At 56.0% G+C, this 42,136-nt stretch carries 40 protein-coding genes and 1 riboswitch; of the genes, 13 read left to right on the top strand and 27 right to left on the bottom strand.

From position 1 onward, the window contains the following. From VEI50_15260 to VEI50_15175, 18 genes are all read right to left on the bottom strand, one after another. Positions 1-462 (bottom strand): hypothetical protein (locus tag VEI50_15260; GenBank protein HXX76488.1); only part of this gene is annotated, 462 nt, incomplete at its 3' end. Between the two features lie 132 nt (positions 463-594). After that, complete coding sequence (locus VEI50_15255; protein ID HXX76487.1) at positions 595-840, bottom strand: helix-turn-helix domain-containing protein; 246 nt, start codon at positions 838-840, stop codon at positions 595-597. Positions 841-973: 133 nt separating this feature from the next. Next, entirely contained in the window at positions 974-1,525 is a 552-nt protein-coding gene (locus VEI50_15250) for a cytochrome P460 family protein (protein HXX76486.1), read from the bottom strand. A gap of 12 nt (positions 1,526-1,537) precedes the next feature. After that, positions 1,538-1,855, bottom strand: coding sequence for a hypothetical protein (locus VEI50_15245; protein HXX76485.1), 318 nt, complete (start codon positions 1,853-1,855; stop codon positions 1,538-1,540). Continuing rightward, complete coding sequence (locus tag VEI50_15240) at positions 1,852-2,238, bottom strand: hypothetical protein (protein HXX76484.1); 387 nt, start codon at positions 2,236-2,238, stop codon at positions 1,852-1,854. The genes VEI50_15245 and VEI50_15240 overlap by 4 nt, the downstream gene beginning before the upstream one ends. A 672-nt stretch (positions 2,239-2,910) precedes the next feature. Continuing rightward, positions 2,911-3,126 carry a helix-turn-helix domain-containing protein gene (locus VEI50_15235; GenBank protein ID HXX76483.1) on the bottom strand — a complete coding sequence of 72 codons (216 nt, stop codon included), beginning with the start codon at positions 3,124-3,126 and terminating at the stop codon, positions 2,911-2,913. A 70-nt stretch (positions 3,127-3,196) separates the two neighbouring features. Continuing rightward, on the bottom strand, positions 3,197-3,325 hold the full coding sequence (locus tag VEI50_15230) for a hypothetical protein (GenBank protein HXX76482.1): 129 nt from the start codon (positions 3,323-3,325) through the stop codon (positions 3,197-3,199). A gap of 30 nt (positions 3,326-3,355) precedes the next feature. Then, positions 3,356-5,530, bottom strand: a complete 2,175-nt coding sequence (locus VEI50_15225) for a TonB-dependent receptor (GenBank protein HXX76481.1) — start codon at positions 5,528-5,530, stop codon at positions 3,356-3,358. A 74-nt stretch (positions 5,531-5,604) separates the two neighbouring features. After that, positions 5,605-5,922 (bottom strand): hypothetical protein, encoded by a 318-nt coding sequence (locus VEI50_15220; GenBank protein ID HXX76480.1) that lies wholly within the window; start codon positions 5,920-5,922, stop codon positions 5,605-5,607. Further along, entirely contained in the window at positions 5,919-7,040 is a 1,122-nt protein-coding gene (locus tag VEI50_15215) for an ABC transporter permease (protein HXX76479.1), read from the bottom strand. The genes VEI50_15220 and VEI50_15215 overlap by 4 nt, the downstream gene beginning before the upstream one ends. Positions 7,041-7,086: 46 nt before the next feature. Further along, a complete protein-coding gene (locus VEI50_15210; protein ID HXX76478.1) occupies positions 7,087-8,250 on the bottom strand; it encodes an FtsX-like permease family protein in 1,164 nt (387 codons plus the stop codon). A 3-nt stretch (positions 8,251-8,253) separates the two neighbouring features. Continuing rightward, positions 8,254-8,928 (bottom strand): ABC transporter ATP-binding protein, encoded by a 675-nt coding sequence (locus tag VEI50_15205; GenBank protein HXX76477.1) that lies wholly within the window; start codon positions 8,926-8,928, stop codon positions 8,254-8,256. 14 nt (positions 8,929-8,942) lie between these two features. Beyond that, positions 8,943-10,295 carry an efflux RND transporter periplasmic adaptor subunit gene (locus VEI50_15200; GenBank protein HXX76476.1) on the bottom strand — a complete coding sequence of 451 codons (1,353 nt, stop codon included), beginning with the start codon at positions 10,293-10,295 and terminating at the stop codon, positions 8,943-8,945. A 78-nt stretch (positions 10,296-10,373) separates the two neighbouring features. After that, positions 10,374-11,642, bottom strand: a complete 1,269-nt coding sequence (locus VEI50_15195) for a sialidase family protein (protein HXX76475.1) — start codon at positions 11,640-11,642, stop codon at positions 10,374-10,376. Between the two features lie 27 nt (positions 11,643-11,669). Continuing rightward, positions 11,670-12,245 carry a TlpA disulfide reductase family protein gene (locus VEI50_15190; GenBank protein HXX76474.1) on the bottom strand — a complete coding sequence of 192 codons (576 nt, stop codon included), beginning with the start codon at positions 12,243-12,245 and terminating at the stop codon, positions 11,670-11,672. Between the two features lie 78 nt (positions 12,246-12,323). Then, entirely contained in the window at positions 12,324-12,572 is a 249-nt protein-coding gene (locus VEI50_15185) for an integrase core domain-containing protein (GenBank protein HXX76473.1), read from the bottom strand. A gap of 133 nt (positions 12,573-12,705) precedes the next feature. Then, positions 12,706-13,770: a TonB family protein gene (locus tag VEI50_15180; GenBank protein ID HXX76472.1), complete on the bottom strand. Its 1,065-nt coding sequence runs from the start codon at positions 13,768-13,770 to the stop codon at positions 12,706-12,708. Continuing rightward, positions 13,767-14,288, bottom strand: a complete 522-nt coding sequence (locus VEI50_15175) for a hypothetical protein (protein HXX76471.1) — start codon at positions 14,286-14,288, stop codon at positions 13,767-13,769. The genes VEI50_15180 and VEI50_15175 overlap by 4 nt, the downstream gene beginning before the upstream one ends. A 558-nt stretch (positions 14,289-14,846) precedes the next feature. On the opposite strand from VEI50_15175, the gene VEI50_15170 reads away from it, so the two are divergent. Next, positions 14,847-15,197 carry a hypothetical protein gene (locus tag VEI50_15170; GenBank protein ID HXX76470.1) on the top strand — a complete coding sequence of 117 codons (351 nt, stop codon included), beginning with the start codon at positions 14,847-14,849 and terminating at the stop codon, positions 15,195-15,197. 178 nt (positions 15,198-15,375) lie between these two features. Then, on the top strand, positions 15,376-16,359 hold the full coding sequence (locus VEI50_15165; GenBank protein HXX76469.1) for an alpha/beta fold hydrolase: 984 nt from the start codon (positions 15,376-15,378) through the stop codon (positions 16,357-16,359). A gap of 48 nt (positions 16,360-16,407) precedes the next feature. Here VEI50_15165 and VEI50_15160 read toward each other — a convergent pair whose 3' ends face one another. From VEI50_15160 to VEI50_15145, 4 genes are all read right to left on the bottom strand, one after another. Beyond that, the gene (locus VEI50_15160; protein ID HXX76468.1) at positions 16,408-16,866 is read right to left on the bottom strand and encodes a hypothetical protein; all 459 of its coding nucleotides are present in this window, start codon (positions 16,864-16,866) and stop codon (positions 16,408-16,410) included. 227 nt (positions 16,867-17,093) lie between these two features. Continuing rightward, complete coding sequence (locus tag VEI50_15155) at positions 17,094-18,209, bottom strand: trypsin-like peptidase domain-containing protein (protein HXX76467.1); 1,116 nt, start codon at positions 18,207-18,209, stop codon at positions 17,094-17,096. 5 nt (positions 18,210-18,214) lie between these two features. Continuing rightward, complete coding sequence (locus VEI50_15150) at positions 18,215-18,640, bottom strand: secondary thiamine-phosphate synthase enzyme YjbQ (GenBank protein ID HXX76466.1); 426 nt, start codon at positions 18,638-18,640, stop codon at positions 18,215-18,217. A gap of 1 nt (position 18,641) precedes the next feature. Next, entirely contained in the window at positions 18,642-19,508 is an 867-nt protein-coding gene (locus VEI50_15145) for a hypothetical protein (GenBank protein ID HXX76465.1), read from the bottom strand. A gap of 177 nt (positions 19,509-19,685) precedes the next feature. Here VEI50_15145 and VEI50_15140 point away from each other — a divergent pair, with 177 nt between their 5' ends. The 4 genes from VEI50_15140 to VEI50_15125 all read left to right on the top strand — a co-directional run bounded on the left by VEI50_15140 (position 19,686) and on the right by VEI50_15125 (position 24,977). Beyond that, positions 19,686-20,336, top strand: coding sequence for a hypothetical protein (locus VEI50_15140; GenBank protein HXX76464.1), 651 nt, complete (start codon positions 19,686-19,688; stop codon positions 20,334-20,336). 279 nt (positions 20,337-20,615) lie between these two features. Then, positions 20,616-21,887 (top strand): tetratricopeptide repeat protein, encoded by a 1,272-nt coding sequence (locus tag VEI50_15135; GenBank protein HXX76463.1) that lies wholly within the window; start codon positions 20,616-20,618, stop codon positions 21,885-21,887. 11 nt (positions 21,888-21,898) lie between these two features. Continuing rightward, positions 21,899-24,532, top strand: coding sequence for a sigma 54-interacting transcriptional regulator (locus VEI50_15130; protein HXX76462.1), 2,634 nt, complete (start codon positions 21,899-21,901; stop codon positions 24,530-24,532). Beyond that, the gene (locus tag VEI50_15125) at positions 24,525-24,977 is read left to right on the top strand and encodes a hypothetical protein (protein HXX76461.1); all 453 of its coding nucleotides are present in this window, start codon (positions 24,525-24,527) and stop codon (positions 24,975-24,977) included. Before VEI50_15130 ends, VEI50_15125 begins: the two co-directional genes overlap by 8 nt. 19 nt (positions 24,978-24,996) lie before the next feature. Here the strand turns inward: VEI50_15125 and VEI50_15120 are convergent, their stop codons facing one another. Then, positions 24,997-26,202: a cation:proton antiporter gene (locus VEI50_15120; protein ID HXX76460.1), complete on the bottom strand. Its 1,206-nt coding sequence runs from the start codon at positions 26,200-26,202 to the stop codon at positions 24,997-24,999. Between the two features lie 92 nt (positions 26,203-26,294). After that, positions 26,295-26,358, bottom strand: a riboswitch (Fluoride riboswitch). Positions 26,359-26,583: 225 nt separating this feature from the next. Here VEI50_15120 and VEI50_15115 point away from each other — a divergent pair. The 5 genes from VEI50_15115 to modA all read left to right on the top strand — a co-directional run bounded on the left by VEI50_15115 (position 26,584) and on the right by modA (position 32,647). Beyond that, entirely contained in the window at positions 26,584-28,464 is a 1,881-nt protein-coding gene (locus VEI50_15115; protein ID HXX76459.1) for a hypothetical protein, read from the top strand. A gap of 341 nt (positions 28,465-28,805) precedes the next feature. Further along, the gene (locus VEI50_15110; GenBank protein HXX76458.1) at positions 28,806-29,606 is read left to right on the top strand and encodes an OmpA family protein; all 801 of its coding nucleotides are present in this window, start codon (positions 28,806-28,808) and stop codon (positions 29,604-29,606) included. 330 nt (positions 29,607-29,936) lie between these two features. Continuing rightward, positions 29,937-30,479 carry a hypothetical protein gene (locus tag VEI50_15105; protein ID HXX76457.1) on the top strand — a complete coding sequence of 181 codons (543 nt, stop codon included), beginning with the start codon at positions 29,937-29,939 and terminating at the stop codon, positions 30,477-30,479. Between the two features lie 180 nt (positions 30,480-30,659). Then, a complete protein-coding gene (locus tag VEI50_15100; GenBank protein ID HXX76456.1) occupies positions 30,660-31,205 on the top strand; it encodes a hypothetical protein in 546 nt (181 codons plus the stop codon). Between the two features lie 455 nt (positions 31,206-31,660). Further along, complete coding sequence (gene modA, locus VEI50_15095) at positions 31,661-32,647, top strand: molybdate ABC transporter substrate-binding protein (protein ID HXX76455.1); 987 nt, start codon at positions 31,661-31,663, stop codon at positions 32,645-32,647. A 756-nt stretch (positions 32,648-33,403) separates the two neighbouring features. Here modA and VEI50_15090 read toward each other — a convergent pair. The 4 genes from VEI50_15090 to VEI50_15075 all read right to left on the bottom strand — a co-directional run bounded on the left by VEI50_15090 (position 33,404) and on the right by VEI50_15075 (position 39,359). Beyond that, positions 33,404-33,607 carry a hypothetical protein gene (locus tag VEI50_15090; GenBank protein ID HXX76454.1) on the bottom strand — a complete coding sequence of 68 codons (204 nt, stop codon included), beginning with the start codon at positions 33,605-33,607 and terminating at the stop codon, positions 33,404-33,406. An 885-nt stretch (positions 33,608-34,492) separates the two neighbouring features. After that, on the bottom strand, positions 34,493-34,798 hold the full coding sequence (locus tag VEI50_15085; GenBank protein ID HXX76453.1) for a hypothetical protein: 306 nt from the start codon (positions 34,796-34,798) through the stop codon (positions 34,493-34,495). Between the two features lie 203 nt (positions 34,799-35,001). Continuing rightward, positions 35,002-36,195 (bottom strand): efflux RND transporter periplasmic adaptor subunit, encoded by a 1,194-nt coding sequence (locus tag VEI50_15080; GenBank protein ID HXX76452.1) that lies wholly within the window; start codon positions 36,193-36,195, stop codon positions 35,002-35,004. Continuing rightward, positions 36,192-39,359 (bottom strand): efflux RND transporter permease subunit, encoded by a 3,168-nt coding sequence (locus tag VEI50_15075; protein HXX76451.1) that lies wholly within the window; start codon positions 39,357-39,359, stop codon positions 36,192-36,194. The genes VEI50_15080 and VEI50_15075 overlap by 4 nt, the downstream gene beginning before the upstream one ends. Positions 39,360-39,948: 589 nt before the next feature. Between VEI50_15075 and VEI50_15070 the strand changes: the two genes are divergently transcribed. Both VEI50_15070 and VEI50_15065 read left to right on the top strand, forming a co-directional pair. After that, complete coding sequence (locus tag VEI50_15070) at positions 39,949-40,740, top strand: LuxR C-terminal-related transcriptional regulator (GenBank protein ID HXX76450.1); 792 nt, start codon at positions 39,949-39,951, stop codon at positions 40,738-40,740. A gap of 184 nt (positions 40,741-40,924) precedes the next feature. After that, entirely contained in the window at positions 40,925-41,743 is an 819-nt protein-coding gene (locus VEI50_15065) for a hypothetical protein (GenBank protein HXX76449.1), read from the top strand. Positions 41,744-42,136 lie beyond the last annotated feature (393 nt).

Here is a 42,136-nt window from a genome sequence, read left to right as displayed (position 1 = left end):
TCGAAACTCGAACGCGTGCGACTCTACCCGCCCCTTGCTTGTGACGACTTTGATCCCGAGAGGAGAGACTGAGCTGATTCGATACACGCCATCCTGCGGCACCGAAAGGCCGATGAGTCCGACGTAGGAGCCAGAGGAATTTCCTCCTGACCCCGATTCGACCAGCGCTTGCACGGCATCAGCCGGAGACAAGGTCACTGCAAGGGCGGATATGGACGGGGTCACGGGATCCGTCTTGGCCCGGTCTGCCAGTGCAACTAGCCTGCGTGTCGGACCTTCTATGGCTTGGGTCCATTCAGGGGGTAATTCCAACGCGTTATCCGAGCAATCCATGCCTCCCTCCGGAAAGAGGCTATGCGCCTGCGCGTTGATGGCTCCAGCCGCCACAACCGAGAGACACAGAATGCAGAGAAGACTTGGCCATGCTACCCTCCATCCGCGCCCTCTCAGAATGGTATGCATCGCTCCTCCCAAGTGGTCACCCATAGGGCCAGGGTGGGGGAGGCAGTCAACCATCCCACCCTGGTAGCAGGCCCGAATGAAGGGTGTACAACCTCCAGGCCTGAATGATGATGTCTCGATCCGCCGCGTGAGTTATCGCTTGCCCAGCCTGACTGAATCCAGCGGCACGACACGGCGCGGTCGTCGGTCGAAAGCCTCCCACCGCCCGGTCCGATTGGCCTCGACTAGCCGATCTACCGAGTCGCGAAAGATCCGGAGACTTCCTCGACCGATCTTCGTCGCCTGCAGCTGACCCTCATCGATCCATCGATAGATCGTCCACGTACTCACTTTGAGAACCTGCGCCGCTTCTTTGACGCGCAGGAGTGACGATTCCATTGTGTCACCTCATGCTTACCTTCTGGAGGTGGAAGGGAGCAGCCTGACGGCCGCTCCCCAACCGGGCTTGACAGGAGGTAGGTCGACCCACTCCAAGCGCCGGTCCACCATCGGTCGTGGCAAAGGACCAAACCTAGTGTTTCTTTGCTCGCATCTGGAAAAATTCATCGTACCGGTGCGTGAAGTCTTTCTGCATCAACGGCGCATGACAGGCACGGCACTTGGTAAAGTCTTCAGTCAGCGTTTTGCCATCCGGACCGTACGCAGAGAAGACCCAGTTGCCATTCTTGAGATTGTCCGGAACGTCCTGACCCCAGCCCTCCCCTTTCTCCATAACAAACACCTTCGTCAGATCGTCCTTCACCAGCTTGCCGTCTACACCCTTCATCAGATTGTCGCCGTCGGCTTTCGCTCTGTAGAGCTCCATGACGAAGATCGTCCCATTCGAAAAAGGCTGTCCTTCGGCCACTCGATCCCCGATCGGATTGACGTAGAGCTCGCGTATCTGTTTGACGTCCGGTCGCTGGACTTCGGAAAGGAACTTTGGCCACGATTTGTAATTGCCTGGCAGAGCGATCTCCCCATCATGTGGGACCTTTGGCATCTCTGCCGTTGCCTGCAAGGCAACGAATCCCGACAGGACGAATGTCATTACAATCGGCCTGACCAACACGATTCTGAGCATCACCTCTCCGTTTTAATGATGACTGGGTTTACTAATAACCTCGCCGGTACAATGCCATCCATCGCCCTTGACACCGTTTACCGCCGCGGCGAGGTGCTCGGGTTTTGCCTTGCCGGACTCGACGGTGACCACTGCATGACCCTTCATACTCTTGAAATCAACAGCCTTTACACCGGCGACCTTGGTCAGCGCATCGCGAACATCGCTGAGATAGGCATCACAGAACTTTCCGCCGAGCATGAGTGTCACTTTTTCGTCGGCCGCCCGGGCCGGTGTCGCTGTCGCACACACAATCCAGACCAGACAAATGATTCTGACTACGGCATTCATGGCCTCTCCTCCTCATGAATCGTCCGGACGTGAGACTGACCTCGATCAACACGCGCCGAGCAGCCCCAGCCTGCTGCAAGCGTCTGTTCGACCGCGTCGGCAAACTGTTCGGGCGTCTTGCTACCTGACTGGTAATGGACAAGCACAGTTCCATGATCATTTAAGAATTCCACCTGTTGAACGACACTGAATGAACGAAGGGCTCCCTCAACATCTTCCCGATGGTATTCACACATGCGCCCATAAATCTGAATGATCGTCGTGTCTATCGTTTTCGAGGACGCAGCGCCCAGGTTCGGGCTCCCAATTGTTAGAACGATAACTCCGATCGCCACCAGTCTGCCCGCTAATCCCGAAGAGGACATTTCATGAACCTCGTTCACAGCCAACACTCCTTTCCATGTCGATACCACATGATCGATAGGGCCCCGGGGCGGAGGCCAGAGGAGGCCCCACCTACGCGCCGGACGGGCCGAGCAAAGCAGTCTCCCGACTCGGGCATCGCGACAAGCACAATCAATTCTCACTGCGTACCGATATCAGAATTGCCGGACAGGGGACGCGAGAGGAATCACGAAGAAGGATGTCCGCCCTGGATCCCTTGTCCGAGAAGAATGAAGGGAAGAGACGGCGGCGCGCGCGAGTGCAGTAGAGAAAAGAACCCAGCGGAAGCAAATTGAGTAGGAACCTGAACAACGAGCTGGACCACTGGCCCTATCGAAGATGCCGGAGACTCTGTCGCCACGGCAGCATTGGACGTGACTTGACAGGCCCAGGCACAGAGAGGATTGTGCGCGGGTGACCCCTGCGAGCCATGGTGCTCGTGTCTACCGGAACCAACGGCGTGGTCGAAGACGCAGAACGCAGACATGATGGCAAGCGCGGAGTAGACCAGCACTACCACCCCTACGACTGCGATCCTCTTTTGTGATAGGGCCGAACGTTTCATTTACTTGTGCTTCCCCGTAGCCTGGTTCTAGTACTCTTCTGTCACAGAGCTGTCTACCAACGCTTACTGATGGATGCTACAAATTGCATCGCTAATGTGCTGAGGATCAGTGTGCACAGCGCTTCGCTCCCGACATCGCACTGTTTCTATCGACTTGACTCTCATAAACCAATCCCACAATGGATTCATGAAAGATTCGGAGACTGCCCTTGCCGATTTTCGTGGCGCGCAGCCGCCCTTCATCCACCCACCGGTAAATTGTCCACCGACTGACACTCAAGAACGCTGCAGCTTCGTCAACCCGAACGAGTGCTTTTTCCATGAGGACCTCCATTGCGAACGCTTTGTGACGGAGCAGTAACTAAGTCTGCCCCTGTTACGGTTCGACCTGTTCAGAACAACCCCAACGTCACGCCTCCATAGATGGCCCGTCCATAACCTGCATAGAACAGTTGATTTTGTGCATCCGGAGTACCGTCAGAAATCACTGCACCGGATGCGGCGTAGTGCTTTTTCGCCACATTGTCCAACTCCGCACGAGGGTCATATTGTTACAGGGTAAAATTGACCCCCCCGAAGACCATCACGGGAGCACCGTTGGCATTATTGGATCCGAAAATCGTTGGCCCGCTGAAAGATGCCAGATATTTGTCATTTGTGATGTTGGTCCCGATGACAAAGACATTAACTCTCTTATGGATCGGGTAGCTGGCGTTAACATCAAGGATTAACTGATTGGAGAGGCGGCTAAAACCGTCCTGGATGGCGAAGATATATTCGTTCGCTCGCATCCGGATAACAAAATCCAGCCCCTCAGGTTTCCGGTACCGGAGACTAACCGTCTCAAAGTGCATTGGAACACCGGGGGTCCTTGATCCCTCGAGGAAGGAGCCATTGATCTGCTGAAACGTGCTGGCCGAAGTACTAATGAGCTTTGAATCGGTATAGACATAACCAAACAGGGCCGACCAGTATTGCCACAATTGAACCTCCCCCATGAGCTCTACGCCTCGAGACTGGATTGTCCCGGCATTCGCTATTTGGAAAAACTGAGTATTCGGGACTGGGAGGGCGGTGATCGCGTGCTTCACATCACTCCAGAAAAGGTTGAGCTGTCCCTGAAACCGAGAGACGTTGAGTTCGAGTCCGGCATCGCCACCTACCATGCTCTCAGGAGCCGTGAAGGGGTTACTGACTAGATTAAATCCAGGGGACTGAAAGTTGCGATACAAGTTGTCCAGCGTCGGAGCTCGAAATGCCCTATAGACCGCGGCCCGTATGGCCAGAGGTTCGGTGATCTGGTAGCGCGTGGCCAACTTGGGATTGACCTGGATATTGCTCGTGGGCGAAAAGTTGGTTGTTTGAGGGTTGGTTGGACCGGGGGACGTTTGCACATTGCCCGCATAGTTTTCGTAGTAATCCATCCGCACACTGGGCATAAGTTCGAGCTTGGGCATCGGAACGATGCTGGTTTGTCCAAAGAGGCCCGCAAACAATTGCTTTCCAGATCCATTGAGGGTGGTTGGGGCCGCGCCGGGAGCACTATAGAGCTGGGAGTTATCGGTACCTTGGACCCAACGCATGTCCAGCCCCACTTGAACAGAGCGGACCGTCTCGTTGAAGCGTCGCTCATACTGGGTAAAGCCGCCTACGCTTGTGACCGGCGTTTGATGGAGATTGGAGAGAAAGTCTGAGTTGCGGTCAATATCGCCATTGCAGCAATTGACGTTGCTGGGGTTGTTGGTGGTGAAATTCTGCTGCCAATAGAAGAAGCTGGCCTGGAGGTCTTCCTGCTGGGTCAGCTTCCACGTCGCGCCCGTGTTGAAGATAAGCGTGTTCTGAAGATTATCGGACAGCGACTGCCCAGTATTCTCAGTACTGTTGTACAGGTTGCCGCGGGCATACCACTTGAAGTCCGGTGATGTGTAATCCGATTTGAATTGAAGGTTTGTGTTCGCGTTGCTGGCCGGAATATCGGTCAGGCCACGCTGAGTCGGTTGCTGCGGGGTGTATCCGCCCGTTTGTTGATAGTTCACGTTGGCGCTGATCCCAAAGTAACCATCGATCGTGCGGTAGCTACCATAACTATTCGACCGAATCGTGCCGTAAGATCCCCCCATGAGCGATTGACCGGCTTGGGTGGGTTGGGCGTTCTTGGTGATCACATTGATGACGCCACCCATCGCGTAGTTGCCCCACAAGCTGGAGGCTCCTCCGCGGACCACTTCAATCCGTTCAATCGTCTCTTTTGGAACCATGTTCCACTGCACATACCCGAAGAAGGGATCGTTGAGCGGGACGCCATCTATCAGCACCAGAGCCCGAGGCTGCCCCAGACCGCGCATGCCCATAAAGTTCGCTGTCGGATGCTGACTAAAACTATCCAGGTACGGCAGCTGCACACTTGGGATTTGTTGCATCAGATCGTCCGTCCCCACGATAGGAGCATCGCTGACGTCTTTTCGGGTCACGATCGTTGCACTGACGGGAAGATCGGTCGCAATCCGTTCGGTGCGGGTCGCCGTCACCACTACTGGCTGGGCAAGCACTTCAGCACCCTCCGGCTGTTCATTCGTGACAGGCTCCTGCTGTTCTGGCTTTGGTGGCTCTTGAGCGACACCAGGGTCGAGATGGAACAATATGCTCGATAAACTAATGAGAGATATGAGCGCAGCATAATAACCGTAGCGCATGATGATCCTCCTGTTGACCATGCGCAGCAGCACTTTATGCTCAGGTCGTGCCTGAAGCTGAGCAGGCTGCCGCGACGAATCGTAAAGCGTCAATGAGTGTAGGAATCTCAGATCGAGATAGGAGGACCGCGAGACTCGTATCCTACGACGACGAGGGGCGCCAGGAAGTCTGTTAGACTGATGTTATAACCAACGAAGGGGAGTGAGAGTGTTCGCGTGTAATCGGTCGCGGCCACGGCCGGCGAGACTGCGTGGCAAGCCGAGTCGCACAGTGCAGAATGACTCGAGTGCTGATGGTGTTCATGCTGATGGCTAGCCGGCGCACCATCTAGACAAAAGGTCGCCCATACTGCCATCAGGAGGTACAGAGTCGTAATGGCGATCGGCAGGCGAGTGACAGAGAGGGATCGGCGTATCGGCATCATAGGGTTCGCGCACCTAAGGCGTCTATCACACCGAGCCGCGCTGCTCGGACGGCCGGGAGCACGCTTCCGCATACACTCATAACGATGGCAAAGAGAAATCCAGACCCGGCGATCGCAGGAGACAAGCGGAATTCAAAGGCCAATTCCGAAAACGTTGACCAGTTCAGAACGGAAATGGTGATATGCTGGAGTAGTGAGGCGGTGAGGACGCCGAGGACCCCGGCGCAACATCCCAGGATAACCGACTCCGATAAGAACGCGAACAGGATATGAGAACGGAGAAAGCCCAGCGCGCGCAGAGTTCCGATTTCCCCGACCCGGCTCGCGACCGCCCCGGACATCGTCATGGTTGCGCCCAGTATGGCTCCGACGCTGAAGATCGTGGTCAGCGCCAAGCCGACCGAGCGAATGAAGGCCGCTAGCCGTGCGGATTTCTCATTGTAATAGTCGCGCTCTCGTTTGACTTGCAACAAGAGGCGCCGGTCTGTTTCGAGACGCTGTCGCAAGGATTCGAACGCGGGGCCATCACGCACCTTCGCGATGACCGAGGTAAAGGCCGTTCGTCCGAAGAGCGGAAGAAATTGTTCGGCATCCCCCCAGACTTCCGAATCGAAGCCGCTGCGGCCCGCGTCGAAGATGCCGACGATCCGCCAATCGCGCTTCCCAATGCGCTGCGACGTGCCGATGCGCGCCGATGGAAATTCTTTGGCAATCTGTGCTCCGATGACGATCTCGTCGGTCCCTGGCTGCCACCATCGTCCCTGCGTTAAACGCACCTGCGGCCTTAGGGTAATCGCTTCCGGAGACGTTCCGCGCAACATCACATTGCCCACGGAGCCACCGAGTTTGCGCATAGCGATGAGCACGACGAATTCGCCCGTGCCTAACGGCATGCCTCGCGCGTCCACAGCAATTTCTGGCTGTGTCAGAATGATGCGTGCCTGGTCGCGATATACGGAACTGGAGATCTCAAGCGTGGTGCCCTTGCGCAGAATGAGGGCATTGTCCGCCTGCCCCGTGCTTGCGAGTGTCCGTTCGAGACCATGCGCCAACATGAGGACCGCGGTCAACACAAAAATGACCAGCGAGAGGCCAATCAGGGTCAAGGCAGACGTCATACGTCGGGCCAGGAGATTGCGAAGACTGTACGAGAGCCACAACATCTTACCCTAGGTGCCGCAGTCCGTCCGTGGGCGCCATTCGGATGAGCCGGACGGCGGGTCCAGCCGCGGCAACCGCGGCAACGAGCAGTGTCACGATGATCGTCAGCGAAAGGGTCTTGAGATGGACGGTAAAGACGGGAAAAAAAATGATGCTCTGGAGCCAGCCGCCGAACAGCGGTAACCCCGCCACGGTCAGTCCTACACCGAGCGCGGCGCCAAGCGCCGCGATGATCAGCGATTCCCCCACAATCATGGGCGCCAGTTGAACGGTGCGAAGCCCGAGCGTTTTCATGACGGCGTAATCGCGTGTGCGCTCGCGAATGCCCATGATGAGGACATTGGCTAAAACGAGCAGGGTGATGCCGTTGACGACAATCGCCATGATCTGCATCGCGGTCAGTATTCCGCCCGACATATCGACCAGGCCCATCTCGAACGCCTCCTCCGTCGCCGTCCGCGTTTCCGCAAGCGAATTGGCGAAGAGGCTGTCAATGGTGGCTGCGACATTCGAAGCCAAGGACGCATCCGCGACTTTCGTCACGTACCAACTGACATTTCCGGCTCGTTCCGGATCAATCACCTTGCGCCGCTCGTTCATGGCTTCCCAATGCATCAGCATCAACGTCTCATCCGTCTTTGGCTCCGCGCCGCGATAAATTCCGTGGAGCACGAAGTTCCAGTCCCCGGGGTACAGCGTGCCTTGCAACGGGATGACATCGCCCACCTTCCACCCGAAACGGGCGGCGAGCTTTTGTCCGACAATGCAGCCCATCCGATCGCGAATGAAGCTGTCACGTTCCGTCGGTGTCAGCAAGTATTCCGGGTAGACCGCGAGATAGCTGGCTGGCTCGACTGCGTAGATGGTGAAATAATCCCGTCCATCTTTGTACTGGCCTCCGAACCAGTTGGCGTACGAGATTTCGACGACACCGGGAATCGTCGCAATCTTTTCACGGTAGGCTCGAGGAATATGCAGCGGTTCTGAAATGGCGTGGACTGTGATGAGCCGGTTCGCCATGGCTGCACCGATTCCGGAGCGCCACGCATCCAATGTGCTTTCTAAGAGCGCAAAGGAGAGGACCACGCTTGCAATACCACCGAGGGTCAAGGCGAGGCGGATCTTTCGGCGGAAGGCATAACGTACGACCAACATGCCCAACGTCATGGGTTACTCCAACACGCCCTTGTCCAGTCGTCGCACAACTTCAGCCCGTTCTGCAGCATGGGGGTCGTGCGTCACCATGATGATCGTCTTGTTCATTTCACGATGGAGCCGCGTTAGCAGCAGGAGAATGTCTTCCGCCGACTCTCGGTCCAAATTACCAGTCGGCTCATCGGCTAGAATGATTGTTGGGTCAGTTACGATGGCGCGCGCCACGCCCACTCGTTGTTCCTGTCCGCCTGAGAGCTGCCGTGGGTAGTGATGCATGTGTGTCGTTAAGCCGACCAAGGCTAGCACCGCCTGAACGTGCTCGCGCCGCCGTTTTTTCGGCAGCGGGGTGAGGAGCAGCGGAAGCTCGACGTTTTCGGCAGCGGTCAAGACGGGAATCAGATTATAGAACTGAAAGACGAAGCCGATATGGCGTACACGCCACGCCGCCAGAGCCGATTGGCGCAGGGTGTTGAGGACTGTCCCCGCGACCGTGAGCGTGCCGCCAGTCGGCTGGTCAATTCCGGCTATTAGATTGAGCAGCGTGCTTTTTCCTGAGCCTGAGGGCCCCATTATGGCAACGAAACTATTTGAAGGAATTGCCAAGGAGAGATCTTGCAGCACTCTGAGCTCCTGGTGATCCCGATAATACGACTTCGTGACGTGCTGCAGTTCAATGAGTGCGTCAGACATAGTCGTGGCTGGTCTTACGGTGCGCTGGCGATCTTGACCCGCGATCCCGACGTCAACCCAGCGGGCGGATTGAGCACGACCGTCTCGTTCATCGTCAGTTTTCCACGTATCAGGACCATATTGTCAACCGTCGGCCCGGTCTCGACGGGGACCACGGAAAGGACATCATCAGTAACCCTCCAGACAACCTGGTGACCGTCGCGGGACACAATGGCCTGCATTGGCACAGCTAAGCTATCGGTGTTCGATATCACGGACGAAGAGTCATCTGAGAAGATAACCTTGGCGCTCGCTTCAGGAAATACCCGGTCATCGATCTCGAGGAATCGGACTTTGCTCAGCACCGTGGCTTTTGACCGGTCCGCGGTGGGTACCACCTGGAAGACTTCCCCACGATATCGTCGATTCGGGACGGCATCCAATGCAATGTCAGCAGCCTGACCGGAGTGTATACGGCCGATGACCGATTCCGACACTTCGGCTTCCACCATCAGTGACTGCATGTCGGCGAGCAGGACGATCGCGGCGCGCGAGACCGTCGACGCTGACAAGGGGGCGACGACCTCGCCCACCTCAGTAAACTTCTTCAGGACCGTTCCATCAAATGGCGCCCTGATGTTGGTATTCTCTACGTTGATCTCGGCGGCTTGCTGTTCAGCGATCGCCGATTTGATCGCCGCTTCGGCAGACGATACAGCTGCTTCGGCCCGATGCACCCGGGCAGTGGCAATGTCCACATCGGCTTGTGTGACAAATCCCAGAGGGAGCAAGCGCTGGAGTCGCTCATGCTGTAACTTCGCATCCCGGAGTTCCGGTTTGGCGCTGTTGAGGCTGGCGTGTGCAAGCTCCAGTTTGGCATGAGCCTGCCGTAGGGCAGCATCCACATCAGTTCGTTGAAGACGGGCGATGACTTGCCCTTCCTTCACGCGATCGCCAACGATCACGCCCAGATATTCCAGACGTCCTGTCGCCTTAGATGCAACAGAGGCCTGCCGCTGGGCAACTACATACCCGGTTGCGGAAACCCCAGATACCGCCGACCCAGCCGATAGCACGGTCACACGCGCGGTCGAGACGGTGAGGGGGCGAGCTAAGTAGTTCGAAAATATCCAGCTAACCAGCCCGAGACCCACAAGGCCGATCACTGTAAACCATTTCAATCGAGAAGATTTTGTATTTTTACGGGAGCTGTCCCCAGTCTCGCGCGGAATTCGTAGAGCGGTCAAATCGGCAGTCCCGACCGTACGCCCTTCGGTCGGCGTAGGCTGAGGTTCCTTTGGCGGCTGCCACGGCTTTAAGAGAGGCACGGAACCAGATCCCTGCGGCTCACAGCCATACCATCGTCGGACGTCTATTGCTTGTAACACGGAATTGGTGTCTTCATCGCGCGTTGCTCGATATCGCAGTAACTTCGACGTTCATGGTTCTAGCGGCATTATAGTCAATCATGGCAGGAGTGGTGAAAGATTGCCGGAGCGAAGGACGATCCGATTGTTTGGCCAAGCATGCTCCGTCCAACTGATCGCTACAGATCCGTCGGCATGGATCGCGACGGTGGGATATTCTGCTTTCGCGCCGTCGCTCAAGGTTTGGAGCGGCCCAAAGCTTCGGCCGCGGTCAAGGGAGATGCGCATCACGGTCCGTTTACGGACACCCGTGATTTCCTCCCAGACAGCGATCACTACTCCGTCGGGATGCACGGCCATCCGAAGCTGATCAGGGACGGACGTCGTGGAGGTGTGGAGCGAGACAGGCGTGGAAAAAGTCTTGCCGCCATCATCCGAGGTGGCCACAAAGAGCCGCGGCTGCTCGTCGGCGCCCTCGGTATACCAGGCGATGTACACCCGTCCGGTTCGGTCAAATCCGATTGATGGGCCTCGGTGAGGACAGGCCGGAAAGACCCACCCGTCTTTGTGGACGAGCGTTGGCGCAGAAAAGGTCTGTCCAGCATCTGTCGAGTGTGCCACCACGATATCCCGAACATTACCCGCGAAGGTTTTACGCCAGGCGACCCAGAGACTGCTATCAGGCGCGGCGGTCACCATGGGACGGCAGCATGGGCACGCCATGCCGTCCATGGTTCGGTTCTTTTCAATGGTCTGCCCGCCGTCGCGCGAACGTGCGAAATGTATTCCGGCTCCACTCTTCTCCTTATTACGATTGTCCAGCCACGTGATGGATACAATACCGTCAGCACCGGCGTGAAGTGATTCAAAGCTGTGATTGATCGGAGCTCCGTCATCATTCACGAGACGCGGTGGCTCGAACGTCGCCCCTCGGTCGTGTGACACGGATAACATCACATCCGCTGCAAATTCCGCTGCCGGGTGCTTGTCGGCCCGAGCCCACGTGATGAACACCTCCTGATGGGGGCCGATCGTCAGTCCCGGCGCCTGATGCAAGCTATCTGGCTCGCTACTGGGCGGATTGACTTGCGTAGGCGTGGCCGAAACGGACTTCTCAGCCGTGAGTTGAACGGTGCGAAGTGCCCGTGTCTCTCCTTGCTGATCAAACCAAGCCAGGTGAAGATGACCGGTCTGATCGAACTGTAATGCAGGCGGAGAAAGCTGGTACGTGCCTTCGACCACAGTTTTTGTCGGTCCAAGTGGGAGCGAGGGAAGAGTCAGAGCCGGCTCGGCCATGAGCGATTCAGCGGCTAGGAGGATGGCGAGCACACTAGTGAGGACAGTCCCAGGAAACCTAAAACGCGTCATGACTGGATCGTACGGGCACATAGGTGTTTAGCGAGCTCCATCACGAAGACGCTCAATGAAGCTGACTGCGTCGGCCCCGTCCCATTCTCGTGGGCCAACGGCGCGGCCAACGACTGTTCCGTTTTTTGCAACAAAAATGGTGGTTGGTAACCCCCGGACCATGAGGGCGGTGGCAACGTCCCGCTGCGTATCCAACAATACCGGCAGCGATGAATTCAATTGGTTCATAAATTGTTTGATGCGGGTGTCTTCATGTTCCGCAGTGATCGTCAAAACGGCTACATCGGCCGGGTCGAATCGCCGACTTAATCGATCCAACGCTGGCATCTCCTCTTTGCAGGGCCCGCACCAGGTCGCCCAGAAATTCAGCACTATGACCTTTCCACGCAACGACGTTAACTCAACGGTCTTTCCGTTTATCGTCGTGAGCTCAAAGGCCGGAACGGGCGTCCCTTCGCCCGCACGGCTTACTTTGAGGCGGGTAAAATCGTCCTCTGCCGCCAGCGTTGCGGCATACATTGTGAGACACACTCCCGAAGCGATGATGATGCGTTGCCAGGGCAGACGATGACTCATGGCGAAACCGGCATACCCGTCGCACATGCTCGTGGATGATTGCCGCCTCTTTGCTCCATGGCTTCATTCAAACTCATAGATAAGGATTGACCTCCCCCCTAGTTGTTAGGCCACCCTCTGAGCTACTGGTCTATACACCGGCTGGGGTGAGCTAGTGTCAGGAGTTGGTGGTCGATACCCAAGGGCCCTATGCGGACGCTGCGCGTTGTAATGACGCCGCCAACGATCCTCGAGGACGTGCGCCTCGTGTAGCATATCGAAGAGTTCCCCTGTTCGGCAACTCCTCTCCCAACTGCTGGATGGTGCGGAGTTTCCGACGGACGTCGCGCATACCGAGGCCTTTGCCCAGCTCAATCGCGAGCGTTCGAAAATGGCCAATAATCTCTTCTGCAGTGCACCGCTTCCGCTCTAGGGTTCCCTTTTCTCTAGCCTGTGAGCCTCACTCCTCTGCTGGTCTGGTTGAAATGAGTAAGGTCATATCGGTCCTCTAGTTCGCCAAGCTGAACACAATCGGAAGACTCACGACGATCTGTGGTTTCCCTAACTCATGTTTCATATGCAGCGGGCAGGCCAGTTTCACCGCCTCCACCGCCGCATCGTCGAGGACCGCGTGCCCTGAACTTGTGATCACACTAACCCCGGCCAGATGCCCATCCGCGCGAATGACTACCTTCAAGACTACCCGCCCCTCCAGGCCGTGTAAGCGAGCAGAATTCGGGTAGCGTTTCAATTCCGCGACCCGGCGCCAGAGCGACTCCCCAATCCAACGATAATCGGTTCGCACATCGGAGGTCTGCGGTACGGCCTTAGCGACTTGCACTGGAGCTTGTGCTACCACCGCACTCGCTGATGGCGCGGTTACCGACGCGATCTGTTGCTCCTGCACTTTAGGAGCCTCCGCACCCGCAACGGTTGGAGACGAATCCCCAATAGTCTGCCAAGGCGTCACTTCAGATTGCGTCCGGATGGCAGGCGTCATAACTGTCGCAGTTTCATTGGCGGGGATGCTCGCCACAACCGGAGCTTGTGCAATGACTGATTGAGCAGACGTTGTAACGACCGGCGCTTGGGTGGTCACTGCCGGCAGGCTTCCCTCGGCAGCTCGTTCCTGAGGCTGCGTCTGCTTTATCACCGATTGCTCGGACGTCACCGGTTCTGGCCTCTGTGCGGCAATCGTCTGTTCAATGGGTTTAACTGTCTGCTCGATGAGTTTCGCCGTTTCGACGACTTGTTGAACCGCTCGCTGAACGACGGCCGGCTTCTCTACCGTCTCAACCTGACGCGTCATGACTTGAGAAACTGGCGCAGCCTTCGCAGTTGCTTCCGCTTGAGGCTTCGACGCCGGAGAAGAAGGGACTGGTTTTTCCGGTTCCGCCGTCGCCTCTTGCTGGACAGGTTCCACCAGTGACACTTCCCACTGGAACACGTCCTTCATGGGGATGGGCTGGATCTGAGCCATGAATACCACAGCCATGCCGACTACAACTGAATGAGTCGCGACAGAGATGCCCCAGGCCTGAATCTGGAGTTTTTTGTCGGAACTTGCCGTCACTTGAACACCACCTTGGCAACTCCCTTTATCGGAACATCGGTTTGCCCAAAATCCGACTCTCCACGGAAACTTCCGGGAGTGGAAAGTCCGAATTCTCCCGTCTTACCATTGTGGAGCGCAATCACCAGAGTCACCGCATCGGCAGTGCCGGGAGATTTGTTCTCGACTTGCTTGATTTGGTCGAACCGGATGTTGATCGTCGAGTTTCCACGTTTGACCGGCAAATGTCGCAGCTCATGCGGAACAAACGACGTCTCGCTGAGCTTCTCCTCCCAATAGAACACCACGTTTTTGATTTCCGTTTCGACGCCTTGAGCATCGGTGACGACCGCCGTGAAGGACTTCTCCGCTTTGGTTTCTGAGTACGCCGCCGCGGCTGTCATCAGACCGGTGCCAGCAATGCCTATCGAGAGCGTAAGGGCGACGAGACGTGTGACAATGTGACCGTTCATGCTGTGATCTTCCTTTCCCGCTTCCTGGAGCGGCGAAGAGGCCTGATACCGGACTCGATCCGGCACCGGACACAACCACCTGGTCAAAATGAGTTAGATTGTCGAAAAGGGTGGAGGACCGCGAGAGGGCGTGGTCTCGGACGTGACCTGAGGGATGAATCTGAGGATCGGTGGGTCAGAGAACGCAACCGGAGAGCGTTCGATCAGAGGCGGGGCGTCAATCCCCTTCAGCACTTGCCCAGCCGCGCACATCCACGAACACAGAACCGTGCCGTGTGTGGCGCTGCCGTGATGTGCGTGGCGCGATTCGTGTGGGATCGACTGGCTCGAGGCAAGACCGCCGATGACCAGCAGACAGAGCACTAGGAGAATAGCAAGTGCTCGTTTGGTGCGGATGTGAGTCATACTCCTCTACCCCTAGCCCAATCGAGAGGGGGAGGTTAGTGGAGTACGACACTGAAAGTCAAGGACGGTTCGTCCCGTCCCACACGAGTGGGTTGCATTAACTGGGTCGTAAGTCTCTAACGGCGTATAGACGGAACACCAGGGCCTCCAGTCATGGTGGTAAAGTAACCGAAAGGGAATTAAAATAAGCTAATAGAATTTGAGGAAAGCGAGTGTATTATGCAACTTCTCTCTCGGGGACTGGTTCCCATTCTGGTGATAGCCGTGGGTGGGGCCTGCTCTCACAGCGGCTCTCTTCCCCAGCCCATCCTAGAGCATCTGGCGCAAGGGCAAACCAGTGTCCAATACGACGAAGCCCGGGATCTCCGAGCCTGTCGGCAAGAGGTGCGCGCCGCGGCCCCAGTGAGTATTCAGCCACGGTGGCTTCCACCGCTCGGCGGGTACACGAATGGCATCATACTGGGCACAGTCGACAGTCCGCATCCGGCTTGGCCCTCCCTGGAGGCGTATCGCCAGGAAATGGAGCGCTGTCTCGTCGCTCGCGGCTACCAGATCCATGGTTGGCAATAACGCTTGTCATCACTGGCATTGTCCTCTCCTAGGGAGTCAGACCCCGTTCCGTCGGTGTAGAACACGAACTGAGCACCTCCAGTGCCCAGAATCTTTCTCGTTGGGGAGCCACATTAACTATGGGTGTCGTTCGCAGTAGGAACGACGCCCTTTTTATTTTAGGATGTGTACTGTGTACATGGGTGCCAGCGTTTCATTCCAACCACCACTGATTCTCCGCAATACCCATGCCATGACACTCGTCTCACGTTATTGGCCAAGGGGCCTGCTGTTGAAGGGTGTTCCTCAGGAAGATCGACTGTTCACTGTCGAGCCAGGCACCCAACTCCTGGGTGTCTGCCACTGGCAACCAAATCGACAAACTGCTGCGACTGTAATCCTGGTACATGGCCTCGAGGGTTGCAGCGATTCGCATTACATGCACGGCATCGCCGCCAAGGCATATCGAGCAGGACTCAATGTAATTCGCATGAACCAGCGGACCTGCGGCGGGACGGAACACCTGACACCGACGTTGTATAACAGTGGCCTCAGCGGAGACTACCGATCAATCGTCCGCGAGCTCGCAACCGTCGCCGGTCTCGACCGCATCTGGTTGATCGGTTATTCAATGGGAGGGAATCTCGTGCTTAAAGCAGCAGGAGAACTCGGCTCATCAGAACCCAGCCTCAAAGGTGTGGCTGCGGTCTGTCCCAACATCGATCCGACGCAGGCCGTTGATGCCTTGGAGCATCCGAGCAATTGGATGTACCACAACCATTTTTTAACCAGACTGAAGGCTCGCCTCCGTCGGAAAGCGACGCTGATACCAGGCAAGTGGGATCTCCGGGGACTTGCCCGTCTTCGGTTGATTCGCGAGTTCGATGATCGGTATACCGCGCCGGACGGTGGCTATCGTAGCGGAGCCGATTATTATGACCGAGCTGGCTCTCGTCACGTGCTTGGGTCAATAGCCGTACCGACGTTGATCATCACATCCCAGGATGATCCATTCATTCCCTATTCTATGTTCGCTCTGCGAGCCATCGCACAAAATTCGTCGATCACGCTCGTGGCGCCTCGTTACGGAGGTCACTGCGGGTTTTTCCAGTGGAAACGAAACGGTGAAGATTCCTATTGGGCTGAGAATCGAGTCGTAGAGTTTGTCACGAGAGGCATCTGAGAGAGGCGGCTGCCTCGCTACCCGAGGCAGCCGTAGATCGACCGATTGCTATGCAGCTCTCCTTAGTTTCCGCGATTCCATGGCTGCCACCTGCGGCGCACACTTCATGACCCACGTCATGATCAGCCACACACTGGCCGCGACAATGCCGGCGATGAAAACCCAGTTATAGACCGTCTTGCCCGACTTGCTCATGAATGGCTCACATACATAAAGCAACACGCCGTATGCGATCGCCACCATCGCAAGCGTAACGATCGGCAGGATCAGAGCCCGGTACGGCATGAGCCATTTCCAGTCGACAGGCGGTTCGGCCGACAATTGACGTGCTCCAAACCAGGCGATGACCATTGCACCACCATAGCCGATAAACTGGACCAAGTCAGACGCGTGCAAATTGCCGACGGCTGTTTCGCGGAAGAGAGGGATCCGACCCAGAACCACTGCGAAAAGGGCCGTCAGGATTATCGCCACGCCGTATTCCATCATCCACGTTCGTGCTTTCATGGGTAACCTCCCGAGATCAGCTGAGTGACCTCTTCAATTCAACCTTCAGAGAAGTGTAGCACTCATGTTTTTATCCTTTACATTCATATAGTTACAAGCTGCTTTGTGGATAATCTCGATGGAACAAGCGCAGTCTCGCCCATATGTATAGATGAATAGAGCCGACACGAACAAGGCCCGTCAAGAAGGGACTATATTCTTCAAAAACCCCGGGGAAGGAGTCGCTCTTAATTGACAGCTTGCAGTGTGATCGACATGTGCTGCCGACGATTCGCACGAACGATCTCAACCGTAACTTGATCGCCGACTTTGCGTTGTTCCAAAAGATCAAGCATATCTTCGATGGTCTCAATCGGTTTGCCATCGACCCCGACGATGATATCACCCAGTTCGACGCGGCCAGTGACCGTTTCGCGTGCCCCGCGGAGCCCGGCTCGCTCCGCAGCGCTCCCACGCACAACCTTCCCGATGACGACACCTTTGATTCCCCATCGTCTGGCGATCGCATCGGGGACGAGGGAGACTCCCAACCCTGGACGGATCAGCTTCCCATATTTGATCAGCTCCGGTACGATCCGATTGACGGTATCGACTGGTACAGCAAATCCGATTCCTGCAAAAGCCCCGCTTGGACTGACGATCTGTGTATTGACCCCGATCAGCCGGCCAGCACTATCAAGCAGGGGCCCGCCGGAATTGCCGGGATTAATCGCCGCGTCCGTCTGAATTACCCCCTCAATCGTTCGATTCGAGAGAGATTTGATCGTTCGACCCAAGGCACTCACCACGCCGGTCGTCAGCGTATGGTCAAGCCCGAACGGGTTTCCAATGGCCAATACCTTTTGTCCGACACGAAGATCGTGCGACGTTCCTATTGCCACAGGTGACAACGACTCTTCCGCCGCTTGAATCTGGAGCACGGCCAGATCATGATCTGGGTCCACACCAACGATTTTGGCCTTCTGCTCCGTTCGATCGGCCAGCGTGACGGTAATCGACGTGGCCCCATAGACCACGTGAAAATTGGTGACGAGATGACCCTGCTTGGTCCAGATAAAACCTGAACCGGACCCTTGAGGGACTTCGAACAAATCGAATGACCACGGATCGCGCCGAACGGCGGTATTCGCGATGAACACTACGGACTTCGTCGCCCGCTCGAACACCGCCATTGTCGATCGTTCGTCGGGGCTCAACTCCGCCGGGGCTGGCGTCACCGGCCGTGGGCGTGCTTCAGGTCCGTCGTATGCGGAACCAAGCGGCTTACCCAACTCAGTTACAACAACACTTCCTGTGGGAACGCTGGACCAGAGCAAGAGGGAAAGTCCTACTCGTGCACACATCGGGATCATAATTCGCCGATCACCTGAATAACGAGATCTCGTGTTCGGGAACGTGTATCGAAATCGATGATGACGATCTGTTGCCATGTGCCAAGCAGTGGTGCCCCGCCGGTAAACGGAATCGTGATCGACGGACCTTGCAATTGCCCGCGCAAATGACTGTGGCCGTTGTCTTCACCGGCATTCCTCGTGTTGTGTTGCCAATGAGGATCTGCGGGTATGGCCCGATCCCAAAACGTTTTGGTATCGGCACGGATGCCTGGTTCATCCTCGATAATCATGACCGATGCAGTGGTATGCCTGACAAAGACCGTCACAATCCCCGAGGACAGTTTCGTGCCAGCCACGGCCTCTCCGACCGTTTTGGTGATATTTTCAATCTGGGTGTCGCCATGCATGTTGATGCGTAGCGAAATGGTTTTCACCGCCATGTCAGAACTCCATGCTTCTGAGAAACTGCCGTTCGCTGCTGGTGAGCGCTTGCCCACGAGCCTCTTCCAGAATGGCATCGAACGTACCTCGCGCAGCGAGCCTGCGTAGCATCTTCATCACGGGCTTACTCAAAATGCCCTCGTGCTGCAGCTTCTCCAGGTAGGTAAAGGCTTCGGCAAGTGTTTCTTTTTGACGTACATAATAGTCTCGTCCGCGGCGCTGGTTACTGTAGGCCTCGAACTGCTCACAGGCGACAAGAATTTCCGCTAACTGCTTGACCCATGGTTGTGCGGCTGTCAAACGCTCAGGGTAGTAGTAGTACAACATGATCTGGTGCATCCAGGGAACCCATCGAACACCCATTCGGCGCATGCGTGGTCGGACTGCTTGGAGTCGTCTCGTCAAACGACGCGCATATCCCAACCGCATTTCGACCTGCTCCTTCGCCCAGGCATCCATCCGAATGCCGTCCGCCTCCAGAGCCTTTCGATATCGAGTCAGAAAGGCCTCGGTCTCTCGTCCGTACTTGGTTTCTGGATGTATAGCTCTCCATTCACGCGGCCTGGTTGGGATTCCCCGTTCCTTTGCCCATGACCAGATCCGGCCGAAGAGAACACGATCGAGACCGGCCCGACCGAGATCGTGCAGTAAACAGGCGGTCTGATAGAGTCGCACCCGCTCAGCCTTATGCCCCAGCGCTGTCGCGACTGCTGCGCACATACGCGCTGTCCGTACGGCGTGGGGTCGGTCGTAACCGCGAATCACATGACCGGGCCGACGCGGATTCGGATAGTCATAAAGCTTCATCAACTGAGTGACCAACGATCGGGCAATCAGCAGCGGAGCAGATTGTGCGCGAGATGGCATCAAGGTAATACAGGGCAGGTTGCGACGTATCTCCAGACTTTTGGATGCTGAGAATATCGTTCGCTGAAAGAGCCTGTCAAGGTAAGTCAGTCGACAAAAGCTCGCCCAACCCCACGATCTTTGCTATGCTGAGACCAGTTGAGCGATCGGCAGTGTATTCGATCCGGAGAGGCAACCATGTCTGAGAGAAACAGGCGCTGGCAGCTGAGTCTGGCGGGCGTCGTCGTTGGGGTATTGGGATCGTCGGTTCTGGAGAGCGCCGCCGCATCGCTTGATCAGCTCACTGACCTGACTGGAAGGGCAACTGCGGTCGTCACGCTCAAAGGGCGCGACAACTTCTCTAGTGAGTATCGCTATGACGTCAGTGTCAAAAACCAGTCCCCTGATTTGCTCATCGCTGATTCTCTCATCGTCGTCCTGGATAAGATCACCAACCTGGCCGGAGAAGAGCAAGACAATCTGAAGGGTGAATCTTTTTTGAAATTGTTCGACGTCTTGGGCCAAGACGGTGAAACTGACGACGGCAAGCCGTTCTTTCGCATTCCAGTCGGATCGAGTCCGGACCTCGCTCCTCAGACCATCAGTATCCCTGCTTCAGTTCGCATCAGGAACAAAGAGTATCTTATTGTCTTCACGCCCTCATTCAGAGTATTCGGTCAGAAGCGCGTGCCGCCGGAACCCCGACGTATCGAAGCGACTGCTCCAGCCCCAACCCCCGTGCCGCCCCCTGCCCCTCCCAGCCGAAACTCAGTTGACAAACTGATTCAGCTGTTGATCAAGAAGGGCGTGCTGACTGAAGATGAATGGAAGAGGGCCAATCAACCATAATAACCTCTGTCTATCCATCAGCATGTATCGGCAGCTTACCGATACAATCGTATCGATGGGATCTTTTCGTAAGTTGGAAAAATGAGGGTTCTTTTCCAAGGGTAACGCCCGTTTTGTAATCCGCGCTAGCGATCCTGCCTAATTACCTTCATGGCCCAGCCAGGCAGCCGCCGATAATCCTCCCCCTTCAATATCACCCGCCCGCGATAAAACCGGCAACACGCCCGTGGTATATAATAGGTTCTAGCCTGCCGACTCTTGGAGTATCACAGGAATGATATGACATATGGTCGCACCCCTGTGATCTTCACTCTCTTCGTGGCAGGCACGATGCTTGTCTCTTCGATTCCTTCCCACGGAGAGGAAACACTCCCTTTAGAGAACGGGGCTTCAACTTCCTCATTCTCGAACAACGCTCTCGAACCCCGTGATACCCCGGCGGACAAATCCAATTCAGATCGTGGGAACGACCGGGAGGAGGAGGCCGCTGATCTGCCCACCTCGCTTGTCGACCTGAGGGATGCGGTTCAGACCTTTCCGAACTCGCTGCAAGATCATCTTGAATTGGCCGATACACTCTACCGAGTCGGTGACGTGGACCAGGCGATTGATGAATACCGCATCGCCCTTAAACTAAAGCCCGAATCTGCCAGGGCGCATATGCAGCTCGGTGTAGCCTTGATGACCAAGCAAGATTGGCGCACAGCGATGGTGGAACTCAAGGAAGCGATTCGTCTCGACCCTGATCTGACACAGGCACACTACAATCTCGGCACTGTTTATTACACGACAGGCAATCTCAAAGGCGCGATACAAGCCTATCAACGAGCGTTGGAGCTTCAGAATCATTTCCCCGACGCTCGCTATCGTCTGGCTCTCGTCCTGAAGCTGAGCCATCGAGATCAGGAGTCGGCACAATCTATGGAGGAGGCGGCACGAGGCGGCGTTGCACAGGCCCAATACTTTATCGGCAATGCCTATCGTACAGGCCAAGGAGTGGAGAAGAACACCGCCCTTGCGGTCTACTGGTGGACAAAAGCCCTTGCGCTCGGTCATCAACCGGCCGCGACATCGCTCTCGCAACTTCGCCGCCAAGCCTTGTCTTCGACACAGCCGGAGGCGAAACGCCAGGAGGCCTTGGAGGCCTTTCGAAATTATCGAGACAAGCTCTGGGACAATTTCCCCGACCTCTCGCGCGACGGCGAAGCCGAGACATTGGGAACAACGCTCCTCAAACAGAATCGTAGCGACCAGACCGTATCGGTGCTGCTACAAGAAAGCTACGCTCTGAGCGAGGCAGCACAGATTGAGCTCGCTCGATTGTACGAAATGGGATGGGAACCGCATCTGGCTCCTTTCGACAAGAGGATTCTGACCTCCTTCGAAATCACGGCCAACGACGGATTCGTCCCAGCCAAGAAGATCCTGGCGTCCATTTACGCCAAGGGGATCGGCACGATTCCGGACCTCCCGAAGGCGAAAGCCCAACTCAAGGGATTGCCGAAGCAAGAGATCACATCAATTCTCTCCGACCTTCCGTCTCAGCCGTAGAGTGTTCGAACATGCTGAATTACGCAAGAATCTGGCGTGCCTTTCTCGAATCGCGCTGGCTTCAGGCTTGCGCCATAGGGGTGCTGGCCACGTCTCTTGCGGCGATTCTGATGGTCCTCGCCCCTACGACCTTCACGGCATTGAATTGGGCTGCCTACGACGCCTGGCTCCGGCACCGGGGTCCTGTTGAAGTCAGCCCGTCTCTGCTCCTTGTGATCCGCGATCAAGCGAGCGACGCCAAGTTCGGAGCCGGCCAATGGGATCGAGCAATCCTGGCTCGCGTCCTCACCGAAATCCATGACGCAGGGGCGATTGCGATTGGCCTCGATCATCGGTTGAGTCACGCCAGCCCAGCTCAACTTGGCGGTGCAGCCAGCGATGCTCTGTTGTTGGAAGCTACTAAAGCGGCCGGGCCGGTTGTCTACCCCTTCGATTCAGAACCCTCGGTGGCCTCGGATACGACGATGTTCGGGCATCTGCTGGCGTCCCGACAACGGGATCATGTGGCCCGCTCCATTCCCCTCTCTCTTGAACTGGATGGACGGACGGTGCCTGCATTCGGGAGCGTGTTGTTTGAACAAGCCAAGACGAAACCCGGTTCTACGAACAACGAGGGGACGATCCTTGTGAACTATGCTGGAGACGGGTCCATCAACTCGCTCCCAACCCTCTCATTCGTCACACTGTGGGAAGCGATCGAAGCAAACCATGAAGAGCAACTAAATGGATGGTTCAAAGACAAGGTCGTGGTGATGCTTTCTGACCCGGCAAGTCCCGCGACCTGGCTTCTCCCAAGCGGCCAGTCCGTCACCGGCATCACAATCCATCTGCATCTGTTGAACATGCTCCTGACTGGCAATCGTGTCTGCCAGCTTGGTGCGGTCGGCAGCTATATCGCAGCGTTCCTTCTTGCCGGTCTCGTCTCTTGGACCTTGCTGTATTCTCGAGAATCGCGCGGACTCATCCTCGCCGGAGCTGTTGTCCTCGGGTATGGCTGCGCCCTGCTCTTGGCGCTGTCCTTCGCGGACCTCGTATTTCCATTTGCGTTGCCGCTCATAGCGGCGTTGATCGTTCTCGTCAGCACGACCGTCTGGAGCCATCTCACGGCAAGTCAGCAGATGCGCCTCCTCGAACGAGACATGTTGCGACTGCAGCAAGAAGCCGCGGCTGTGCGCGAGGCCCTGGTCCTCCGGGAAACCCGTGCTGAAACGTTGGAAGAGGATCTGGAGCAGGCGCGGGCCGCGATTGCACACTCCGCCGGTCAGCACGTAGACCTGTCACGCACCATGGAAGCGCTTCGGAGGGAACTAGCAGTCGCCCAAACTCAGGAGGAAGAGGCGCGTACACAGCTGGAAACTCTTGAGCAGCAACTGCATAGTCTACGTGCAGCCACGAATGAGTCCGTTGCCATGGCCGATGTTGAACTCGATCGTCTTCGCGGGGAATGCCTGCAGTTTGGCATCGTGACCCAGGATACCGGGCTCCTATGCCTCTACCGCGACCTGAAAAGAGGCGCGAAATCACCGTTGACCGTCTTGTTGCTCGGCGAGCCTGGTACCGGCAAAGAACTCTTTGCCCGTGCAGTGCATCGGCTCAGTCCACGGACCGGCAAGACGTTTATTGCAGTGAACATAGCCGCTATCTCGCCCGAACTCTTTGAAAGCGAATTGTTCGGCCATGTGAAAGGCAGTTTCACCGGTGCGTCGGCGGACCGGCGCGGGTATTTCGAACTGGCAAACCACGGAACCATCTTCTTGGATGAAATCGGGGATTTGCGGCTGGACCATCAGAGCAAGCTGCTGCGCGTGCTGCAGGAAAAGTCATTTTATCGTGTCGGCGCAACCATCCCCACCACCGTCGACGTACGCATCGTCGCTGCGACGAATCGTGATCTTCAGCGCGGCGTATCCGAAGGCTGGTTCCGAGAGGACCTGTATTTCCGTCTGACTGGCTTGGTGTTCCGGCTGCCTCCGTTGCGCGAACGGCCGGCCGACGTGCCGATCCTCGCGGACACCTTTCTGAGTGAAATTGCCACTCAGTTGGGGAAACCGGTCCCAAAGCTTTCGAACGAGGCGTTGCGTGCGTTAGTCGAACACGGGTGGAAAGGAAATGTGCGAGAGTTTCGGCATTGTTTAGAGCAGGCCATTGCACTCAGCGATAGCCCTCTCTTGACTAAAGAATCGTTGCGACTCGGCGGTGGCAGCGGGTCTACCACCGGGAGGACCAAACCGTCACAGATTCTTCCGGACCCGGCCAGCGATGCTGCCGTCTTGAATCACTTAAGGCAACATGGCTTTGACATGCAAGCGACCGCGAAGACGTTAGGCTGGGACCGCAGCACGGTCACTCAACGACTGAAAGGCCTCTGCTTTCAAGCTCTGGTCGAATCAGGCGGCGATCAGACGAAAGCTGCACTGGAAATTGCCGGAGACCCCGGCTATCTGAGAACCGTCGAGCTCAAGCTTATGGATTATTACGGTCACTTGTTATCTGTCATCGAACCATTCGCTTCAGCCGATGAAGCCCTCCTCGATTGCAAACGCCGATTCAAAAACCTACCGGACCGACACTTTCAATCGATAGAGGCCTTGGTGCGACAGCAGTTTTCTGAGAGGTCTAGCCCAATGAAAAGCAGACATGCGTGAAGGTCCTGCGGAACAGGACATTTTTGCCATGAAACAGCAATTTGTATGCGTTGTATGCGCCCTACTCGGGCTCATGCTGATTGCCGCCATGCCGGTGGGTTCTGCTGCGGCAGTCTATGCCTGTTCCGGAGCAGGTGGAGAGGTCTATACAGAAACCCCTGACGGATCGAATTGTCACCTCCTCGAGATTCAGCCTCCACCCTTGGAGTTTGCCGGCCGCCTATCCGGAATCAATACATTTACCTCAGGCCCTTGGCCTTCAGGTTCGGCAGAGGCGCAGGCAGAAATCTGTACGCTGTTCCGGGAATGGATCGCCTTAACCGGTAAGGCTAATTCATATTATTGGACTGACCCATTTCCGGAAGGCATTACTCCCGCGGAGCTGCAACGATTGCGCAACTTAGACCTGCTCTTTGCCAATCGCAGCCGACCACACTACTGCTGAAATCAACTGTATCTTCTCCCTAACCCTCGTCGCTCAGACCGTTGATACGTCGTACTGCTTTGCCTGGCTGCTCGGCTTTTGTCAGCAGGTGGACAGGGACAAAGGCAATGCCCGCGATCAGGGTGGGAACAACTGCACTCGCAATAACTGCCGCCACAAGAAAGGAATACTGCTCCTGAGTCACTAACCCATGTGCCAGTCCGTAAAGAGACGAGATTGTCCCGAACGTTAAGCCGGTCGACATGAGGAGTGTGTAGTACCACCGTTCGTTCCGATCCTGACGGAAGGCGCTGATGAAGGGATAGAGGCCGAAAATCTTCGAGGCCACCTTGCCCAAAAGCAACGCGACAAAGATCAGCGGCGCAGCCAGCAATGCCGGCAGAGACACAAGCGTCCCGGCTCGAAGAAAATAAAAGGGCGTGAGAAATCCTACTGTCAGTGTCCGTAGCCGCCTCATCCAATGCGCGTCTCTCGCAGCGCTCCCGGCGAGCACCATGCCGACGAGATACGCCGGTAGGACCGCTTCGCTTCCGGACCACAGAGCCAAGGCACCCAGTGCAAACAGAATCAGCATGACCCACTTCGTCCTGATCGCAGCAGTGCGGAACGCATAATGTTTGGTGAGCCACGCTGTCGAAGACGGTAACAACATAAGACCAGCAACAGTTCCTGCGATGAACACCAAGGTCTTATAGGTAAACGGAGCGAACAGCAGACCCAGCGCGATCACGGTCCCCAGGTCATTGATAAAACAAGATCCAAGAATCCCCTTCCCGAACTCCGTCTTATTGAATCCGGTTTCCAGCATCACTGCATAGACAACGGCCATAGAAGTTGTCGAGAGCGCCACGCCGCAGAGCCAACTCGCATTAGCATCCCATTCCAATATGTAATAGGCCACGGCAGCACAGCCCAGAAACGGCGCCAGGAATCCGATCAATCCGACGACGCTCACTTCGGTCAATTTCACACGGATCACGTCTGGATCCAGCTCCGCGCCGGCAAGAAAAGTCAGAACGACAGCTCCAGAGGCAGCGAGAAACCGAACCCACTCTGAATTGGCAGCGAAGACATCTCCCAATCCAAAGAAACCACTTGCTGCAGCAACGGCAACGCCGACGCAGATTTCAACTAATGCGATGGAAAGCCGCAGCGAGGAAGCAATGAGAGCAGAAACGACGGCAAGAGCGAGCCACAGGGAGACAGTGATAAAGATCGATTCCATGCAGGAGTCCTCCGTTCCGGCCAGGTGGTTCGCGACTGCTTCAGACCGGTTGTCACCACTATCGGCGACGGCTCCGCGGCTACGGCAGTGGGAGTAGCGTAGGAGTCATCAGCCTGGCCGAGGCGGTTTACGGGGGACCCCATCCCCTGTCTACCGACAATATACTCTATCTCGTTCGAGAAGTCCCAAGAATTTTGGCAAATGTGTGAGTTCGTGGGGCACTCCTACATGAAAGACCTGGCCGAGGGTCTCTCAAAATAAAAAAGCTGGCGCAGTCTCTTGCCTTCACCCCATCACTCTGTCAACCTCTTCATTCAGACTGCGTTAGTCCCATCAGTTGGGCCAGGGATGATTCGTTTGAGTCCAAGGAGGAGGACCACAGTGAAGCTCATCAAACAAGAAACTCACCGAGGACAATGTTGGACGGGATGGGAAACGTGGCTCTGCATGGTGACGGTCGCACTGACCATGGCTGGCTGCAGCGGCGGAGGCGATAGCGGGTCTGGTGCGAGTAGTGCGGCCTCAGCAACCAATGGCCAGGCGCTGGTCAGCATGACTGATGCGGCGGGCGATTTCCTCTCCTATATGGTGGACGTACAGTCCCTCACCTTAACCAGACGGGACGGAACGGTCGTCGAAACGCTGCCGTTAACCACGCGCGTCAATTTTGCCGATTATGTCGCAATGACGGAATTCTTTACCGCGGCGACGATTCCCTCTGGCTCATATGTTTCCGCCCGCATGCGGTTGGATTTCTCGGCGGCCGATCTCGAAGTCGAAGATGCAACTGGTAACGCAGTTTCCGTGCCTATAGCGAACATCCGCGATGGCCAAGGAAACCCCATCACGACGCTCGACGTTGCGGTCACGTTCGATAATCGCCGTGCCCTGGTGATTGCGCCGGGCATTCCCGCGCATCTGACCCTGGACTTCAATCTTCAGGCCTCGAATACCGCGGATCTCACGGTCAATCCGCCTGTCGTAACTGTCAAACCATTCCTTGTGGCAGACGTGGATCCGCAGAATCCGAAGACCATGCGGCTTCGCGGTCCACTCGAATCGGTCAACCAACAGAATCAAACTTATCAAGTGTTTCTCCGACCGATATTTGGTCCGTTGAGTATTGTCCCGCTGAGTAAACTCGGGTCGGTCACTGTTCATACAGATAGCAGTACAGTCTTTGAGATCGATGAAGTGGATTATCAGGGAGCCGCGGGGCTTTCAGCATTGGCCGCCAAGACGATTGGCACTGCGACTGTAGCAATCGGACAATGGAAGGTCGATACCAAACAGTTTAAAGCCAATGAGGTCCTGGCCGGCTCCAGCGTGCCTGGCGGAACGAGAGACGTCGTAACCGGTGTGGTCATCGCACGAACCAGCGATCAGCTGACCGTGCGAGGAGGCTCGCTGATTCGAAGCGACGGCACATTCACGTTCCACGATACGGTCACGGTGAACGTAGGAGCGGCTACAAGGGTCAGACAACAAGCCCTGATGACGCAGGGCCTGACGAAGGACGCTATCTCGGTCGGCCAGCGCATCACCGCGTTCGGAACGTTTATTGTCTCCACTAATACCTTGGATGCCACGACAGGTCTGGTCCGCTTGCTCGTGACATCCGTAGCAGGCACCGTGAACACGACGAGTGCAAGTTCGCTAGAAATGAACATCCAGCGTATCGAGGGGCGTCGGATTACACTGCTCACCTTTGCCGGAACAGGAACCTCGGCGGCCACGGATGCCGATCCGGCGCATTATCAGGTGGCCACGGGAACGTTGAGCCTAACGGGGCTGACATCCGGTACGCCGGTAAGAGTACTAGGGTTCGTGACGCCTTTCAAAACCGCACCACCCGATTTCACCGCACAGACGATTGTGAACCTCATGGATCATCCCGCCACCTTGCTGGTGAACTGGCGTCCGGCGACCGCAATGCCGTTCGTCAGCAACACGGATGCGGGATTGGTCGTCGACCTGGCAGGAGTTGGGGCAGCCCATTATGTTTGGCGAGGGCCAGTCGCGACTGATCTCGTCAGCCTTGGAGTGTCTCCCACAATCGTACCGACTAATCCGACCCAAGGGCTCTTCGCGGTGGGATCAAACGGACAGGTACAGGTCTTCACACAATTTCACGATTACAGCGTGGCGCTCGAACAGTCTCTCATGCAGGGCCAGAAGGCAAACACCGTCGGAGCCCATGGGACGTACAGCGATGCTTCGGTGACCATCACCGCAGATCAAATCTATACCGTACTTCAATGAGCAATTTCTCGCCCGGACCATCTTGCGATGGTCCGGGATCCCAACATATTCTTTCTTGTCAGAACCCATGCGTGGCTACCCCCGCATCACGTGCTGGGCGCAGTTTCCCCGCAACCCTCTGAGATTCACCGCATACTCTGAACATCTGAACTTTCCTTACACTTTTCTCGATTCCATCACCCTCCCCACTGGCACTCCGGTTGCTCTGGCCCATGGCCATCGACACGCAAGTGAACCACTGGAAGGGGGTGACACAGGTCTAAAGCCGTTCACTGTTTCTGAACCAGTAATTATTATAGCCACAACTTTGAACCTTTTATCGTCAAATGGAGGGTTACCCCATGCAAAAAAATCCATGCCAAACCAGCTCAGGTGCGATTGCGCCGACTGTCATCGGTCCCAATAAGGATATAAAGGAGGTCTATATTCTCTCCGGCTTGGTCCTCTTGCTGGCCGGGACGATCGGAGCCTTCTGGTACTACTCGGGGCAGGAACAGTCCTACGCCTCAAAGACCCCTGCTGAGAGCCTGACCGGCGCACAGGTTACGAACGTCCTCAAAACCACTACGAGCCCGATCACCGAGCCCGTCATCACCACTCAGGTCACCAAACCCGACAGCATCCACACAGATATCTATTTCGAAGTAGGTCACAAGGGCCTCACCGACGACGCGAAGGCCATCCTCGCGACGCAAGCCGATTTGGCCAAGAGCAATCCAGATCTCGGCATCCTCGTGCAGGGCTATACCGACCAACAGGGTTCAGCCAGTTACAACAAAAAGCTGGGGCTCATGCGTGGCGAGAAAGTGAAAGAGTACCTGGTCGGTCTTGGCGTCTCAGCCCAAGCGATCAAGGTGGTGAGCCTGGGTGAGGAGGGCATCCTCTGCCTCGACACCAGCGACGTGTGCCGCAACATGAATCGGCGCGTACATCTTGAATTGCGGAAAGTCGGAAAGGAACATATGATCCTCCCCACCGTCGCCACCGAACCACCAGCGACCGACTCAATTCAAGCCGTTTCTGACCGGACCAACAACGCCGAAGACCAGGGTTCCCCTGTAGACAATCTCCTCCCCTCCCTTGCCGATCCCTCGTCAACCGATCCGTCATCACTGACGACAGACCCGGCTTCCGGCAGCTGACCGGCACCGCGTGTGATCCTGGAGGAGAGATTCATCTCTTCCAGGATCCTGGTCGATGGATAGATACGGATGCGATTCTTGCCTTCGGACGTGTGGCGTAGGCGTTCCTTGGCCCGATCCTTCAGGCCAAGAATAAATAGAAAATTTTCAAATGGACGGGCGTCGCGAAAAACTCTATAGCCTTCTCGTTCGTAGTTCTGCTATGGTGCGCCCGACTGAGATCACTATGGTCTCAGGGTTCTGCAAGTCGACGGCCTGAACTCGGAGTCGATCGCGTTCCCCTTTACAGGCTGGACGGAAAAATCAAAAGATTCTCTTTGGAGGCCGGCTATGAGAGGTGCAATAGGCAACCTCGGATTATTGATGCTGCTTGCCGCTTGCAGCTCTCCCCCGGTGACGGATGGGTTTCTCGCTGATCTTCCTCGACCCGGCACACCGACGGTCGTCTGGGGAAATGATCCCGGTGCCGTCGGGGTCGCCACCACCTGGTTGCAGAAGCGAGGGCTGTCTGTCCTCGAACGGAGTATGTTAGCCATTGATATCGACACTGAGAGCACCGAAGTAGCCCACACACTTGCGGACGAAGCCGCGATTCTCCAAGCAGCGAAGAAACATGCTGTGCAAGAAGTCGTATTCGTGGACAGAGGGGGTGATTATCGAGCTCCGATGGTTACGGTTCGAGGAGTACAGATGGAGTCCGGCCGAGTGCATTGGAGTGGCAGTGCGCGGTATACAACGTTTGAGACTCGACCACCGAAAGATACGCTGGCCAACCTCACCTGTCAGGCACTTGCGACCGCGTGGAATTTCCGTCCACCAGGAACAAAATGGTTTACCTCTTCAGAGGCGATGTGCATGGTGGAGAATCGATAGAATTTTGCACACCCGAGGACAGGACGCGAGACCTTCATGTGAAGTCGCGTCACTTCGACCGAATTGCGAGAGGTTGTACCCATGAATCCCATGGACGTCGCTCGACCCCACACCTTCCGATATTCTGAGAGAGATACAATCCGTCCTTGGATTGGTTGCGCATGGTTTCTCATAGGGATCATGTGGAGCCTGTTCCTGTCGGGCTGCTCATCAACCTACGAGACCACGAAATCGGCGAGATCGCCAACCGAACAGCTCCTGTTAGCCCAATCGCTGAAGCGGGGGCTCATCGATGCCGTGTTGCCGATTGCACCAGGACGATCGGTCGCGGTGGAGACAGTGGGTCTCACAGGAGACCAGGCATTCGTGACGGCGCTGATCGAGAAGTGGCTCAGTCGAGAAGGGCTCAATTTGCCGAAAGATGGGAAAGAATCCTTGACTGCCCGAGTCACGCTGGACGCCTTTGGAACGCTCCAAGATCTGACGTTTGTTGGAATCCCACAGATCTCCGGCGGGTTACTCCCTATTGCGGTTCCGGAGCTTGCCTTCTATAAGGCCCAAAGACAGCGAGGTCTCGCGCGTTTTTCGATCGACTTCATCGATAAGAAGACCGGACGACTGATCCGCTCGACGCCGCTGTATGAAGGAGACGCATTTTATAACCAGTACACCGTTATGCTTGCCATCAACTTTCGGGATACGGACCTCCTGCCACCGCCCCCCTAGAGTGCTTTCTTAAACGAATCAACAGAGCTCCGATGCCCATGGTCATGCGGAGACTAATCCGCGAACCGCAGGGTCGAATGGGTGAAGGCAGTGGTTCGATCAACGAAGGTCTATGGAGCTGGCGACTGGGATCGAACCAGCGACCTGTTCTTCTCCTGAGATGCCCTCATGTAGTTGTGCCAGTTCTATGTGAGTCACAGGCAGATCGAAGTTGGTACAACTATAGAGGCAGGTCGAATTTGACAAATCAGCTGGCGGCTGGCAATGTCCTGCTCCCATCTACCTCATGGAGGGCAACATGGGGTAACTTGCTATCTCCCGAATCGACACTCGCCTCTTCTCAACCAGCGCGTGACCGCCAATAGACGACCCGATTATGTTCATCAGTCTTCACTGGGCTTGAACACATGCAACGATGCCTGCCCAGACTTCCAAGAGCAGCTGTGGAGGTTGCTATGACCGCCGTTGGGACCATCATGCTTGTGGCGCTTTTCGTTTCCATGGCCGGCAGCCCTGGTGATGTCACGGCACAGGCACCACACCCACTGAATCCTAAAGCCGCCCAGGAGTATGCCTCCGACACAGAAAAAGCTGCCCGCGGAGATCCCGAAGCTGCATTCCGAGTGGGTGAAGCGTTTGAATCGGGCCGTCTGGGCGGACTGAAGGATCTCAAGAAGGCCCTCACGTTTTACAGGCTCGCGGCGCAGAAGGGGCATCAGCAAGCAGCCGCGAGGGTGGCCCAAATTGAGGTTGAACTAGGCCTGACCGTTGGGGCACCTCCCAGCTTAAGACCGGCGTTCAGTGAAATCCTGCCGATGTTCGAGCGCGAATACGGTGCGGTGGTCCACATCGTGTACACGCCGTCGAAAACGCTTCTTCGACAAATAGAAAAAGGAGCGCCGATCGATGTCTTTTTGTCGGCGGGAGTGGAAGAAGTCGAGTACCTGCACAAGAAGGGACTGACACTGAACGGCCGCCCTCGGATTTTTGCGCAGACATCCCTCGTCCTCGTGATGTCGTCGGACTCCCGAGAGACAATGATTTCCCTTCGCGATGCGCTGGCGAATCGAACTACACGCATCGCCCTCGGGGATCCTGAGACGTCCTACTTGGGAGAGGTCACGGCGCGGGTGCTGACAAAACTCTCTCCCACGTATAAAAGCCGTTTCAACATTCTCTATGCGCCACATAGCGAGGACATTATGGATCTCATTCGCACAGGCAAGGCCGATGTGGGTTTGATCTATCGCGTAAACACGGTCGACAGCGTGTATGTGCGCATCAGTGATGAAACCCTAATGGAAACCCCTGTGCCGATTCAGTTCGGACAAGCAGTTGCCTCGACCTGTCGAGCCTCATTACGCTCTGTCGCAGACCAGTTTTCCGATTTCCTGATGACGACTCACGTTCAAAAACTCTTAACCAAATACGGATTTGACTGAGGAGTTATCCTATGAATTTCACCGCCCATCCAGATAAAAGAGAGAGAGTGTATAGGGGAGGAATATCCACCGGGGTTCCGGATTTCTTGTCGATGGCGAAGATGTTCTGGGCGCCAGCGCCTCGCAACGCCTTCTTTCGCGCGACCTTGATATGTTTTCGTTGGCTCCCCTTGTAGGATCCAGTGAGATGGTGGGGAGACGGGGATCGGGCGATCCCGACTGAGAATTTTGAAGAGCGGCAAAGGGTTGCAGTACCACGCGCTTTCCGTTGGATGCCTGTTTTTCGGCCCCGAAAAAATAACTTGGACCAAGAACAAGACGAGAATGAGGAAGACCATGGCCATCATGACGCTGACCCACCATGTTAAGACACGGTCTTCTCGGGATTGACGTTCTCGCGGGACGCGTTCATTCAGCACCCCGTGTGTCTTCGCGTTAAGGCTCTCGCTCCCCTCATCAGACATTTTGCTGGCGGGACAAGCCATGTGGCTACTCTTCCTTCGGCAGCAGTCCGTTTGCTGATACTGCTGGGGCAAGCAGGATCACCGGAAGGAGTGTTGTGGTTTTGGCATTCACAGAGCCACCATACCAATGCCTCAAGAATGGGGGTGGAGACCTCTCCCAGGGAAGAAGAAAGCACGTCTGAGCAGAAAGGAGCTGGCCCACTGCCAGAGCCTCCACCCGGTTCCATTCTGCGAGTCATGTGACAATGACGGACCGGCCTCCACAATACGGGCTGCACTGGTTCCACGAAGTTCAGACTACACGAAGCGTCGTAACCATTCGTGCACTATTTTGGGTGAGCTGCAACTGGCCTGACCGACTCATGCGATCAACTTCGAGAAAGACCTCGGACCAACTCACCCCTGGCAAGCTCAGGATCAACTCATCCATGGTACATCCAAAATTCGCTCTCACCACGTCGAGAATCTGATCGCCAAGAAATGCTTGTTGCAGCATACGCCCCTCCCTGGATCTGATCAGCGCTTTGAAACTCCAGGTTATGCGAAGATTCACCACATCTGCTAAGGAAGAGTCGGAGAAACAGGCAAGTCTTGGTCCCACGTGTAGAGGGGCTCCAGGGGCGTTCCGAAATGGCTCAGAAAGAGGGTCAAATCCAACAGGAGGGGGACAACACAGTGCCGATTCATGTAACTGGTGACGGTCAACCTGCAGAGGCTTATTCGCGTTTCACACGGTGCGCGCTGAGCGAAACCGCGCGATGACGATTGGCTAGTCCCCCGCAATTCAAGCTACTTCGAGGATTGCTTAACCTCATTGAATTGAGAGTCTCTTTCGGCTCCTAACAGCCGCCTTTCGTCCAATCAACATGGGGAATATAACTTTCTCGCACTCTCACTTCAGGAAGTGATTTGATCGGTGAATACGGCGCAGATTTTAAAGGCCAAGTGAAGAGAATGATGCTGACTATTTAATTCGGCGGAGCTGGATTTTCGGAGGGTCCGCGATGACTCGTGAGCACCCGGTTATCCCGACAGGGGCCTTCATGCTGCTCGCGGTCGCAATGGTCGGGTGCCGAAGGGCCTTCCATCAATCGGCCGCAGTAGGCAACGACTCATGGTATGGGTCTAGCGAGATAAGCAACAGCTGTAACAAGGGAAACGAAGAAAACGACCATGGATGTGATATTGCGAGCTCGCCAACTTGGGGCCTTAACTCCAACTAAGCGGAGTACCGCGTACGCTATGCAATAAATAATATATCCCAACAGTTGTTCCATGATGCTCCTGCAAGCGAACAGCCATAGAACTGAGTTTATCTCGAATCGGACTGCTGTCAAAAAACATTCTCTAAAAGCAAACTGGCGGTTTGTACTCCATAGCACTACACATGTTCTTCACAAGGGAAAGTAAAGACCTTGAGGGCGACAGGCTGCCCGTGTGTAGCCTTTCCTCGTGCCGCGTGAAGCGCCTTGAGCGCGCTGACTGCCCTGTCTGCGAGTTCGGATGGGAGAACCGAAAAAATAATGGAGTTGATGTCAGGCTTGAGGAAGGTCCCAAACACTCGACCAGTGACACCCTTGCCCATGACGTTGCTCAGTATGGTGTACGCATTGACGCCGGTATCGTTCAAGAGCTTTTCCAACTCACCTAACATAGAGTCCCGAGCCACAATGATTAACGTTTTCATATGTATACCATGCCTCCTTCTTTATTCATTTGCTTTTGAACCAGCCCTAAGACAGATAGCTTTCGTTGAAAGATCGACGGGCATTCCTTCGCATTCCAAGTGAGGATTGTGACCCAGGTGAGTCGATCGTGTTCTGAGGAAACTTTTCGAAAGGTCCAGCAATCAGCAAACGATCGGAGAACAAAACTCGGTTTCCCTACAGATTATTCCTTCGAGGCGGGCGTTTCCGTCGTGACGAGGTCATACCCGGGCGCAGGCGTCACGACGCGCACCTTCCTGCCTTCGAGCAACGCAGCACTGGGATTGTTGATGATACGGTCGGTCGGAGAAAACCGCTCTGCCACTTCGACGGCGTTATCCAGGGGTTTGGTCACCGTGATGGGCTTCAAGTGCACGCGCTGTTCCTCTGTCACGACGGCCACTTGTGTGCCGTGCTCTTGGAACACCAGCGCGGTGGACGGAATCGTGTAGACTTGTCTCTCGATCGGCGCCGTAAGGCGGACCTGGGCGTAAGAACCGGGCCAGAGCGCTCGGTCCTCGTTGCTGATCGTGAAGACGGTGACTGCGGTGCGCGTGCTTACATCGAATCCGCGGGCGATGGTCAGTAACTTGAAGGTGAAATTGCGATCAGGCAATTGCGGGACGGTGACGTCGGCGGTCAGACCTGGTTGGAGAAAGGGCCCGAAGGCTGCTGGCACGTTGACAAAGAGGCGTAACTTATCGACGACAGCTACCGTAAAGAGGTTGGAGATCGCATTGGGGGTGCTGATATTGCCTTCCTTCGTGACCAAATTCCCGACGTTGATGTTGCGCTGGATGACCACGCCGTCAAAGGGAGCGACGATCTTTTTGAACCCAATGAACGCCTCGATGTTCTTGACCTTTTGCTCCGCGGCCTTGACCAGGGCGGCCTGGGCGTACATGTTTTGTTCCTGTACCGTAATCGACTGCTCGGAGACCGCATGAAGACGGCGGAGTGCGATCCACCGCTCCGCAGTCACCTCAGCGAGCCGATACTTCGCGCGCTCCGATTCCAGATCCGCATGGGCCTGCCGATATTCGGCGTCGAGATCCGGCGTGCTAATTTCGGCGAGGACGTCACCCTTCTTGACCTGGTCGCCGTAGTCTTTGTACCACATCTTCACATAACCCGTGACACGTGCATAGATCGGCGCCTCGTACCACCCCACAATAGTGCCGGGAAGCGTAATGGTCTCGGTCGCCGAAAGCGGCTTCGGAGAGACAACGGCCACGGTCGGGATGGCCGCATCGAGCGGCTCGTCGTGTACCGCTGAGGCCTCCGTTCTGCTTTCATAGGCCCGATAGCCGAAATAGAACCCACAAAAAAGCAGGACCGCAAAAAGGAGCGTGCGTGTTCCACGGAGTGTCGTCATCATGAGGCGCCTCCTTTTTGCGGAGCCACTCGTCTGCTGTAGATAATCGCATACACACAGGGCACGAAAAACAGCGTGAAGACTGTGGCCACGAACAAGCCGCCGATGACCGCGCGACCCAGCGGCGCATTCTGGGAATAGCCCGTCGCCATGGGAACCATTCCGATGATCATGGCCGAGGCCGTCATGAGCACCGGACGGAACCGGGCTTTCCCGGCCTCGATCGCGGCCCGTAATGCATTGCCGTGCTCTTCGAGCCGTTCGCGAGCGTAGGAGACGACGAGGATCGAATTGGCAGTCCCCGTGCCCATGGTCATGATGGCACCCGTCAGCGCCGGCGTGGAAAGATTTGTCTGGGTCGCGAACAGACTCCACGCAATGCCCGCCAGGGCGCCGGGCAAGGCCGTAATGATGATGAAGGGGTCGAGCCAGGATTGGAAGTTGATGACGATCAGCAGATAGACCAGCAGGATCGCGGCGAGCAGACCGAAGATCAGCTCGGTATAGGCCTCATACATCAGCGCGGCCTGGCCATGGATTTCGAGCGCCGCGCTCTTCGGCATCTCCTGCTTCATGCTGTTGGCCACCTTCTCGACATCCGCCAGCACCCCGCCCAGGTCACGCCCTTCGGCGGAGACATAGATGTCGAACAGCGGCATGATGTTCCCATGCGTGATCATGCCCGGCGTACCTTCCACGGACAGGTGAGCCAAATTACCGAGCAGCTGCACATCGTGATCGTTCGAAGAATTACTCGAAGAGTTGACTGGGATGGTCTTCAGACTATTAATGCTATTGACCTGCGCCTGTGGCGTATAGACATTGATCAGGTACGACATGCCGGTACTGGGATCGAGCCAAAACATCTGGTCGACCTGTTGGCTGCCGGCGGTCGTCATAAGCAGATTCTCGGCCATGTCCTTCAGGGTCCTGTCCACACCGAGTCCGAACGTGCGATTGCCTTTGACCGTAAGGGTCGGGGTGCTCATCGTTTGCTGGATCACCACATCCGCGGTGCCGGGGATCTCGCTAAACTTGGCCGCCAATTTGCGGGCGAACTCGTAGTTGGGATACATGTTCGGACCGTTGACCTGCACGTCGATCGGCGCCGGGGCGCCGAAGTTGAGAATTTTGGCCGTAAGGTCGGAGGGCTGGAACGTGAATTCGGTGCCCGGGTAGCGCTCCGTCAAGCCTTTGCGGAGAATGCGCCGAAACTCCCACACCGGCGACTTTTCATTCTTTAAGAGGATCGTCAGATCGCAATCCTGGGAACCGACCGTCGGCGTCGGAATGAAGGCGAGGTTGTGCGGACCGACAGGCAGGCCGCAATTACTGACGATATTTTCGACCTGACCGGGCAGCAGTTCCTCGATGGACTCGGAGGCCAGCGTGGCGATACGTCCGGATGCCTCGATACGAGTTCCGAGCGGCGCCCGCATATGCATCTGAATCACGCCCGACCGGATCTCGGGGAAATAATCACGGCCGAGGAAGAAAAAGAGGGACAGGGAACCCACCGCGATCGCCAGCGAGATCATGACGAAGGCGCTGCGATGGGCGATCACTCGTTCGAGCAGCGCATTGTAGCGATCACGGAACCGGTCGAACCCGCGTTGGAAGCGCCTGAAGATGCCAGACGGCTCCTTCGCCGGCCGTGTGTCATGCTCGTCCCCCTGCAACGCGTGGTGAACCCGGAGTATGTACTTTGCCATGGTTGGCAGGAGCGTGAACGACAGGACAAAGGACGCGAGCATCGCAATCATGACTGCCTCTGCCATGGGCTTGAAGAGGTAGCCCCCGACGCCCCCGAGTTCGAAGAGCGGGAACCAAACGACCGCGATGCACAGGGTGGTGACAAACGTCGGGAGAACAAGCTGCTGTGAGGCGTCAATAATCGCCTGCTCCAGTGGTTTCCCCATGGCGAGGTGGGTATCGATGTTCTCGATCATCACAGTCGCGTTGTCGACTAGAATGCCGACGGCCAGCGCTAACCCGCCCAGGGTCATGATATTGATTGTTTCGTTGAGCCAATGTAGGCCGATAAGTGCGGTCAGGATCGAGAGCGGAATCGTGGTGGCGACGATGATCGTCGGTCGCCAGGAGCCGAGCAGCACCAGCACGATGAGGCCGACCAGCGCACCGGCAGTCACCATTTCATGGACGACGTCTGAGATCGAATCCTTGACGAAGGTCGAGGCATCGTCGAGGAGCCTGATCTTCACGCCATCCGGGATGACTTCCTGGACGCGGGGCATCATCTTCTTGATCCCTTCGACCACATCCAGGGTCGAGGCCTCGGTGCTCTTCATCACGACGATGATGACGGTCTGCTTGCCCTTCACCAGCACCGAATTCTGTTGCACCCGGCCCATGAGGCGCACAGTAGCAACGTCGCGCATATAGACGAACGCGTTGCCTTCCCGCTTGACGGGAATATTGGCAAACTCCTCGATCTGCAGCGGCGAGGCATTCGTCTGGACGATCCAGTCGGTCGGCTTGATCTTGATGTCGCCGGTCGGGAGCACGCGGTATTGCTGCAGGAGCACATCGTGGATATCGGCCGGCGTGAGATGGCGGGCCAGTAATTTCTGCTGATCGAGGTTGATCATGACCTGCATGTCCTGACCGCCATAGGGGTGCGGCAGGATCGCCCCGTTGACCGTCACAAGGAGGGGCCTGATCCGCATGAAGGCGAGGTTATAGAGCTCCGCGGGTGTCAGGCTGTCGGAGCTGATTTCGAGCATGGCCACCGGGATAGCGGATGGCGCGAGACGCATGATCATGGGTGGGGAAATATCCGGCGGCAGCCACCTGACAACCCTCTGCGCGATGGCTGTAATATCGGCTTCGGCCCTACCCACGTCCACCCCGTCCTGCAGATAAATATTGGTGATAGCGAAGCCGAAGTACGAGTGACTATGGATGTACTTGATGCCTTCCACTGTCGCGGTCAGGGCGCGCTCGAACAAATACGTAATGCGCCCTTCCACAGCCTGCGGCAGCAGGCCGGCGTAATCCCAGACCACGGAGGTGATAGGAATCGTGATATTCGGGAAGACATCGGTCGGCATATGGAGCACCGACAAGGTCCCGAAGACCACGATGAGGAGGGCAAAGACCACGAAGGTGTAAGGCCTGCGCAAGGCAATGAGGACAATCTGGTTCATGTGCGAATCCTGCCGATAGGCATTTTTGTGGACGTCGCTTGCCTAAAAATGGCTTCGAGCCACATCAATCCGCAATAAAACAGATGTAGCAAGGGTTTACTCAGCCGTCAAATTCTCTCTACAACGTCTTGTAGTAAAGTTCTTACGCAGGCAAACTGCTTACCTGATTGTCGTATTCATTCGACATTGCAGGTACTCGCCCTGAATGACAGGTGACAACGGCTGCATGTGCATAATTTATTAGACAATTTATTCGCACCTATTGCCGCCAGCTCTGTCCAGTTCTGTTCAACATTTCGAACTGAAGAACGCAGAAGAATACGAATGGTGCATTTACGCGCTGAGCGAGCTGTGCGGAATCTCACAATTCCGACAGAAGCGTGGGGTATCATTTACGTGCTGAGCGCGTTGTGCGAAATTTCACAATTCAGACAGAAGCGTCGCTAGATGGTTGACAAGAATGCATAGTGACATTGTTGAAGATAGCGTGGTTGTACTAGATTGCATCGGGGTAACGTAGAAACACCACAAATGGTATTGATCTTGCTGCTCCTTCCGTCCAGTTACATCGTCGACAAAATGATTTGTTATGTCATACGGACACTCGCCGGGACCTTTGACTCGCGCTCCAGGCCAACTTCTTGACCTCGATGCTGTTGCCTGGACTCCGATCCTGGCCGCCCTCTGGAGATATTGTCTCTCTGTCGCAACAGTTGGCATCGGGATTTTTATCTCGACCCACCTGATGGCCTTTAGTGATCGAGCAAACCTGTTCATTCCCCTGTTGGCCGTCATTGTGAGCACCTGCTATGGAGGTCTGGGATCCGGGTTGCTTGCCACCGTCCTTGCAGGCGCCGGAGCCGCCTATCTTCTGCTACATCCGCTCAACTCAATGGCGATTCACGATTGGGATGATCTGCTTCGATGGATTTTCTTTGTCGGGACCTCATTCGTCATCGTCCTGCTGATCTGGCGGCAACAGACGTCCCAACAGCTTGCCAGCCGGCTTACGAGTGCAGTGTCACAGTTCAGGGCAGGGACGAACGGCAATGTCGGCAAGAAAGCCGAGTTGTCCGAGGTCACTCGCGCAGGGGAAACCGTGGGGAAACATCAGGAGCTCGCCAGCGAGAAGGTAGGACGGAACCTGGCCATAGGCGTCAATGCCAGGATTCCCAGTCTGCCTCATGAGACCCTGTCCAAACGCGAGGATCAAGTCTTCCGTTTGCTCATCACAGGTAAGGGCCTGTCAGCTATTGCGACAGAATTGGAACTGAGCGTGACGACCGTGAGTACCTACCGAGTGCGCATCCTCAAAAAAATGAACCTCACGAACAACGCCGAGCTCATAGGCTACGCCATCAAGCGCGGTTTCCTTGACTAGTCGGAGTCGGCTTCTCTACGGCGGAACTCGATGCCATAAATTACCGTCCTTTATTTACCGACATAGATGAATGGGATTCCTGACCTGCCTCCTCTGGTGTAGGTTAAAGTGACAAGCCCTGATCTGAAATGTTACAAAATAATCTCATACTCTGCTTCTACTTCCAGAATAAAAGTGTTGCATCATGCTGGGATCACTGATTGGGATCTTTCTTACTTCGACAGGCATTATCATCGGGGCCGATGCGGTCCTGTTGGGCTCCACTGTTCCGCCTCCTGCTCAAGTCGACAAGACGTGCCAACTCGGCTTACGGAGTGCTGGCACACTGCAAGGGTGGTATGGAGAGAATCTATACCTGTACCAGCGCTTTCATGAGGTATGTCGGGAACTCGCACGATCGTCAAAACTACAGTCCCTGGAGGCCCAAGCCGATAGGTTAGCCAAAAAGCTCGAGCAGACGTATCGAGAACACACTGGGATTCAGCCACCGAAAGCGGCGAACCTTCCCCCTCCCTCGAATGAGCATGTGGCCTATGTAGCAGTGGCCGGCTATGAGAGAGAAACTCCACTGGTTACAGTGCGCGAAATCCGGTGGAGAAAAAACGGCCGGGGCAACTGGCATGTGACGACGGAGCGCGTGAGCCGGTTAAGCGCCCATGGCTGTGGGGCTCGGTTCATCGGAGAAGACGGCGTCGCGAACGTCCTTCTTGATAAAAGCGCTCATTTCAAAGAGGAGAAACGCCGCCCGGAAGTGCTGGCCGGCAGTCTCGCCAATCAATTGTACAAGGATGATGATTGCCTCGACTCATCCTTTTCGATCGACGAGGCCAAGGCGTTGTACAAGATTGCAGTCCGCCTCACGATCGATCATGGAGAGCAGTTTGCCATTGAAGCCGGAGCGGTGGGGGGCAGACTGCGCCTTCTGACGATTCCTCCTGTGGGTTCTATCAAGCAAGAAGTCATCGACCCTGAACAGTATGTAGCAGACCGCCTTGCGAGTTAGTACAAGTTTCCTGATATCATTCCTCCCGAGAAAGAAATGACCTCCCTCCTGTCATCAAGCAACTTGAATGGGATTGAGGCGCAACAAAATCCCGACTCGGATCGGTTGTGCAAGCCCCTGGGATTCTGTGGAAAGGGCTGGAGCCGGCGACTGGAATCGAACCAGCGGCCTGCGGTTTACGAACTTCCGAAAGTCCAACCTCAGACAACCTAGGCCCACAAGAAACCACAAGTCAGGGTATCGCCCACGTGGCGGCAGATGGCGCTGGTTTGTCCTGTCCTGGTAGCAGCGTGGTAGCAGAGTCAGATGACGAGGACGGTTAATGGTTGCTTCTTTGTATGACCTAGCCCCGTTGTAGTTGTACGAGTTTCAACATGAGTCAGGCAGATTGCG

This window comes from Nitrospiraceae bacterium (assembly GCA_035623075.1).
Lineage (GTDB): Bacteria > Nitrospirota > Nitrospiria > Nitrospirales > Nitrospiraceae > DASPUC01.
The sequence above is the reverse complement of the archived record's forward strand: the minus strand, read 5'-3'. Positions and strand labels throughout refer to the sequence as shown.

Bases quoted from the DNA above. Each gene is read 5' to 3' on its own strand.
- VEI50_15255 (HXX76487.1), bottom strand. From the start codon at position 840: ATGGAATCGTCACTCCTGCGCGTCAAAGAAGCGGCGCAGGTTCTCAAA.
- VEI50_15250 (HXX76486.1), bottom strand. From the start codon at position 1,525: ATGCTCAGAATCGTGTTGGTCAGGCCGATTGTAATGACATTCGTCCTG.
- VEI50_15245 (HXX76485.1), bottom strand. From the start codon at position 1,855: ATGAATGCCGTAGTCAGAATCATTTGTCTGGTCTGGATTGTGTGTGCG.
- VEI50_15235 (HXX76483.1), bottom strand. From the start codon at position 3,126: ATGGAAAAAGCACTCGTTCGGGTTGACGAAGCTGCAGCGTTCTTGAGT.
- VEI50_15220 (HXX76480.1), bottom strand. From the start codon at position 5,922: ATGATGCCGATACGCCGATCCCTCTCTGTCACTCGCCTGCCGATCGCC.
- VEI50_15215 (HXX76479.1), bottom strand. From the start codon at position 7,040: ATGACGTCTGCCTTGACCCTGATTGGCCTCTCGCTGGTCATTTTTGTG.
- VEI50_15210 (HXX76478.1), bottom strand. From the start codon at position 8,250: ATGACGTTGGGCATGTTGGTCGTACGTTATGCCTTCCGCCGAAAGATC.
- VEI50_15205 (HXX76477.1), bottom strand. From the start codon at position 8,928: ATGTCTGACGCACTCATTGAACTGCAGCACGTCACGAAGTCGTATTAT.
- VEI50_15195 (HXX76475.1), bottom strand. From the start codon at position 11,642: ATGACGCGTTTTAGGTTTCCTGGGACTGTCCTCACTAGTGTGCTCGCC.
- VEI50_15190 (HXX76474.1), bottom strand. From the start codon at position 12,245: ATGTGCGACGGGTATGCCGGTTTCGCCATGAGTCATCGTCTGCCCTGG.
- VEI50_15170 (HXX76470.1), top strand. From the start codon at position 14,847: ATGCAACTTCTCTCTCGGGGACTGGTTCCCATTCTGGTGATAGCCGTG.
- VEI50_15165 (HXX76469.1), top strand. From the start codon at position 15,376: ATGGGTGCCAGCGTTTCATTCCAACCACCACTGATTCTCCGCAATACC.
- VEI50_15160 (HXX76468.1), bottom strand. From the start codon at position 16,866: ATGAAAGCACGAACGTGGATGATGGAATACGGCGTGGCGATAATCCTG.
- VEI50_15155 (HXX76467.1), bottom strand. From the start codon at position 18,209: ATGTGTGCACGAGTAGGACTTTCCCTCTTGCTCTGGTCCAGCGTTCCC.
- VEI50_15150 (HXX76466.1), bottom strand. From the start codon at position 18,640: ATGGCGGTGAAAACCATTTCGCTACGCATCAACATGCATGGCGACACC.
- VEI50_15145 (HXX76465.1), bottom strand. From the start codon at position 19,508: ATGCCATCTCGCGCACAATCTGCTCCGCTGCTGATTGCCCGATCGTTG.
- VEI50_15140 (HXX76464.1), top strand. From the start codon at position 19,686: ATGTCTGAGAGAAACAGGCGCTGGCAGCTGAGTCTGGCGGGCGTCGTC.
- VEI50_15135 (HXX76463.1), top strand. From the start codon at position 20,616: ATGACATATGGTCGCACCCCTGTGATCTTCACTCTCTTCGTGGCAGGC.
- VEI50_15130 (HXX76462.1), top strand. From the start codon at position 21,899: ATGCTGAATTACGCAAGAATCTGGCGTGCCTTTCTCGAATCGCGCTGG.
- VEI50_15125 (HXX76461.1), top strand. From the start codon at position 24,525: ATGCGTGAAGGTCCTGCGGAACAGGACATTTTTGCCATGAAACAGCAA.
- VEI50_15120 (HXX76460.1), bottom strand. From the start codon at position 26,202: ATGGAATCGATCTTTATCACTGTCTCCCTGTGGCTCGCTCTTGCCGTC.
- VEI50_15110 (HXX76458.1), top strand. From the start codon at position 28,806: ATGCAAAAAAATCCATGCCAAACCAGCTCAGGTGCGATTGCGCCGACT.
- VEI50_15105 (HXX76457.1), top strand. From the start codon at position 29,937: ATGAGAGGTGCAATAGGCAACCTCGGATTATTGATGCTGCTTGCCGCT.
- VEI50_15100 (HXX76456.1), top strand. From the start codon at position 30,660: ATGTGGAGCCTGTTCCTGTCGGGCTGCTCATCAACCTACGAGACCACG.
- modA (HXX76455.1), top strand. From the start codon at position 31,661: ATGACCGCCGTTGGGACCATCATGCTTGTGGCGCTTTTCGTTTCCATG.
- VEI50_15090 (HXX76454.1), bottom strand. From the start codon at position 33,607: ATGCTGCAACAAGCATTTCTTGGCGATCAGATTCTCGACGTGGTGAGA.
- VEI50_15085 (HXX76453.1), bottom strand. From the start codon at position 34,798: ATGAAAACGTTAATCATTGTGGCTCGGGACTCTATGTTAGGTGAGTTG.
- VEI50_15080 (HXX76452.1), bottom strand. From the start codon at position 36,195: ATGATGACGACACTCCGTGGAACACGCACGCTCCTTTTTGCGGTCCTG.
- VEI50_15075 (HXX76451.1), bottom strand. From the start codon at position 39,359: ATGAACCAGATTGTCCTCATTGCCTTGCGCAGGCCTTACACCTTCGTG.
- VEI50_15070 (HXX76450.1), top strand. From the start codon at position 39,949: ATGTCATACGGACACTCGCCGGGACCTTTGACTCGCGCTCCAGGCCAA.
- VEI50_15065 (HXX76449.1), top strand. From the start codon at position 40,925: ATGCTGGGATCACTGATTGGGATCTTTCTTACTTCGACAGGCATTATC.